Origin of the sequence: Bacillus sp. FJAT-25509, from assembly GCF_001420605.1 — a bacterium.
In the GTDB taxonomy this organism is placed as follows: Bacteria; Bacillota; Bacilli; order Bacillales; family Bacillaceae_G; genus Gottfriedia.
This window is the reverse complement of sequence record NZ_LJIZ01000016.1, coordinates 403,700-444,735: the sequence shown is the minus strand read 5'-3', so window position 1 is coordinate 444,735 and position 41,036 is coordinate 403,700. Positions and strand designations below refer to the sequence as shown.

The window sequence follows — 41,036 nt, the reverse complement described above, 5'->3', positions numbered from 1 at the left end:
TCCTCGAGGTCATAAGCCAATTTTCGTCTAAGATTAAAGTGCAAATCTTAGCCAAAAATCGTCTTATGCTTGTCGGAGCTAAGCAGTCGCCTCCGCTTTTCGGAAGTGTAAAGAAAAAATATTGACAAGTGATTATAAAGAATATATAATTTTCATTGTTGCCTTGAGGTGGTTTATTTATGAAATGGTCAGTGCACCAGTTGCAGAAATTAAGACATAAAGGTTTAAATTTAGATGAGACAATTGATGTAAGTCAAATAAAGGAACGTAATACTGATATTCGAGAGGTTGCTCCAATTCGAGTTACTGGACGAGTTGATTTTGGAACGAACCGATATACGTTTCATTTAACAATAACTGGATATTTAATTTTACCTTGTGTAAGAACATTAGTTGATGTAAAATATCCTTTGTCGATTACCACAACAGAAACATTTTTTACAACATCAGAATGGAAAAGTGAAGATGAGAATTTTCACATCCTAGAGGGTGACGTGTTAGACTTAACCCCAGTGATTGAGGAATGTATTTTAGCTGAGATTCCAATGCAGGTTTATGCAGAGGATATTGAAGGGAAAGAAACAGCTCCAACGTCAGGAACAGATTGGGAAGTTAGGGAACATGTCGAAGTAGAGCAAAAAATTGACCCTCGACTTGCTGGATTAGCAAAATTTTTTGACAAACAAGATAATTGAGAAGTACCGGATAACCGGCTTCATAACAAACACTCACTTTAAGGAGGTGGGATCAATGGCAGTACCTGCAAGAAGAACGTCCAAAACTGTAAAAAGAAAGCGTCGTACGCATTTTAAATTAGCGGTACCTGGAATGGTTGAATGCCCAAACTGTAGCGAATTAACATTAGCACACCGCGTATGTAAATCATGCGGACACTACAAAGGAAAACAAGTACTTAGCAAATAAGCTAGTCTTTGAATGAGCACATAGGAAACTATGTGCTTTTCCTTTTGCCTTTAAACCTCGTTTGTCTGTCTTTATACGATCAAATCCTCTAAAGTCATGCTTCCTCTTACCTCTGCCCATTTCAATTCCTGTATAGTATAATAAAAACTAATAGGAAACTAGGTAAAGAGAGAGGGATTCCAATGTCTGAAGTAATTACTTATCAAAGAGATGAAATAGATTATATATTTTTAAATAGGCCTAATTACGGGAATTGTATTGATGAAAATACTGTAGAAAAACTTTCTGAAATTATCCGAGAAATCCGAATGAAATCCCAAAGTAAACTAGTTGTTTTAACTGGGGAAGGTATGAAATATTTTTGTACCGGTGGGGATTTAAACACAATCTTAAAGTTTAAAAATAATTTAAGTGGATTGGAATCTTTTAATCTAAAAATGTGTGAATTGATATATCAAATAGCGATGTTACCTCAAATTACAATCTGTTTTATTAATGGTTATGCTTTAGGTGGTGGCTGCGAACTCGCTAGTGCATTCGATTTTAGATACGCGAGTCATAATGCAAAAATAGGATTTATTCAAGGTAGAATGGGAATCCCAACTTCATGGGGTGGAGGTACCATACTTCAAGAAAAAATGAGTCATCAAGATTGGATTACTTTACTATCATCCTCTAATATTTACACCGCATTTCAAGCTAAGAAGATCGGCTTTATACATGAACTATCAAAAGATTTAACAAGTTTACATAATGAAAGTTTTATAAGTTTAGCTCGAAGTATTCCAGCACAAATCCATCATCAAAATAAAAAAATACTTATTCGCAAATGGACCGAGCAAAATCTTAAGAGAAGAATGGAAGAAGAAGTTTTTTCAGCTATGCCACTTTGGTTTTCAGATGAACATATAAAAAATATCGAACAATTTACAAAAAAATTGGAAAAGTAATCTTCTACCTTCATTTTTTTGTGCATATGAATTAGTAAAATCTGCTTATTGCATAAGAAAATTGGAGGGGATTGCAAATGGTTGCAAATCGCCAGGATGCATGGACAAAAGATGAAGATAACTACTTAGCTGAAGTAGTTTTAAAAACCATAAATGAAGGGTCAACTCAATTAATGGCATTTAAAGTTGTAGCAAAGAACCTATCAAGGACAGCTGCTGCTTGTGGTTACAGATGGAATTCTTTTGTTAGAAAGTTCTATAAAGAAGAGATTGAAAAAGCAAAAAATAGTAGTAAAAAACAAGCTGTTCATTCTAATGAAGTAGAACCAACGCGTGATTTGGAAACAATTACGAATCAGACTCATGAAGATGCTACAACAGAAAAAGGTCATTCCGAAATAACTTTTGAGTCAGTATATAAATTCCTTGAATATTTGAGATTAAAAGTTGATGCCGGTGGACGAATTAAAGATATACAATCTCTAGAAAAAAAGCTATTGAAATATAAGCAAGAAAACGAACAATTGAAAATTGAAAAGCAACAACTAGTTGAAAAACTAAATGAGCTGCAAAATGAATATGAACATTTATTTGATTTTCTAGATCAAAAACGAAAAATTGTAAATGTTAGTTCTAAAAATGACACGAAGGTAAAATAAAAAGAAAAAACTCAACATCTCCAAAAGGGGTGTTGAGTTTTTTGTCTTTATTTATTTTCAGGTTTCCAAATGACGAATTCAGAATCTGCCTCAATGAAACGTTGCTTTTTCCAAAATTCATTTGAATTTGCTCTTGGTATAGTTTTAATTGTTTTCTTAAAGGATTTAGCGAAATTTACTAATTCTTTTCCGTACCCATTCTTTTGATAATAAGGTAGAACTTCCATCTTATTTATTTCAATTATTTCTTCATTATTTTCACTATGTGTATATAAACTCATTCGGGCAATAAGTGCCTTGCCTAAATATATACCATAGAAAGGAGATTGAAACTCGTTGTCAATTAAATTTGATTCAAGATCTTCAAGCATTGATAGCTCTTGTAAACCGTAACCGGAAAATTGCTGAAATTGTTCAAGTGTTTTAAAATTTATTTGTAAACGTTCTATCTTGATGTTCAAAAAAGCTCCCCCTTAAAAAGAATGTAAATTTTTAATATTTTAAATATAATTATATCGTACAATTAAATTTAAAAAAAGATAGATTAGGTGTAAATTTATTATCAAAAAGATAATAATGGAAAAATAATTTTTCGAATGGAGAAATCAATGAAAATAGGAATAATTGGTGGTGGTGCCGTCGGTCTTCTTACAGCATCGTATTTGTATCAAAATAAACATAATGTTACATTGTTTACGAGAACAGAAGAACAGGCAGATCTTATAAATAACTTAGGTGTTATACTTTCAGTAGATGAAAAAACGAAACAAATGTGTATAACAGCAAAAAAATTATTACCTAAAATAAACACGTTCGATCTCTTAATTGTTTGTGTTAAGCAATATCATTTAAATGAAATCGTAAACACGTTAAATCAATATGAGGGGGAGAATATATTATTTCTCCAAAATGGAATGTCTCATATTGAAATCGTTAAAAATTTACCAATTTCAAATTGCTTTATAGGAATAGTTGAACATGGTGCATTAAAAACTTCTCCAAATGAAATAACACATACAGGTAAAGGTATTATTCGAATTGGACAAATAAAAGGGGAAATAGATGCACTAAATCATTTATCGAGTCTACATACAGTTGAGTTTCCAATCAAAAGCCAAGATGATTGGGAATATATAATAAAACAAAAGTGTTTAATAAATTGTATTATTAACCCCTTAACGTCTATATTGAACGTTCGAAATGGTGAATTAATCACTAATGAGTATTTTAAACCAATTTGTAAATTATTATTTAATGAGGTTGTAACGATCCTAGATTTAAATAACCAAAGTGAGTGGGATAAAGTAGTAGAAATATGTGAGAAAACTAAAGAGAACTACTCATCAATGAATCGAGATTTATTTCACGGTAGACAAACAGAAATTGAAAGTATGCTAGGATTTGTTAAAAAATTGGCAATTAATAAAAATATAAATGTACCGACAATTGAACTTGTGTACAATAGTATAAAAGGACTTGAGAAGAAAAAGGGGTAATTCTTTTTGGAAAAATTTTTCATTTTCTTTATTTCGCTATTAATTGAATTTCCGATTTTTTCTACAATATTTATCTATATGTTTTTAAAATTATTTTTTAAAAATAACAAGCGTAAACTTTTGCTTTTTACGTTAGATTTATCTACAATTCTATATATTAGTTCATTTTATTTTGTATTAAATATGATTTTTCCAACTGCAACAGGTTGGATATTAATTAATTTATTATTGGTTATCTTATTTATTAGTATTATTCTTCAATGGAAAGCAAAAAGAGATATTCGGTTTACTAAGCTACTAAAAGGTTTTTGGAGAATGTCATGTATTCTGTTTATTATTCTTCATTGTATTACTGTATTGGCTGGTTTAGTTTTAAAAATAACTGAGTATAATGCCTAATTGAAGAGCGAGAGAGGAAGTTCGTAATGCAAATTAGTACAGTCCATTTAGACGGGCAAAATAAATTGCTTAATGATTTTGTAAATGGAAATGAAGTAATTTCTTCTTTCTTTGGTGAAAATCCATTAGTAAAGGAAGAAATGGAATATAGAATTAAAAATGTAATGGAACGTTCTTATAATCGCACAGGATTAGTTAATGCACTCGAGAAGTTTCATCATAAGCATCATGCAAGTAATGAATCACTAGAAAATGTGAAAAAATTACTTAATAAAGATTCATTTGTTGTAATTGGTGGACAACAAGCTGGCTTATTAACTGGCCCATTGTATTCCATAAATAAAATTATTTCAATTATTCAATTGGCAAAGAAATATGAAAAAGATCATGGTCTAACAGTTGTCCCGGTATTTTGGATTGCTGGTGAAGACCACGATATAGATGAAATAAACCATATTCATACAATTGAGAACAATACAGTGAAAAAACAGACCTTTTATCAAAAAACGACTTATTCTCATGCTGCTTCTAAAACAGAATTAGATCAACAGGAGATGAAAAAGTGGATTGATAAAATCGTTAAAACGTTTGATGAAACGAATTATTCGAAGGAATTACTTGAAGAACTATATTCGATGATTGAGCAATCTACTACTTACGTAGATTTTTTTGCGAAGATTATTTTTAAATTGTTCCAAAAAGAAGGACTTGTCTTAGTTGATGCCGATGATCCGAATGTCCGAGAGTTGGAGTCATCTTTGTTTAGTGAAATGGTTCAAAAGCAAGATATCGTAAGAGGGGTTTTAAAGGATACAAAAAGCAGGTTAATAAAATCTGGGTACCACGAAACACTTCAAATTTCGGAACAGAGCATTCATCTTTTTTACCATAGTAATGAAGGTAGACAGTTACTTGAAGTGTCTGAAAATGAAGAGGTTTTTCAAACGAAAAATAAAAATTATCAATTTTCTAAGCATGAGTTGATCAAAATAGCGAATGAACAGCCAGAGTTATTAAGTAATAATGTTGTTACTAGACCAGTCATGCAAGAGTATTTATTTCCTACATTAGCATTTGTCGGGGGCCCAGGTGAAATTGCTTATTGGGCGGAGCTAAAGGACATTTTTAATTTATTTGACCTTGAAATGCCACCTGTGTTTTTAAGACATATGTTTACTATTTTTGAAAGAAATATCGTATCAGCTTTAAAAGATTTTTCATTAGATATTAATGATGTACTGAAAACTTCATTAGAAGAAAAGAAGGTTGAATGGATTAAAAATCAAGTGAAACTAGACTATAAAGAAGTGTTTAGTCATGCAAAAAAATCTTTAGAAGAACTGCATAAACCTCTTCAAGATGTAACGAAAAAAGTTACACCTAATTTAAAGGATTTTTCTATTAAGAATTATATAAAGATAGAAGAACAAATTCTACTTTTAGAACGAAAAATAGAAGAATCAATTTTAAAGCAAAATGAAGAGCAGATCACAAAGTGGAATCGAATCATCTGTTCAATTTCTCCAAATGGGAGACCTCAAGAAAGAACACTAAATATTCTCTACTATATTAATAAATATGGTTTTGATTTTGTTCATGAACTTTGTGATTTAGAACTATCATGGGATTACGCTCATCAAATCGTAAAAATTTAAGCCTATAATCAAAAATATTGCTTTTATTAATATAGATAGTTGTTTTTTATAGGGAACAAACATTGAAATAAGCTGAATTTTATAATAAAAATGAAATCCTGCTGCACTGCTAGCAGGATTTTTTCGTTTTTTAAAGAATTTTTTAGAAAAGGTGGTAAGAAGTGGGGGAATGTGGTAAGTTTGTGTTAGAAAGTGGGGGAATAGGATGTTTATCGGTGAATATCAACATAATATCGATGTAAAAGGACGTCTTATTATACCTTCTAAATTTCGAGACAAGCTTGGTGAAAACTTCATTGTTACAAGAGGTTTGGATCAATGCTTATTTGGTTATTCAATGGCCGAATGGAGTTTAATTGAAGACAAACTGCGCACACTACCACTAACTAAAAAAGATGCGAGAGCATTTACCCGTTTTTTCTTCTCAGGGGCAATGGAATGTGAGATGGATAAGATGGGGAGAATTAATATAACACCTAACTTACGCAGTTATGCAAAATTAGAAAAAGAATGTGTAGTAGTTGGTGTTACAAATCGTATTGAGATTTGGGATTTATCAACTTGGAATACATATATGAATGAATCAGAAGAGTCATTTGGTGAGTTAGCCGAAAACTTAATCGGATTTGACTTTTAAAAATTAACAAATTGAAAGTAGTGAAAGCATCATGTTTGAACATATTACGGTTTTATTAAAAGAAACTGTTGATTCTTTAGATATTAAGGAAGACGGCATTTATGTAGATTGTACTCTTGGCGGTGGAGGTCATAGTGAATACTTACTATCTCAACTTTCATCTAAGGGCAGATTAATTGCTTTTGACCAAGATGAAACAGCAATTAGACATGCAAAAGAGCGATTGAATAAATATGAAAATCAATTAACAATTGTAAAAAGTAATTTTAAACATATAAAAGAAGAACTCCATAATTTAGGAATTTATGAAGTTGATGGCATCTTATTTGACTTAGGTGTTTCTTCCCCACAATTAGATGTAGCTGAACGTGGATTTAGTTTTCATCAAGACGCACCTCTTGATATGCGTATGAATCAAGAACAAACATTATCAGCATATGAAGTCGTAAATGACTGGCCATATGAGCAACTTGTGAAAATATTTTTCCGATATGGAGAAGAGAAATTCTCTAAACAAGTTGCTAGAAGGATTGAAGAGTTAAGAGCTAAGAAGCCGATTGAAACCACTTTTGAGTTAGTTGAAATCATTAAAGATGCAATACCTGCACCTGCAAGAAGAACAGGTGGACATCCTGCTAAAAGAATTTTTCAAGCAATTCGTATAGCTGTAAATGATGAACTAGGTGTATTTGAAGAAGCTCTAAAAGATGCAATTACGCTTATAAAACCAAAAGGAAGAATTAGTGTAATAACATTCCATTCATTAGAGGATCGTATTTGTAAAACGATTTTTAAAGAAGCTAGTTCGCTTCCACCGTTACCACCAGGTTTACCAATTATTCCAGATGAGTTTAAGCCTAAGTTAAAACTAGTGACAAGAAAGCCGCTTTTACCAACAGATGAAGAAGTCGAATTTAATAAACGAGCAAGATCTGCAAAGCTAAGGGTTGCAGAAAAATTATAAGGAGGGAAAATAATGAGTAATTTGGCTAGAAAGCTACAACAAACACAAGTTACTGATTTACAACAAAGACCTTCTAACAAGAAAAAACATAAGAAAGTATCAAAAATTACACCTTTTGAAAAAATACTTTACTTAGTATTTCTTTTTGCATGCTTCTTTATGGGGACAAAAATCATTAAAACCCAAGCGGAAATATATGATACAAACTTAAAAATTCAAAATGTGAAAAATGAAATTGTAAATGGAAAACAGCGTAACTCTGAGCTGAAAATGAAGATTGATGAATTAAGCACATATGAGAGAATATGGCAAAAAGCAAAAGAGTTAGGTTTAAATATTGATAGTAATAACGTAAAGTTTACCGACACTAGCAAGTAGGAGATTATGATATGAGTAAGAAAAAAAATAAATACACAAATTATGGTATTCGTTGGTTTTTTATTGCTACTTTAGTCCTTTTTATCTCCCTTGTTGCTAGACTTTCTTATATTCAATTATCAAACACAGTAGAAGGTAAAAATTTAAAAGTATATGCTGATGAGAATTACAATACATCTCAAAAAATTCCTGCTAAAAGAGGAACAATATATGACTCAAATGGGGTTCCACTAGCGGAAGAGGTGACAGCATACACTGTTTCGGCCGTTCTAGATCCAAGTGCATCAAAAAACTCTAAAGTGAAAAGACATGTCGTAGACAAAGAAAAAACCGCAAGTGAATTAGCACCAATTTTAGGTATTGATGAATCGGATCTTTTAGCGAAATTAGGTAAACCAAAATATCAAGTTGAATTAGGACCAGGTGGAAGAAATATTTCTCAAAGCAAAAAAGAACAAATTGAGAAATTAAAGCTACCTGGTATTGTTTTTACTCCTTCACAGCAACGTTATTATCCAAATGGTGTTTTTGCATCCCATACTTTGGGTTACACAAATATAAATGATAATGGCGAATTAATTGGAGAAATGGGATTAGAAAAATCATTAAATACTGAGTTAACTGAACAGGATGGTAAAAGAAGCTTTTTACGTGATCGAAAAGGCAATATATTACCATATGTAAATGAAAAGGTTATTCCTCCGCACAACGGTGATGATGTGTATTTAACAATAGATACAAAGATTCAAAGTTTACTAGAAGACGCAATGACGAGCGTTGAAAAAAAATATGAGCCAGAAAAAATTATGGCAATCGTTTCTGACCCAAAAACAGGTAAAATCCTTGCGATGAGTAATCGTCCTAGCTTCAATCCGAATCTTCATGACATTACAAACTATACGAATGACCCGATTTCATATGCATTTGAAGCAGGTTCTACGATGAAAATATTCACTTTAGGTGCTGCAATGAATGAAGGAGTTTATAATGGAAATGAATATTTCCAATCAGGTCGATATAAAGTACCAGGTGGAGGCACTGTCCATGACGTAAATCGAAACGGATGGGGATCAATTACTTTTGATGAGGGGATTCAAAGGTCTTCAAACGTAGGAATTTCGATTCTACTTAATGAAAAAATAGGTGCAGATCGATTTTTACAATATTATAAAAACTTTGGATTTACACAAAAAACTAATATTAATCTTCCAGGTGAATCAAGTGGTAAATTAGTATTTAATTATCCACTTGAAAAAACTACAACTGCTTTTGGACAAGGATCTACAGTAACTGGAGTTCAAATTATCCAAGCTGCAAGTGCTATTGCTAACAATGGGAAAATGATGAAGCCTTATCTTGTTGACAAAATTGTCGAGCATGATACGAATAAAGTTATTAAAGACTATAAATCTCAGGTTGCTGGTAATCCAATTACAGAAGAAACAGCAAAAAGAGAGAGAGCGTTATTAGAAACAGTTATTACTGCGCCACACGGAACAGGGCATAACTATGCGATTGAAGGCTACTCAGTAGCAGGTAAAACTGGTACTGCCCAAGTTGTTGACGATCACGGGAAATATCTTAAAGGACGTGGTCAAAATCTATTTTCATTTATCGGTATGGCACCAGCAGATAATCCTAAATTGGTTGTTTATGTAGCAATGCTTCGTCCAAAACTTGAAGCGACTGAAATCGGTTCAGACGGTGTTTCTGAAATATTTAGAACTGTGACTAAAGGCGCATTAGAGTATATGAAGGTTGAGCCAGTTGAAAATGCAAAGGTAGATAAATTAATCGATAAAGAAAGTATTGAGATTCCGAATTTGAAAGGTCTAACCTTAGATGAAGCAAAATCTTTAGCTGTATCTGAAGGATTGAAACCAGTATTATTAGGTAATGGGTTAGAAGTTACTGGACAATCAATTAAGTCCAAAACTCAAGTTGTTAGAGGTACTAAAATCTATCTCAAGACAAATGGTACAAATACGATGCCGTCAATCGTTGGTTGGTCAAAATCGGATGTTAATCGTTTAGGTAAATTATTTAAGCTGAAAATCTCTTCAAAAGGATCTGGTTTCGTAACGAGTCAGAGTATTAAAGAGGATTCAGAGCTACGGGATAATGATTATTTAACAATTGAATTAGCGAAACCGAATGGATCTACCAAAGAAAATACTGATGTAAAAGATGGCACTGATGTAAATGGAGATGGGCAAGAGTAAAAAGGTTGAAGTAAGAATCAATTAAATAAAAATTATAATAGGCCTTCCTAGGACAATACAAAGCTAGGAGGTCTATTGTAATTGGTACAAGCATATATTGAAACGAACATAATGTAGAGGAGTGTTCGTTTCGATGCGAGTATCTAATGTAACAGTTCGAAAACGATTATTTTTTGTATTCATTGGTGGTTTATTGATTTTTTCTATTATTGCAACAAGGCTTGGTTATGTACAATTTGCGATGGGTGATCTTTTAACTGAGCGAGCGAAAAACTCGTGGAGTCGAGACATTCCATTTGAACCGAAGCGTGGTGAAATTTTAGATCGTAATGGTGTTGCTCTTGCTACTAATAAAAGTGCTCCATCTGTATTAGTCGTTCCTAGGCAAATTAAAGATCCTAAAGCAGCGACTGAGAAACTTGCCCCAATTTTAAAAATCTCCGAAGTAAAACTTTATAAGATTTTAACGAAAAGATCTAGTATGGAACACATTCGTACAGAAGGTATTAAAATTACAAATGAGAAAGCTAAACAAATCCGAGATCTTAACATAGCTGGTGTTTACATAGCAGAGGATTCTAAAAGATATTATCCATTTGGTGACTATCTTTCTCATGTTTTAGGTTTTGCAGGAATTGATAATCAAGGTTTAAATGGATTAGAACTTTATTATGACAAGCAATTAAGTGGTGAAAAAGGTAGTGTACAATTTTATTCTGACGCTAAGGGACAAAGAATGCCCAATATTGCAGACGACTATATTCCGCCGATTAATGGTTTAAACTTAAAATTAACTGTAGATTCGCGTATACAAACAATTCTTGAACGAGAAATGAATAATGCGACAGCTCAATATAATCCTGATTCAATGATTGGAATTGCGATGAATCCGAATACGGGAGAAATACTGGCAATGAGTAGTCGTCCAAGCTTCAATCCTACTAATTTTAAAAATGTTTCTCCTGAAGTATATAATCGAAATTTACCTGTTTGGTCAAATTATGAGCCAGGTTCAACCTTTAAGATTATCACACTCGCAGCAGCATTAAATGAAGGGTTAGTAGATTTGAATAAAGACACTTTTTATGATGATGGGGCTGCTGAAGTAGCTGGAGCTCGTTTGCGTTGTCATAAAAGAGGTGGACATGGCTCCCAGACATTCTTAGAGGTAGTTCAAAATTCATGTAATCCAGGATTTGTAGAATTAGGTAATCGCTTAGGAGAAGATCGTCTATTTAAATATATTCGTAATTTTGGTTTCGGCCAAAAAACAGGAATTGATTTACAAGGTGAAGGCTCAGGAATTTTATTCAGTATGGATCGAGTCGGTCCAGTTGAAGCAGCAACAACTGCTTTTGGTCAAGGTGTATCAGTTACACCAATTCAGCAAGTTGCAGCAGTATCAGCTGCTATTAATGGGGGAATTCTTTACCAACCTTATATCGCTAAAGAGTTTGTAGATCCGGTTACAAACGAAGTAGTAAGTCGTAAAACACCAATATCAAAAAGACGAGTGATCTCTCCTGATACATCTAAAAAGGTACGATTAGCTCTAGAAAGTGTTGTTGCACAAGGTACTGGTAAAGGTGCATTTGTGGAAGGGTATCGTGTTGGAGGTAAAACTGGAACAGCTCAAAAAGTTAAAGATGGACGATATGATGATAGTAGCTTTATCGTTTCGTTTGTAGGCTTTGCACCGGCAGACAATCCTCAAATAGTGGTATATATTGCAGTTGATAATCCAAAAGGCACTGTTCAATTTGGGGGAGTTGTAGCTGCTCCAATAGTAGGGAATATTATTCGTGATAGTATGCAAGTTTTAGGCGTACCACCTAGAAAAAATCAAATCCCAAAAAAATTCGTATATGGTGATACACCAACATATGAAGTACCAAATTTAATTGGTTTGGAGAAAAAAGATTTGCAACCTTTGCTAGATACTTTTACTATTGAATATAGTGGCAGTGGAAATATTGTCGTTGACCAAGCACCAAAAGCAGGTGTTAAACTAAAAGAAGGTTCTAAAATTAGAATTTATTTAGGAACGAAAGAAGAAACTAAATCTAAGACTAAAGATAAAAAATGATTTAGTGTAAACGAAAGGAATTACTATGAAACTTTATACTTTACTATCAAGATTAAAGCCTTTAGTGAATCTTCCATCTGAAAATCCGGAAATCACTGGGGTTGAAATGGATTCAAGAAATGTAAAACCAGGTTATTTATTTATCTGTATCGAGGGGTATACAGTTGATGGCCACAAGTACGTAAATCAAGCGATTGAAAACGGCGCAGTAGCAATACTTGCACAAAAACCAATTGAATCGAATGTTCCAGTAGCTTATGTGAAAGACACAAATCGTTCAATGGCTGTTATTGGTAATGCCTTTTATGAAAACCCAACTCACAAACTAAATCTAGTTGGTATTACTGGTACGAATGGTAAGACCACAACTTCATATATTATTGAAGAGATTGTTAAACACAATAAGAAAAAAACTGGTGTTATTGGCACAATTGGAATGAAAATTGGAGAAGAGATTTTTGAAACAAAAAATACAACTCCTGATAGTTTAACTTTACAATCAATGTTTGCAAAAATGGTTGATGCAAATGTGGATACTGCAGTTATGGAAGTTTCTTCACATGCATTACATTTAGGGCGTGTTCATGGTTGTGAATATGATATTGCTGTTTTTACAAATCTATCACAAGATCACTTAGATTATCATGGAACGATGGAAGAATATAAAAAAGCTAAAGGTATATTATTCTCTCAATTAGGTAATAGCTTCTCAACGCAAAAACCTAAATTTGCAATCCTAAATAATGATGATCCTGCTTCTGATGAATATATGAAGTTTACGCAAGCTAATTTAATTACTTATGGTTTAAGTCAAGAAGCTGACTTGTTTGCTGATGAAATTGAATTAACGAATGCTGGTACTAGATTCACTTTACATTTCTTAAATAAACAATATGTTGTAGTAATGAATCTAATTGGAACATTTAACGTATATAATGTGTTAGCTGCAATCGGTGCAGGAATCGCATTAAATATCGAAATGGAGACAATCCTAGACGCTGTAGCAACAATTGAAGGTGTACCAGGACGTTTCCAAGCAGTTAATGCTGGTCAAGATTTTACAGTTATTGTAGACTATGCCCATACACCAGATAGTTTAGAAAATGTATTAAATACTGTTAAGCAATTTGCAAAAAATGATATATTTACTGTTGTTGGTTGTGGTGGAGATCGTGATCGAACAAAACGTCCACTAATGGGTAAGATTGCAGCGGATCTTTCAACTAAAGCGATCTTTACATCTGATAACCCAAGAACAGAAGACCCAACCTTAATTTTAGAAGACATGAAACGCGGATTAGAGCATAATAATATTACGGTAATAGAAGATCGTAAAAAAGCTATAACATTTGCGATTCAAAATGCAAAAAAACATGATATTATTGTTATTGCAGGTAAAGGTCATGAGACATATCAGATTGTAGGAACGAATGTTTCACATTTTGATGATGTTGAAGAAGCTAAAGAAGCTATTTTGCAAAGAAGAGGATAATATCCTCTTCTTTGTAATGTGAAAAATTGATTTCATAATTCTTTTTAAAAGAATTAAACTATTAAGTAAACAACAAAGAAGAGAACTTAGAAAGGAGGGCGTATAATGCTAGAACCGTCAATTTTAGTTGCTATGATTACAGCATTTATCATTGCAGTCATTTTATCGCCTATTTTTATACCGTACTTAAGAAAACTTAAATTTGGACAGAGTATTCGAGACGAAGGTCCACAATCTCATAAAAAGAAATCAGGAACCCCAACAATGGGTGGGATTATCATATTAATTGCTTTAAGTTTATCTGCACTTTTAATTTCTATGTATTTTGATGTTTTATCAACACGTACATATGTATTATTATTTGTCACAATTTGTTTTGGAGTAATTGGATTTTTAGATGACTATATAAAGGTTGTTAAAAAAAGAAACCTAGGACTAACATCTAAACAAAAATTCATTTGCCAAGTTATTGTTTCAATCATTGTCTTTTTTGCAATCCGTGCTATGGGAATCTCTACATCTATTTCTATACCAGGAACAAATTATTCATTTGATTTAGGCTTTATCTATGTATTGTTAATTATCTTTATGCTTGTTGGTACTTCTAACGCTGTAAACTTAACAGATGGATTAGATGGACTTGTGTCAGGTACAGCAGCAATCGCATTTGGTGCATATGCAGTTCTTGCTTATAACCAACACCAGCTTGATGTTGCAATATTTTCAATCGCAGTTGTAGGAGCTGTATTAGGTTTCTTAGTATTTAATGCACACCCTGCAAAAGTCTTTATGGGAGATACGGGCTCATTAGCATTAGGTGGAGCGTTAGCTGCCATTGCAATCGTAACACACTTAGAAATTTTACTTGTTATTATTGGTGGTATATTTGTAATTGAAACATTATCAGTAATGATTCAAGTTGCATCTTTTAAAGCAACAGGTAAAAGGGTATTTAAAATGAGTCCTTTGCACCATCATTATGAATTATCTGGATGGACAGAATGGCGTGTAGTTGTAACATTTTGGTTTGTAGGATTACTTTTTGCATTATTAGGAATCTATATTGAGGTGTGGATGTAATTGAATAACGTATCGAACTTTCAAAATAAAAATGTATTAGTATTAGGAATGGCAAAGAGCGGTTATGCAGCCAGTAAATTATTAAAAAAATTAGGTGCGACTGTAACTGTAAATGATCGAACTCCATTTGAACAAAATGAAATTGCACAAAAGTTAAAAAGTGAAGGTTTTAACGTAGTTTGTGGTGATCATCCACTATCATTATTAGATAATCAACCATTTTGTATCGTTAAAAATCCAGGAATTCCATATACGAATCCTTTATTAATCGAAGCTGTAAAGCGTAATATTCCGATTTATACGGAAATAGAGCTTGCCTATTTAATAAGTGAAGCACCATTTATCGGAATTACAGGATCAAATGGGAAAACAACAACCACAACTTTAGCATTAAATATGTTACAAGAAGGCAATAAAAAACCACTTGTTGCAGGAAATATTGGTACTGTTGCATGTGAAGTTGCTGAAAGTGCAAATAAAGAAAATATTATTGTAACTGAACTTTCTTCATTTCAATTGATGGGAATCCAAAGTTTCCGTCCAAAAATTTCATTAATCACAAATATTTTTGAAGCTCATTTAGACTATCACGGTACAAAGGATGAGTATATTAGGGCAAAAGCCAATATATTTAAAAATCAAACAGAAAACGATTTTGCTGTCGTTAATTTTGATGATGAGAATGTAATGGCAATGGCTACTCAAATTAGAGCGAAAATTATTCCATTCTCTACTACTAAAATTGTGCAAGATGGTGCATATGTTCAAAATGGCTTTGTTTACTTTAAAGAGAAAAAAGTGATTGAAGTTGAAAAAATTGTCTTACCGGGTAAACATAACTTAGAAAATATATTAGCAGCAGTAGCGATTTCTAAACTACTTGATGTTGAAAATGATGCGATTGAAAAGGTATTAACAACTTTCACTGGTGTAGAGCACCGACTTCAGTTTGTTACTGAAATAAATAAGAGAAAGTTTTATAACGATTCAAAAGCTACTAATATTTTAGCAACACAAAAAGCAATTTCTTCTTTCCAAAAACCAGTCATTTTAATAGCTGGTGGATTAGATCGTGGAAATGGCTTTGACGATTTAATTCCGTATTTTAAAAATGTAAAAAAAATGGTCACTTATGGTCAAACAGCAGATAAATTAATTGAATCAGCAGAAAAAGCAGGAATGAAAGCAGTAAAATCGGTAGATAATGTTGAAGATGCTGTAAATGAAGCATTCGCTCATTCAGAAGTTGGAGATATTATTTTATTGTCACCTGCTTGTGCAAGCTGGGATCAATTTAAGACTTTTGAAGAACGTGGTAATAAATTTATACAAGCAGTGCATAAATTAATGTAAGGCTTGTTTAATTCAAAAGTTGAGGTGTATTTAAGTGCCAACAAAGAAAAATAGTCCTGACATGATTCTTGTTCTCGTTACGCTATCATTATTAACAGTAGGTATGATTATGGTTTACAGTGCTAGTGCAATATGGGCATCGTATAAGTTTCATGATTCGTTCTTTTTTGCTAAACGGCAATTATTATTTGCTGGGGTTGGAGTAGTTGGGATGTTTGTAGTTTCAAATATTGACTACTGGCTTTTCAAAACACATGCAAAAAAAATATTAATCGCTTGTTTTATCTTGTTGGTACTTGTACTTGTACCAGGAGTTGGTCTAGTACGAGGGGGTGCACGAAGTTGGATTGGTATCGGTGCATTCTCGATCCAGCCCTCTGAGTTTATGAAACTTGGAATGATGGTATTTCTATCAAAATACTTAGCAGATAATCAGAAAAATATTACGTCTTTTAAAAAGGGTCTGGTACCAACATTAGGTCTTGTCTTTTTGGCATTTGGTTTAATTATGCTTCAACCTGATTTAGGAACAGGTACAGTAATGGTAGGTACTTGTGTAATCATCATATTCGTAGCTGGAGCAAGAATTTCTCATTTTATGGGGTTAGGAATTGTTGGGGTTGCAGGATTTGTTGGCCTAATAGCTTCTGCTCCATACCGAATTAAAAGGATTACATCATTTCTAGATCCATGGTCTGATCCATTAGGAACTGGATTCCAAATTATTCAATCACTCTATGCAATTGGTCCAGGTGGATTATTTGGTTTAGGATTGGGACAAAGTAGACAAAAGTTTATGTATTTGCCGGAACCACAAACTGATTTCATTTTCGCTATTCTTTCAGAAGAACTAGGATTTATTGGCGGAACTTTTGTCATTTTATTATTCTCTTTATTACTTTGGAGAGGAATCCGAATTGCCTTAAGTGCTCCTGATTTATTCGGTACTTTTTTAGCAGTAGGAATTGTCTCAATGATTGCAATACAAGTAATGATTAATATAGGCGTTGTCATAGGCTTAATGCCTGTTACAGGGATTACATTACCATTTTTAAGCTATGGTGGTTCATCTTTAACATTAATGCTATTAGCAGTAGGTGTATTATTAAATATTAGTAGACATGCACGTACATAAAAAGACCGACTCAAATTGAAACAAGTACATGATGTACTTGAATTTTTCAAAGATGAGTCGGTCTTTTTTATATTTTAAGAGAAGAAAACGCGCCCTGGGCTTACCAAAATACTCGCCTCTTGGTAAGTTTTCTTTATTTTTATAGAAAAAACAATTAGAATGATAGTGATAAAATTGGTATAATAACTACTTAAACTGCTTAAAGTTATTTATGTATTGTAATTTAGGAGGATCTTTATGAAAATTTTAGTTAGTGGTGGGGGTACTGGTGGTCATATTTATCCAGCACTTGCGCTAATTAAAGAGTTAAAAAAACAAGATTCCAATGTAGAATGTTTATATGTTGGTACAGAAAATGGATTAGAAAAAGGGATTGTATCTAAAGCAAACATACCTTTTAAATCTATTGTTATTACAGGATTCAAGAGAAGCATATCATTAGAGAATTTTAAAACAGTCTATCGATTCTTAAAGGGTGTATCAGATAGTAAGAAAATAATTCGTGAATTTAAGCCAGATGTAGTCGTTGGAACTGGTGGATATGTTTGTGGCCCTGTTGTTTATGCAGCAGCAAAACTAGGGATTCCGACAGTTATCCATGAACAAAATAGTATACCTGGTCTAACAAATAAGTTCTTAAATCGCTATGTAACAAAAGTTGCAATTTGTTTTGAAGAAGTTGCTGAATATTTTAATAAAGAGAAAGTAGTGTTTACTGGAAACCCAAGGGCTTCTGAAGTACTTGGAGAATCAAATCCAGCCGTATTAGAATCATTAGGATTAAAATCAGGTAAACGCACAGTACTAATTGTTGGTGGTTCAAGGGGAGCAAGACCGATTCATCAAGCCTTTTTAAAAAGTGTCAATCAATTAGGTGAAAAAGATTACCAAATGATTTATGTAACAGGCGAAGTACATTACGATTCTGTTATCGAGGAAATAAATAAAGTCGGTAACCCAGAAAATGTAGTGGTTAAGCCATTTTTACATAATATGCCTGAAGTATTAAGAGAAGTGGATTTAGTTGTATCAAGAGCGGGGGCAACTACATTAGCAGAATTAACTGCATTAGGGAAACCTAGTATTTTAATACCAAGCCCATATGTAACTAATAATCATCAAGAAGTTAATGCTAGATCACTTGAGAAAAATGGTGCGGCAATTGTTATATTGGAAAAAAACTTCAATAGTGAATATTTAGTAACTGAAATTGAAAAAGTATTACTAAATCCTATTAAACTTGAAGAGATGAAAAATGCATCATTAAAAATCGGTGTACCAGATGCTGCAAAAAAACTAGTAAATGTATTAGAGAAAATAAGTAAATGAACTTGCACGAACAAGTTTGAAATAAAATAAAAATGTAATAGAAGATACTATAAGCTAAAGGGGGATATAGATCGAATGTTTGAATCAAAATTAAAGGAAATATTAAATGACTCGAGTCTTCTAATAAATGAGCCTTTAGCAAACCATACGACAATGAAAATTGGAGGACCAGCTGAGTATTTGGTCATTCCTAAAACTGTAAATGAAATTAAAGAGATTATTAACCTTGCAAATGAAAATAACGTAGATGTGACGGTAATCGGAAGAGGGTCAAATTTACTTGTATCGGATCAAGGAATTGAAGGTGTCGTAATTAAAATTAGTGATTGCTTAGATCACATTGAAGTAGAAGGTACTAAAGTAGTTGTAGGTGCAGGTTATTCAGTTATTCGATTAGCTACTCAATTAAGTAGAAAAGGATTATCAGGTCTAGAGTTTGCTAGTGGAATTCCTGGTAGTGTTGGTGGCGGTGTATATATGAATGCGGGTGCCCATCAATCAGATTTTTCAAATATTACTTCTAGAGCACACATTCTATTTCCTGATGGAACAATGGAATGGTTATCAAATGAAGAATTAGATTTTTCTTATCGAACTTCAGTTTTACAACATAAACGTAAAGGATTTGTATTAGAAGCAGAACTTCAGCTTCAAGAGGGATCAAAAGAAGCTTCAACTGCATTAATGCAAAAAAACAAAGATTATCGAAGAGAAACACAACCTTGGAATTATCCATGTGCTGGAAGTATTTTCCGTAATCCATTACCACAGTATGCTGGTAATTTAATTGAACGTGCTGATTTAAAAGGATATCAAATTGGTGGTGCGAAGGTTTCAGAAATGCATGGAAACTTTATTGTAAATGCTGGAAATGCCACTTCAAAAGATGTACTAGACTTAATAGCATTTATAAAGAAAACTATATTAGAAAAATTTAATGTGCAACTTGAAACAGAAGTTGAAATTGTTGGGAAAAAAATGTAAGTTTCTTCTAAACTAACCATATTATATGCTATAATTTACATAGCATATGATGTCCAAGATAGAATGGCATTCATTTGCTATTCTATTTTTTATTATTCTATTATTAAGTCAAGAACACTCGTGATTTAAATTATGAGATGAGTCGACTTCGGATGCAATATAGTATTAAAAAAACGTCATATTATTTTACTATACTAGTATTCGACATGAAGTATAAGATAAAATCATATCGGACACTTGAACTAGAACGAATTCAAGTATGGTGCTTGTTGCGTGAATAGAACTTGTTTGGTGGCTGTCGTTCGCCAATACCTCTCGGAAGTCGCAAAAAGAACAACCGTAATACCCCTCAGTATAAAATCAAGCTGAGTGCGTTTTACCTAGCGTTAGGAAAACTTAACCGTAGGGACTACGGGGATAGCTTGGTAAATAAAAGAAACCTCTGCTAGGAAAGAAATACGCTAGCAAGTATGCTTTGTTCCCAAGTAACTCGTAACTTTAGTCATGAGTAGTTCATTATTCTTAAATTACTTCTTAAGCAAAAGTAAATTAAAAAGGTATTTTTAGTTGAACATTGATAATGGAGGCATATTTATGCAGGAAAATAAGATTATTAGTTTAGAAGACCGTGTACCTGTTTTACGTAATAAAAAACGTAAAAAAACAAATTTGCGGTTACTGGTTACAATTCTTGTGTTTTTTTCTTTGCTTTTATGTGTATTATATTTCCAAACATCAATTGGTTCAAAAATTCACTTAGTAATTAATGGAAACCAACTGTACTCTGATAAAGAAATTCAAAAATTAGCCGGTGTAAACGTTAATAAAAGCTTTTTGACAATAAGGTCAAAAAGGGTAGTAGATCAGCTTGAAAGTCAAAATACAATTCAATCTGCAATAGTACGTAAAAGATTTCCTAATAAAGTAGAAATCGATGTAAAAGAATTTCAGCCTGTTGGACAAGGTCTATTCAGCGGGAAAAAGTATCTATTGTTAGAAAGCGGAGTCCTTATTAAAGAGAAAAAATCACTAGGAAATACTACAGCACCTGATTTAATTGGTTGGAAACAAGGAGACGAGTTGCAGGAAATGGCTGCAGAGTTGAAAAAAATGCCACAAAGTATATTTCATTCAATTTCTGAAATAGATTATACTCCAAGTAAGGATGATCCTTTGTTAATAACGGTTTTTACGAATGAAGGGTATGAAGTTAGGACAACGATTCGAAAATTCTCAAATAAGATGTCAAATTACCCATTAATTTTAAAGTCAATACCTAAAGATCAAAAAGGGGTTATCCATTTAGAAGTTGGTGCGTATTTTTCTCCTTATAGTACGGATACTAAATAGCCGATATACATTAGTAAACAGTACTTTCAAGTCTTTTTTAACTTTACATGTTAGTGTAGACTAGTAGTTAAATAGAAATATTGAAAAAAATTAAAAAGATTATGAAAAATCAAACTTAAAAAAAGAGGAAAAACCCCGTAAATGTTGAATAGTTGTCATATATGATATTTAAGAATGAATTGATGCTCGATTATAATAGATAGAGAAAAAGGAGGTGCCATCATGAACAGCAATGAGATCTATGTGAGTCTTGACGTTGGAACTTCAACAATTAAAGTAATCATAGGAGAACTAGTTAACGACACACTTAACATTATCGGTGTTGGTAATGTTAAATCTTCGGGCTTAAAACGTGGGTCAATAGTTGATATAGATGAAACAGTCAAATCAATCAAAAAAGCAATTGATCAAGCAGAAAGAATGGTTGGCATTCATATTGACAAAGTAATTGTAGGGGTTAGTGCGAATCAAGTGCAATTGATTAGTACGAACGGCGTAGTAGCAGTTTCTAAAGAAAATAAAGAAATTGACAATGAAGATGTTTTAAGGGTAATGGATCAGGCTCAAGTAATTTCTATACCACCGGAAAGAGAAATTATCGATGTTGTTCCACATGAATACATTGTTGATGGCCTTTCTGAGGTAAAAGACCCAAGAGGAATGATTGGTGTACGATTGGAAATGGAAGGTACATTAATCACTGGTTCAAGAACTCTAGTACATAATATACTTCGTTGTGTTGAAAGAGCGGGGTTAGAAGTAACGGATATCTGTCTACAACCTATGGCTGCAAGTACGATAGGACTAAAGCAGGATGAAAAAAACTTAGGTGTAGCACTTGTTGACATGGGTGGAGGCTCAACTACAATTTCTCTTTTTAGAGAGGGTGTACTTATGGCCACTTCAGTCCTACCAGTTGGAGGGGACCATATTACAAAAGACATATCAATTGGACTGAAAACTTCAACAGAAGATGCAGAAAAAATTAAAGTGAAATTTGGACATGCTTTTTATGATACTGCATTACCTGAAGAAGTATTAAGTGTTCCAATAATGGGTAGTGAACAACATCAACAATACAGTCAGCAAGAAATTTCCGATATTATTGAAGCTAGATTAGAAGAAATCTTCATTATGGTTCAAAATGAGCTTGTAAGAATGAGGGGCAGCAATTTGCCAGGTGGATTTGTTCTAACTGGTGGTACAGTAACAATGACTGGTGTAATCGATTTAGCTCAAAGGGTATTTAAAAATAATGTAAGGGTTGCAACACCAGATTATATTGGTGTAAGAGAACCTCAATACATTACTGGTGTAGGTCTAATCAAGTATGCTTTTTATAAATCAAAAATGCGTGGAAAAAAACTTAGCTCTAATATTGCATTCGAGTCAAATGAACGAAAACCTGTGGCTGTTTCAAATTCAAATACAAAACCAAAACCAAAACAGCAGGATGAAGAGCGCGTCATGAGTAAAGTTAAAAGCATTTTTAAATATTTATGGGATTAAATTTGTGATGAATTTGAATAGTAGGGGGATCAATCATGTTAGATTTTGATACAAATGTAGATGCATTAGCGAAGATAAAAGTAATTGGTGTAGGTGGCGGAGGAAATAATGCCGTTAACCGAATGATTGAACATGGAGTACAGGGTGTAGATTTTATTGCTGTGAATACTGATGCACAAGCTCTTAATCTATCAAAAGCAGAAGTTAAAATGCAAATCGGTGGCAAACTAACTCGTGGTTTAGGGGCAGGAGCTAATCCAGAGGTAGGTAAAAAAGCAGCAGAAGAAAGTAGAGAACAATTACAAGAAGCTCTTAAAGGAGCAGACATGGTATTCGTAACTGCTGGAATGGGCGGCGGTACAGGAACAGGTGCAGCTCCAGTAATTGCACAAGTAGCAAAAGAATTAGGTGCATTAACTGTAGGTGTAGTTACTCGTCCATTTACATTTGAAGGTAGAAAGCGTTCAACTCAAGCAGCAACAGGAATCGCTGCAATGAAGGAAAGCGTTGATACTTTAATTGTTATTCCTAATGACCGATTATTAGAAATCGTTGATCGTAATACTCCAATGCTAGAAGCATTCCGCGAAGCAGATAATGTACTTCGTCAAGGGGTTCAAGGTATTTCTGATTTAATCGCTGTTCCGGGATTAATTAATCTTGACTTTGCAGATGTTAAGACAATTATGTCTAATAAAGGTTCTGCATTAATGGGTATTGGTGTTGCTGGTGGAGAAAACCGTGCAGCTGAAGCAGCTAAAAAAGCTATTTCTAGTCCATTATTAGAAACTTCAATTAATGGTGCGCAAGGTGTACTTATGAATATCACTGGTGGAACTAACTTAAGCTTATATGAAGTTCAAGAAGCTGCAGATATCGTATCGACTGCATGTGATGCAGAAGTAAATATGATTTTCGGTTCTGTTATCAATGAAAACTTAAAGGATGAAATTATTGTAACGGTTATTGCGACTGGATTTGAAGGTGTTATTACAGCACCACCTACTCCAAAACCAATGGCAAGACAAACAATTTCAACACCTACTCAAACACCACAACCAACTATTAAACGCGAACCAATTCGCGAAGAAGTTCCGGTTGTAGAAACGACTAAAAATGTAACTAGTCTTGATGACTTAGATATTCCGGCGTTCTTACGTAATCGTAAAAGACGCTAATAAATGTAAAAAAACCAAGATAAGAGAATCTCTTATCTTGGTTTTTTTCATTCTTTCGAATAGTGATTTTGTAAATTAGCTAGATCACTGAAAACACTCTTGAACTTTTCGTTACAGCCTTTAGGGAATAATACACCTAACCCATGTGAGTGAGTAAATTCAAAAGATGGGAGTTGTTGTTTAATGCCTTCCCAAAATTTATAAACGCCAAAGTCTTGTATTCTTACTTCAGTATCATGGATTAAAACAATTCCTTCTTTTGATACTTTTGGTAGCCAAGTAGTGTAATCATGTAGCACAGCTTCAAAAGTATGAAATCCATCAATATGAAGTATGTCGATCGTATGATCTTCGAAATTCTTAATAGCTTCGTCAAAAGAATTGCGTAACATTTTAGCTTCTTTTTGATAATGTTTTTGAACAACTTCTCGTACCGTATCAAAAACTTCATTACTATACAATCCACTATGCAGATCACCTTGCCAAGTATCAACTGCAAAACATTCACATGACAGATTATGATCTTTCACACTTTGACAAAAACAAAAAAAAGAAAAGCCAAAGTGAGTACCTAATTCTACAATTTTTTTTGGTTTCACGAATTGAACTAAATCATAAGCAAATTTAGCGTGACCTTTCCAGGCAGAGTGTTGTCTTATTGTTGGTTTAGTTCCGTCAAACTCAAAAATGGGTGAATGAAATATCCAGTTATCCAAATCCTCACTCCTTATTAGACGGATTTAATAGAAACAAAAGGAAGTTTTCTATTAAATATTGACCTGTCCAATCCATATTTCGAAAATGTATTGTCGAAAAACTCTTCAATAAAGATACCTTTTTTTGACAGACTTCTTACCGTGCTCATCCTATACTTACATATAAATGAATATTCTATAGAGGATGGCGAACAAAATTGGTGATATATGGCGATCTTGTTTGGTTATTAAACTTGTTAATGGACTTCTTGATTATTCAGTTGACAGGCTTAATTCTAAAAAGAAATGTATCTATTTTGCGGTCATTGTTAGGGGCATTATTAGGTTCAATCGTTGTTTTAATGACGTTTACTCCTTATGCATATGTTGTTGGCTCACCCTTTATGAAAATATTATTATCGTTTTTCATCGTATTTTTTGCATTTGGACGTCAACGGATTATCACTTTTTTACAGCTATTAAGTATCTTCTATTTTTCAACATTCGTTTTAGGTGGGGCATTACTAGGCTTACATTATTTATTTGCTACGAATGAATCAAATTTAACGAAATCATCCTTTTATGGGGACCCTGTTAGCTGGTATTTTGTTATTGGAATGCTACCAATCGTTATATTTTACGCTAGAAAATCGATCAATCAGATTTCGTTTACAAAATGGAAATTGGATGAAATGTACGAAATGGAAATTGTGTGGCGAAACACTTCGATTAAAATTAGAGGATTAATGGATAGTGGTAACTCACTTCATGAGCCTCTTTCTAGGAAACCAGTCATTATTTTAGATTGTTCCACTAGTGACTATGGATTACCAATAGAACTAGTAAAGTTAGTAAGGGACTCAGAAAATACATTACATAATACTGAAGCACTCGATGTCTTAAGTTTTTTTCAAGGAACGTATATACCTTATAAAAGTATTGGTCAAAGTAATCAATTCCTCGTCGCAATAAAACCTACTGTAGTTAAATTAAAAATTAATGGGAAATGGTATTCATCGAGTTCGGTTTTAGTTGGATTGAGTCATGTTACTTTGTCTTCAGACAATTTATATGAATGTATCCTTCATCCAAAAATGATGCAGGGAACAATTAATGAAATTGCATAGGAGGTAGAAAATGAATCGATTTTTCTTAAAACTAAAGTTAGGTTTGTATAAGCTATTAGTAAAGCTTGGTTTGAAAGCCGATGAAGTATACTACATTGGGGGAAGTGAAGCATTACCGCCTCCTTTGACAAGGGAAGAAGAAGAAAAGCTTTTACAGAAACTACCAAATGGAGATTTAGGTGCTAGATCGCTATTAATTGAGAGAAATCTACGATTAGTAGTTTATATCGCTAGAAAGTTTGAAAATACGGGGATTAATATTGAAGATCTGATTAGCATTGGTACAATCGGATTGATAAAAGCCGTTAATACCTTTAATCCGGAAAAGAAAATTAAATTGGCTACTTATGCTTCAAGATGTATTGAAAATGAAATACTAATGCATTTACGTAGAAATAATAAAAACCGTTCTGAAGTATCATTCGATGAACCATTAAATATTGATTGGGATGGTAATGAATTATTACTTTCTGATGTATTAGGAACAGAAGACGATATCATTACGAAGGACTTGGAAGCCAATGTCGATAAATCATTATTAACAAAGGCATTAGATCAACTGAACGATCGTGAAAAGCAAATAATGGAACTACGATTTGGACTAGATGGAACTGAAGAAAAAACTCAAAAAGACGTAGCGGATATGCTTGGAATATCGCAATCATATATATCCCGATTAGAAAAACGTATTATTAAAAGACTTCGAAAAGAGTTTAATAAAATGGTTTAAAATATAAGAACCGATTAGATTTGATTTTTTCAAATACTAATCGGTTTTTTCTATGTATAAAGGATATCCACATAATATTTAAAAATATTTTCATAAGACCTACCTGTTAATTTTCATTAATTTTATAAAAAAATACTTGTTTTTTCTCTATTTGTTAGGCTTTTTTAATCCGGAATTTATTATTTTTGTATATTTTATTTTGTGCATAAATTTTCCACCGAAGGAGATACTTACCTATAGTACAGCAACTCCAAGTAGGAGGGAACATCATGACACGAAACAAAGTAGAAATATGCGGTGTAGATACATCAAAGCTTCCAGTTTTAAAGAATGATGAGATGCGTAAGTTATTTCATGCAATGCAAAGCGGTGATCGAAGCGCAAGAGAAACAATCGTAAATGGAAATTTGCGACTTGTCCTAAGTGTTATTCAGCGTTTTAATAATCGCGGAGAATTTGTGGATGACTTATTTCAAGTAGGCTGCATAGGCCTTATGAAGTCTATTGATAATTTTGATTTAAGCCAAAATGTAAAATTTTCGACGTATGCTGTACCTATGATTATTGGTGAAATAAGAAGATATTTAAGAGATAATAACCCAATAAGAGTGTCTAGATCATTAAGAGACATTGCTTATAAAGCATTACAAGTTAGAGAGCGATTATTAGCAGAGAATTCAAAAGAACCAACTCCTGTTCAAATCGCAGAAGTATTAGGCGTAACACATGAAGAAATCGTCTTTGCATTAGATGCAATTCAAGACCCAGTTTCGTTATTTGAACCGATATATAATGATGGCGGAGATCCAATTTTTGTAATGGATCAGCTAAGTGATGATAAAAATAAGGACGAGCAATGGGTTGAAGAACTAGCACTACGCGAAGGAATGAAACGATTAAACGACCGAGAAAAAATGATCATAAGCAAACGATTTTTCCAAGGAAAAACACAAATGGAAGTTGCCGAAGAAATCGGAATCTCCCAAGCACAAGTATCAAGACTAGAAAAATCAGCAATAAAACAAATGAACAAAAATATACAGGGCTAGAGAAAAGCGGAGGCGACTGTTAAGCTCCGACAAGCATAAGGCAAAGACCGAGGAAAGTTGCTTTTTACTTTCATCGGGCTTTGACTTATGACCTCGAGGAGCTAGGAGCCTCAGTTAGAGCTTCAATTCCTGTATAATGAATTCCAAATTATAATGAATGAAATTTATAAACAAACAAAATCAAAAACTAAATAATCCAATAACTACAAAATAGTTAAACTGGAAGAATGAAAATACGATATTAATGTGTTAGACAATGGATGAACATCGAACAACATTGTCTAACACATTTTTATTTGAATTTTATCATGATGTTTGGCCCTTACTTCATATATTTTATAAAAAGGATGGTGAAGTTAAATGGCCAGAATTTCAGATTTTCAAGTTAAAGATGTTGTAAATGTTGCTGATGGAAAGAAATTAGGAAATATTGTTGATTTAGATATTGATCAATCAAACGGAAAAATCACTTCGATTATTTTAACAAAGCCCGGGAAAGGTTTGAATTTTTTTAGTAAAGAAGAGGAAATGACAATTTATTGGAATGATATTGTGAAAATAGGCGAAGATGTTATTTTGGTAAAATATCGTTCATCTGTGGATTTGGATGAAAATCAAGCAAGTCCAGTAAAATTCACATAATGAAAACTCGCTGACTGACGAGCTTTTTAGGCGAAGTCAAAGGCGTCGTTGTACTTATACTCTATTAATAGAATGCAACCATGTCGAGAAGGATTCCTTGAAACTAATTTATACTTTCGAAAGTGAAAAAAATAATTGTGTTTTGTCAAAAATAATCAAAAATGTGAAATCTATGGTAAAATATAGGAAACCATCAACTGGTTTACATATATTTACTAAATTAGTTTTCTGTGAGGTCTTATAAATATGAAAGAGAGTTTCATTCAATCGACTGAAAGTACTTTTATGATTCAACCTTGGGAAGACTCATACAAACATTTAGTTGCTGGATTTACAACAAAAAATGATGGAGTTAGCCAAGGTTGTTTCACTTCTTTTAATCTTGGATTACATGTAAATGACTCGAAGGATATTGTAGTAGAAAATAGAGAACTCCTTGCGAGTAAACTAGAGTTTTCAAAAACGAAATGGGTTTGTTCAGAACAAGTTCATGGGAATAATGTCGTGAAAGTAACGAAAAAAGATTGTGGCAAAGGTGTTATTGATTATGGAAGTAGCATCGAGACAACAGATGGTTTTTATACGAATGAGGAAGATATATTATTAACTTCTTGTTATGCAGATTGTGTTCCATTGTATTTCCTTGAACCAACAAGTAAATTTATTGGTTTAGCTCATGCAGGTTGGAAAGGTACTGTTCAAAACATTGGCGGACGTCTAATCGAAAAATGGATTACAGAAGAAAACTTACAACTAAAAAATATCCAAGTTGCAATCGGGCCATCCATTGGTGATTGTTGTTATGAAGTGGATGATTTTGTGATGAATAAATTAAATGATGCTTTTGAACACAAAATACCTAATAATATTTTAACCACTTTACATAACGGGAAATTCAAATTGAATTTAAAAGAAGCAAACAAACAATTACTCATTAAATCGGGTATTAGTGAAGAAAATATAATAATGACAAATTATTGTACAAGTTGTAACCCGGACGTATTTTTTTCTCACCGTAGAGATGGCGGAAAAACAGGAAGAATGATGAGTTATATTGGTTGGAGGAATTAGCATCATGACAGTCAAACAAAATTATGAACGTATTAGTGAACAAATTAATGCAGCCAAAGTAAGAGCAAATCGAAATGATGAAGTCACTTTAATAGCTGTTACTAAACAAGTTTCAACAGAAGTGGCAAAAGAAGTTTTAGCTGAAGGTATACAACAATTTGGCGAAAACCGTTTTGAAGGTCTAAAGGAAAAACAAGATCACATCCAAAATGATGTTGTTTGGCATTTTATTGGTTCACTTCAAACTAGAAAAGTAAAAGACGTCATTCATAGAATAGATTACTTACACTCTTTAGATCGACTATCTTTAGCAGAAGAGATACAAAAAAGAGCAACTGAACCATTAAAGTGCTTCCTACAAGTCAATGTATCTGGAGAAGATTCAAAGCATGGCATAAGCCCAAATGATGTAGTCGAATTTGCTAGACAGCTTTCAGAATTTGATAAAGTACAAGTTGTTGGATTAATGACGATGGCACCATTTACAGAGGATGCAAAGATGATCCGAAATAGTTTCAAAGGATTAAAGGAATTACAAGAAAAAGTAAAAGATCTACATATTGCAAATATTCCATGTTCTGAATTATCAATGGGGATGTCTAATGATTTTGAGATAGCAATAGAAGAAGGTGCTACATTCATAAGAATAGGTACTGATTTAGTAGGAAAGGGAAGGTAGAGAAGATGAGTATTATTGGGAAAGTAAGAAACTTTTTTGCAATGGAAGATGAGTATGAAGATGATTATGAATACGAAGAGCAAAAACAGCAACAACAGCAACAACAACAACATCAGCAACAAAAACAATATCAACAACAACAATTTTCTAAACATGCAAATGAAGAAATTAATCATGAGCGAAATGCATCAAAGCAAAAATTAGTAAGTATACCAGGAGGAGCTTCTTTGTCGTCAAAAGTTGTATTAGCGCAGCCGCGTGAATATGCAGAAGCACAGGATGTTGCAGATCATTTAAAATCAAAAAAAGCAGTTGTGATCAATTTACAACAAATGCAAATCGATCAAGCTAAACGCTTTGTTGATTTCTTAAGTGGTACAGTTTATGCAATAAGTGGAGATATAAAAAAAATTGGTACAAATACGTTTATTTGTACACCTGATAATATTGATATTTCTGGAACGATTACAGATATGTTATTTGAGGAAGAAAATTCCGTTAAAAGGTGGTAATTAAATGGGTTTACTTTTATATATTTTATACCAATTAATCAAGTATTATAGATACGTCATCGTAATTCATATCATTTTATCTTGGTTCCCTCAAATAAGACAATCAGGCTTCGGTCGCTTAATTGGTAGGTTATCAGAACCATATTTAGAGCCGTTCCGTCGAATTGTTCCATCAATCGGTATGTTTGATTTTTCACCTATTATTGCATTATTTGCTTTAGAATTTGCTGGATATGGAATAATAAGTATTTCTCATTACTTTTAAAAAGAGAATCTAACAGGTTCTCTTTTTTAATTAATATTGAAAGTTTGATGAAAAAGAGGATTACATCAATGAGTTTTTATGATCATTTTCGAAAAGAAGAACATGTTTTCGTAGACAAGGTTATCAGTTGGAAGGAACAAGCAATTGAACGTTATTCTATTAAGTTGACAGATTTTCTTGATTTAAGAGAACAAATGATTATGCAATCAATTATCGGTAATCAAGCGGAGTGTTTTGTCGCTTTTTTTGGTGGTCGTGAAGATTGTGAACGAAAGCGTGCAATTATTTATCCAAGTTTTTATACACCAGTTGAAGAAGACTATTCTTTGGTTGCATTTGACTTAGTTTATGCAACTAAATTTCACACTTTATCACATCGGCAAGTTTTAGGAACTTTAATGTCTTTAGGAATCACTAGAGGAAAATTTGGTGATATTCTACTTAAAAATGATATAATCCAAGTAATTGTTGCTGATGAAGTAGCAAGTTTTGTAGAAAATAACTTAAATTCTGTTGGGAAATCGCCAATTAAATTAAGTAGAATTTCATTTAAAGAATTGATTGAATCAGATGATGTTTGGCAAACTAATAATGGGACTGTGTCATCACTAAGATTAGATGTCTTATTGAGTGAATTCTATAATATATCGAGACAAAAAGCTCAAAGTTTAATAAAGGCCGAACACGTTAAAGTAAATCAGCGAGTTATTGATTCTACTTCGTTTTTATGTGAAGAAGGAGATTTATTCTCTGTCAAAGGTTTTGGTAGAGGAATGTTAATGTCAATTGATGGCTTATCAAAAAAAGAAAAATGGCGGATAAACTACGGTGTTAAAAAATAGTCAGAAATTGTAGAAGGAAAAACGTAGAAACTGTCGAAAATTTATTATAACCTATTAATAAAGAACATACATACATGGAGGTGGCTTAATTGCCTTTAACACCACTTGATATTCATAATAAAGAATTTGGTAAAAGTTTTCGTGGCTATGACGAAGATGAGGTTAACGAGTTTTTAGATCAAGTCATTAAAGATTATGAATTAGTTATTCGTGAGAAGAAACAATTAGATGAACAAATTCTTGATATGAAAGAAAGATTAAAGCATTTTTCTACTATAGAAGAAACTTTAAATAAGTCAATTTTGATTGCGCAAGAAGCTGCTGAAGATGTAAAAGGTAGTGCTCAAAAAGAAGCTAAATTGATCATTAAAGAAGCGGAGAAAAATGCTGATCGTATTATCAATGAAGCTTTAATTAAATCTAGAAAAGTTACAATGGAATTTGAAGAGCTTAAGAAGCAATCCAAAGTTTTCCGAACACGTTTAAGAATGGCAATTGAAACTCAATTAGAAATGTTAGGTCATGAAGATTGGGATCATATTTTAGATGATAAAGAAACAGAAGAAATCGCAAACTAGTCGTATAAGCCTTGACGATTTGTAAAGTTTTAAATATAATTTATTAGATATTAATAGTAAATCGGTGACAGGGAAGAGTACTTCTATAAAACTATGTAGCGAGTCAAGGATAGTGAAAGCTTGATATAGAAAATAGAAGGAAAATCACCCTAGAGTGCTTTTCTGAAAATGAGTAAGAAAAGCCGTTTCATTCACGTTACGAATGCTAAGTGGACAATGATTTCATGAAATTTATTGTCAATTAGGGTGGTACCACGGGAAACCTTTCTCGTCCCTTTTTTGGGATGAGGAAGGTTTTTTGCGTCTTATACGATTTATTATACATAATAGACAACTCCACTAATAAAAGGCTTGTAAGATGGATACAATGCGTTAATGTGGAAATTAAAAAATGTAAAGTAAGCTGGCATAGAGTAGTTGGACTTGCCTGAAACGGCTAGCTTTAGATCAATCTATTAAAAAGTTTAAAAATGGAGGAAAGCAAATGGAGTACAAAGATACGTTACTTATGCCAAAAACTGAATTTCCTATGAGAGGGAATTTACCTCAACGTGAGCCACAAATTCAAGAAGAGTGGAACAAAAAAGATATTTATGCAACTGTTCAAAAACATAACGAAGGAAAACCGTCATTTATTTTACACGATGGACCACCTTATGCAAATGGTGACCTTCATATGGGACATGCACTTAATAAAGTATTAAAGGATTTCATTGTTCGTTTTTATAATATGAATGGATACCGTTCTCCTTACGTTCCAGGTTGGGATACTCACGGTTTACCGATTGAACAAGCATTAGCAAATAAAAAAGTAAATCGTAAAGAAATGTCAGTGGCAGAATTCCGTAAACTATGTGAAGAATATGCTTACGAGCAAGTAGAGCGTCAAAAAGAACAATTTAAACGTTTAGGAATTTTAGGTGATTGGGACCGACCATATATCACACTTGAAAAAGAATATGAGGCTGAACAAATTAAAGTATTCGGTAAAATGGCTACTAAGGGATTAATCTATAAAGGTCTAAAACCAGTATATTGGTCTCCATCAAGTGAATCTGCACTTGCAGAAGCGGAAATTGAATACCAAGATAAGCGTTCTGCATCAATCTATGTTGCATTTGCAGTTGAAAATGGGAAAAATGTTCTAAACGGTGGAGAAAAATTCATTATTTGGACGACAACTCCATGGACAATCCCAGCTAACTTAGCTGTATGTTTACATCCTGATTTAAGCTATGATGTAGTATCTGTAAATGGTGACAAGTTCGTAGTTGCTAGTGAGTTAAGAGATGCAGTAGCAAAAGAATTAGGTTGGGAAGATGCAGTAGTTGAAAAGACTTATAATGGAGCAGAACTTGAAGGAATCATTTGTAAGCATCCTTTATATGATCGCCAGTCAGTCGTTATTTTAGGTGATCATGTTACAACTGACGCTGGAACAGGTTGTGTTCATACTGCACCAGGTCATGGTGAAGATGACTTCCGTGTAGGTCAACAATATGGATTAGAAGTACTTTGTCCTGTAGATGAAAAAGGTGTACTAACGAAAGAAGCTCCTGGATTTGAAGGATTATTCTATGATGAAGCTAATAAAGTAATTACAAAAGCATTAGAAGAAAAAGGTGCTTTATTAAAATTACAATTTATCACACACTCTTATCCACATGACTGGAGAACGAAAAAGCCAATTATCTTCCGAGCAACTGCACAATGGTTTGCTTCAATTGAAGCAATTCGTGAGCAATTAATGCAAGCTGTTCAAGATACTAAGTGGTTCCCAGCTTGGGGAGAAACTCGTCTATTCAACATGGTTCGTGATCGTGGAGATTGGTGTATTTCACGTCAACGTGTATGGGGAGTTCCGATCCCAGTATTCTATGCTGAAGACGGCGAAGCAATTATTACTGAAGAAACAATTGAACATGTTTCGAACTTATTCAAAGAGCATGGTTCAAATATTTGGTTTGAAAAAGAAGCGAAAGAATTATTACCAGAAGGATTTACACATCCTGGTTCACCAAATGGTAACTTCACTAAAGAGAAAGATATCATGGATGTTTGGTTTGATAGTGGTTCTTCACATCAAGCGGTATTAAACACTCGTGAGGAATTATCTTTCCCTGCTGACATTTACTTAGAAGGTTCTGACCAATACCGTGGTTGGTTTAACTCTTCATTAAGTACAAGTGTTGCTGTTACAGGTCAAGCTCCTTATAAAGCTGTAGTAAGCCATGGTTTCGTTTTAGATGGTGAAGGTCGTAAAATGAGTAAATCAATTGGTAACATCGTCCTACCATCAAAAATTATGAATCAATATGGTTCAGATATTTTACGTCTATGGGTAGCGTCTGTAGATTATCAATCGGATGTTCGTATTTCTGACGCTTTAATGAAACAAGTTGCTGAAGTATACCGTAAAATCCGTAATACGTTCCGTTTCTTACTAGGTAACTTAGATGGATTTAATGCAGAACAAGATGCATTAAAATATGAAGAGCTACGCGAATTAGATCAATACATGTTAGTTAAGTTAAACAATGTAGTTAAAACTGTTCGTGAATCATACGAGAAATATGAATTTGCAAATGTTTACCACACAATTCAAAACTTCTGTACAACAGAATTAAGTTCTTTCTATTTTGATTTATCAAAAGATGTTTTATATATTGAGCAAAAAACGAATAAAGATCGTTTAGCAATTCAAACAGTATTACATGAATCATTACAAGCACTAACTCGTTTAGTTGCTCCAATTTTACCTCATACAGCTGAAGAAGTTTGGTCACATATGGCAGGAGCTACAGTTGATAGTATTTTCTTAACTGAAATGCCAGATGTTAAAGATTTCGGCGATACACAAAGCTTAGAAGCTAAGTGGGAAAAATTCATGGATTTACGTGATGACGTATTAAAAGCACTTGAAGTTGCACGTAATGAAAAAGTAATCGGTAAATCTCTAACTGCATCAGTGAAAATCTATCCAAATGCAGAAGTAGCAGAGTTATTAAACTCTATTAATGAAGACTTCAAACAATTATTAATTGTTTCTCAAGTTGAAATTGCAAATAGCAATGAACAAGCTCCTGAAACAGCTCAAAAATTTGATACATTAAGTATTGAAGTAACTCCTGCGACAGGTGAAACTTGTGAAAGATGCTGGGTAGTTACTGAAGAAGTAGGAAAAGATGAAGAGCACGCTACACTTTGCTTACGTTGTGCAAGTGTTGTAAAAGGTATTTAAATTAAAAAGTGTATAAGCACATTAAAGAAGAGTCGAAAGTTTAAACTTTCGGCTCTTTTTGAACGTTTTTGTTATTATCTTTTTCATAAATTGTAAAAAAGTATGTATTGGTGTATGGTATGTGTACAGTACTATAAATAAGATATAAGAGGTTAATACATAATGAATTATGAAAATAATCCAAATTGGGAAAAATTAACTGAATTAATGAAGAAGAGAATAGATTTAAGAGAAAAGGGATACAGTTACCAAGAAATAGCTGACTTAGAGCAGAAAAGTCGTTCAAGTATACAACAAAGTATCAAGCGCTCATATTATCTTTTAGGAATAAAGGAACCAGATATTAAAGGGATCCTCAAAAAAGAAATTGATAAGTCCGTTAGTATTGAAGGAATTAGAAATGAAATGCTCGAAGAAATGAGAAAACAAGGAATTAGAGAATTTGTAAAAGAGTTTATTAAAAGAGATGATGTAAAAGAAATTCTTAAAGAAGAATATAGAAAAGAATTTGAAGGTGAAAAAGGATGATCATTAGTATAATCTTCCTTTTTTTATTTTTGAATTGTATGTATGTATGTGTTGATGTATGATAATTCATGTAAGCGATAACAACTTACAAAAAACGACTGGGGGAAAACAATTTGAAAAAAACATTCAAAAAAGTAACTCAAACAGTTTTAGGGGTTGCAATCGCAATGCCAATGTTTATAGGATTAGGCGCAACATATGCTGGAGCGACTTCAGGTGCAATAACTGCTACTAAATTGTCAGTTAAAGAAAAGCCGTGGAGTAGTTCTAAAACAGTTGGATACCTTGCTAAAAACCAAAAAATTAACTACTCAGGTTACAATAGTATTTTTGTTAAGATCAGCTATAAAGGTAAGATAAGATATATTCTGAAAAAATACGTAAAATATGTTCCGCCAACAAAAACAACAAATCCAGCAACACCATCTAATCCAACAACAACACCATCAAATCCGACTACACCAGCTAGTTCTAATTCCTCGACTCAACAACAAATTTTAGACTTAGTAAATATCGAGCGTGGGAAAGGCGGATTAAAGCCATTAACACTATCTAGCTATTTAAACGGAACGGCTCAAACGTGGTCACAAACAATGAGTAATGCGAACAATATGTATCATTCAACATTAAGCTTTAATGGTGGATATAAAGGTGAAAACATTGCACATGGTCAAACAAACGCAAAAGAAGTAATGACTGATTGGATGAATTCAACAGGTCATAGAGCGAACATCATGAGCCCTAATTTTAAACAACTTGGCGTAGGTAAAGTAGGAACTTACTGGACGCAACAATTTACAGACTAATCATGCTACTTAATGTTTAAATTGAATTTTTGCAATACAGAAGGAAAACCCGCAACAGGTAAATGAACCTATGCGGGTTTTCTTTTTTTATTGAGATCAAACAATTTTAAGAAACATTCCTTTAGAGCAATAATTACTTTACATCACAATTATGAATGGAAAAATCTTTTGCCATTTCCTTAAAAGGAAAAAGTTTCACCTATTATCGACTTGATATTGAGGGAAAAGTATTTTTACATAAATAAATTGGGAGTGAAGAAGATGAGGAGCAATGAAATTTTCTTTATTAAACAAGAGCTCGAACTAATTAAAAATGAATTGCTACATCGTTTATTTTCTGAACCAATAAGTTCTTCTGATATTGAGCAGCATCAATCAATTTTCGAGGAGATAAATAAACATCAAATTCTCGTTGAAGACATGCAAAATGATTTATATGATATTGAGATTGCCCTGCAAAAAATTGATCATGGATTATTTGGTTATTGTGAAGTAACCGGGCAAGCTATTCCAATTGAAAAGTTAAAAGTGCTTCCAACAGGTCGAACATTAGAGGATTTTAGTTTTGTAAGAAATCATTACTAATACTATTCATTGTATAAACGTTTCCCCTATGCTAAAATTTGATGAGATATCTAATAAGGTAGGGGATAAATATGGCATATATTATTGCGGTAATTGTCATTTTAATTGATCAACTGACAAAACTTGCAGTATTAAAGAAGATGTATTTAGGAGAAAATATTGAAATTATTAAAAATATTTTTTACATAACATCACATCGCAATCAAGGAGCGGCTTGGGGAATGCTCCAAGGGAAAATGGGCTTCTTTTATTTAATTACTTTAGTCTTTGTGATAGCAGTGATTTACTTTATCCAAAAGCACGCTAAAGGAGATCGATTCCTTGGTCTATCTTTAGGATTAGTTTTAGGTGGTGCAATAGGTAATTTTATTGATCGATTCTTCCGTAAAGAAGTAGTTGATTTTATTCATGTTTATATTTTTAATTATGATTTCCCTGTGTTTAATATCGCGGATTCAGCGCTTTGTGTAGGCGTTATTTTATTATTTATTATTACTTTATTGGAAGATAAAAGAGGAGTTAAGAAATGACAGTATTTGCTTTTACAGTTCAAGAGGATCAACATTTAGAAAGAATCGATACGTTTATTGCAACTCAAAACGATGAGTGGTCAAGGTCACAAGTACAAGCATGGTTAAAAGAAGATTTTGTATTAGTGAACGGTGAAAAAATTAAACGTAATTATAAAGTGAAACAGGGCGATGAAATATCAGTTTCAGTACCTGATCCAAAGCCATTAGAAGTTAAGCTTGAGAATATTCCACTAGAGGTTTACTATGAGGATGCGGATGTTATTGTAGTAAATAAACCACGTGGTATGGTAGTTCATCCTGCATTAGGTCATGAAACGGGTACTTTAGTGAACGCTTTAATGTATCATTGTAAAGATTTATCTGGCATTAATGGTGTATTAAGACCTGGTATCGTACATCGAATCGATAAGGATACTTCAGGTTTATTAATGGTTGCAAAAAACGATGTAGCTCATGAGAAGCTTGCAGAGCAATTACGTCAAAAAACTTCTGTACGTAAGTATATTGCGATTGTACATGGGGTAATTCCGCATGAAGAAGGCACAATTGATGCGCCAATCGGACGAGATAAAAATGATCGTCAAAGTATGACGGTTACTGAAGATAATAGTAAAGAGGCAGTGACTCATTTTAGAGTATTAGATCGATTTGATGAGTTTACTTTAGTTGAATGTCAGCTTGAAACAGGCCGTACACACCAAATTCGTGTTCATATGAAATATATAGGTTACCCGTTAGCTGGTGATCCTAAGTATGGACCTCGTAAAACATTAGATATAGATGGTCAAGCACTACATGCAGCTGTTTTAGGATTTAAACATCCAAGAACAAATGAGTATTTAGAGTTTTCATCACCTATTCCAAAAGTACTAGAAAATATTATTGAACAATTACGCAGATAACTGTTGACAATGATTGAAACATAGGTCATAATGAGGACAGTTGAATGAACCTTTAACACAACCCCGTGAGGTTGAGAAGGAAGCGGAAAAATGAAAAGGGATAATTGTATCCTTTTGCGCTACCCTCTTGTCCATCGGGCAAGAGGGTTTTTTGCTTCTACACTATAAAAGTAGGAGGTAAGGTAAAATGACTGAAAAAGCAATCATCTTAGACGAACTTGCGATCAGACGTGGGTTAACAAGAATTGCACATGAAATGCTAGAAAATAACAAAGGCATTGAAAATGTTGTTTTAGTTGGTATTAAAACAAGAGGTGTTTATCTAGCAAAACGAATTGCAGAAAGAATTAAACAAATTGAAGGTAAAGATGTAATCATGGGCGATTTAGATATTACTCTTTATCGAGATGATTTATCGACAAAGACAGAAAACAAAGAACCACTAGTAAAGGGTTCAAATGTTCCTGTTGACTTAACAAACAAAAAAGTAATTTTAGTTGATGATGTGCTTTACACAGGTAGAACAGTTCGTGCCGCAATGGACGCTGTTATGGACCTAGGTAGACCGGCACAAATACAATTAGCAGTTTTAGTAGATCGAGGACATCGTGAGCTTCCAGTAAGAGCAGACTATGTTGGTAAAAATATTCCAACTTCGAGTAATGAAAAAGTAGTCGTAGCCTTAAAGGAAACAGATGACCACGATAAAGTAAGTATATTTGAAAAATAGAAGTCCCTTTTAAATTTGGTCCAGAGAGGCTAACAAAGGGTCTAGTTAGTTGCTGCCTTCTTAAGCAACGCACTCGGACTCTTTGTGTAAAATCACAAAGAGTTTTTTTATTGGGAAAATTGGAGGAAACAACATGATAAAACAAAAACCTGTCCTAGAGATAAATGAAAAACCGAATTTAGGTCAATGGATTTTCCTAAGTTTACAGCATTTATTCGCAATGTTTGGATCTACAGTGCTAGCTCCAATTTTAATCGGCATAAATCCTTCAATCGCACTAATATCAAGTGGGATTGGAACAATCGTGTTCATACTAATTACAAGAGGTAAAGTACCATCTTACCTTGGATCATCATTCGCCTTTATCGCTCCGATGATTTACGCGAAAACAAATTTAGAACCTGGTGCAGCGTTCGTAGGAGTTTTCATCACAGGTATTATTTATGCAGTAATCGCACTAATCATTAACAAAGTAGGCGTCAAATGGTTATTCAGAGTATTACCACCAATCGTTGTTGGCCCGGTAATCATCGTTATCGGATTAAGCTTATCATCAGTAGCAGTAGGAATGGCAATGAATGGAGCAGATGGAAAATACAGCTCAACATCAATCACTATCGCATTAATTACACTAGCAATCACAATCATAACAGCATTATTTACAAGAGGTTTTTTATCAGTCATACCAATCTTAGTAGGAATTATCGGTGGATATATCACATCAATCTTCTTTGGAGTAGTAGATTTTTCAGGAATAAAAATCGCACATATAATAGAAGTACCTGATTTTTCATTACCATTTGTTCACTACACACCACATGTCACTTTCCAGCTACTGATCATCTTTGTACCTGTAGCAATCGTGACAATCTCAGAACATATTGGACACCAAGTCGTTCTAGGAAGTGTCGTAGAGAAAGATTTAATTAAAGATCCTGGATTAGATAAGTCATTATTCGGAGATGCAGTTTCAACCATGATCGCAGGCTTAATTGGTGGACCTACAACAACAACATACGGTGAAAATATCGGTGTTCTAGCAATCACAAGAGCTTACAGCGTATACGTATTCATAGGTGCAGCAATCTTGGCCACGATATTCGGATTCAGCGGATTAATCTCAGCGGTCATTAGCTCAATCCCCACACCTGTAATGGGTGGGATCTCAATCCTACTATTCGGAATCATCGCCTCAAGCGGATTACGAGTACTAGTAGAAAACAAAATCGATTTCGCTAAACAACGTAACTTAGTTATCGCTTCAGTCATTCTAGTACTAGGAATTGGTGGAGCTGCAATACACATTGGTAAACAATTCGCATTAGAAGGAATGGCTTTATCAGCTTTAATCGGAGTTGTACTAAATTTAGTCCTACCAGAAAACATTGGTGGCGATCGTACAATAGAAAATAAGGATGAGAGCTTAACTTCATAATCGACATTTAAATGGGGCATTCTTACAGTGATAAGACTCCAAAAATAAAACAGATGAAATTCATTTAGGGGGATGACGGATGAATCATTTATTAACCATGTCTGATTTAACAATCGAAGAAATTCAAGATTTGCTAGAACAAGCACAAAGCTTTGCAAATGGAGAAACAAGCAGCCTGAAACGTCAGACATTTGTTGCAAATTTGTTTTTTGAGAATAGTACGAGAACTCGCTTCAGCTTTGAAGTAGCCCAAAAGAAACTTGGACTTGAAGTCATTAACTTAGCTGTTGAAAGCTCAAGTATTCA

At 33.2% G+C, this 41,036-nt stretch carries 42 protein-coding genes and 1 other annotated feature (1 of these 43 cut by a window edge); of the genes, 40 read left to right on the top strand and 2 right to left on the bottom strand.

The window, feature by feature from the left end:
* Positions 1-179: 179 nt before the first annotated feature.
* The 4 genes from AN960_RS11350 (at position 180) to AN960_RS11335 (ending at position 2,533) form a co-directional block, all read left to right on the top strand.
* The gene (locus tag AN960_RS11350; protein ID WP_056471131.1) at positions 180-695 is read left to right on the top strand and encodes a YceD family protein; all 516 of its coding nucleotides are present in this window, start codon (positions 180-182) and stop codon (positions 693-695) included.
* A gap of 55 nt (positions 696-750) precedes the next feature.
* Positions 751-924, top strand: a complete 174-nt coding sequence (gene rpmF, locus AN960_RS11345; protein ID WP_025672195.1) for a 50S ribosomal protein L32 — start codon at positions 751-753, stop codon at positions 922-924.
* A 182-nt stretch (positions 925-1,106) separates the two neighbouring features.
* Positions 1,107-1,874, top strand: coding sequence for an enoyl-CoA hydratase/isomerase family protein (locus tag AN960_RS11340; protein WP_056471129.1), 768 nt, complete (start codon positions 1,107-1,109; stop codon positions 1,872-1,874).
* A gap of 77 nt (positions 1,875-1,951) precedes the next feature.
* Positions 1,952-2,533 (top strand): hypothetical protein, encoded by a 582-nt coding sequence (locus AN960_RS11335; RefSeq protein ID WP_056471126.1) that lies wholly within the window; start codon positions 1,952-1,954, stop codon positions 2,531-2,533.
* 47 nt (positions 2,534-2,580) lie between these two features.
* Here AN960_RS11335 and AN960_RS11330 read toward each other — a convergent pair whose 3' ends face one another.
* Positions 2,581-2,994: a GNAT family N-acetyltransferase gene (locus AN960_RS11330; RefSeq protein ID WP_056471123.1), complete on the bottom strand. Its 414-nt coding sequence runs from the start codon at positions 2,992-2,994 to the stop codon at positions 2,581-2,583.
* 147 nt (positions 2,995-3,141) lie between these two features.
* Between AN960_RS11330 and AN960_RS11325 the strand changes: the two genes are divergently transcribed.
* The 17 genes from AN960_RS11325 to ftsZ all read left to right on the top strand — a co-directional run bounded on the left by AN960_RS11325 (position 3,142) and on the right by ftsZ (position 23,780).
* Entirely contained in the window at positions 3,142-4,029 is an 888-nt protein-coding gene (locus AN960_RS11325; protein WP_056471119.1) for a 2-dehydropantoate 2-reductase, read from the top strand.
* Positions 4,030-4,035: 6 nt separating this feature from the next.
* Positions 4,036-4,428, top strand: coding sequence for a DUF3397 family protein (locus AN960_RS11320; protein ID WP_056471117.1), 393 nt, complete (start codon positions 4,036-4,038; stop codon positions 4,426-4,428).
* A gap of 26 nt (positions 4,429-4,454) precedes the next feature.
* Positions 4,455-6,083: a bacillithiol biosynthesis cysteine-adding enzyme BshC gene (gene bshC, locus AN960_RS11315; RefSeq protein ID WP_056471115.1), complete on the top strand. Its 1,629-nt coding sequence runs from the start codon at positions 4,455-4,457 to the stop codon at positions 6,081-6,083.
* A 205-nt stretch (positions 6,084-6,288) separates the two neighbouring features.
* Positions 6,289-6,720: a division/cell wall cluster transcriptional repressor MraZ gene (mraZ, locus tag AN960_RS11310; RefSeq protein ID WP_056471113.1), complete on the top strand. Its 432-nt coding sequence runs from the start codon at positions 6,289-6,291 to the stop codon at positions 6,718-6,720.
* Positions 6,721-6,751: 31 nt separating this feature from the next.
* Entirely contained in the window at positions 6,752-7,684 is a 933-nt protein-coding gene (gene rsmH / locus AN960_RS11305; RefSeq protein ID WP_056471111.1) for a 16S rRNA (cytosine(1402)-N(4))-methyltransferase RsmH, read from the top strand.
* A 12-nt stretch (positions 7,685-7,696) separates the two neighbouring features.
* Entirely contained in the window at positions 7,697-8,062 is a 366-nt protein-coding gene (gene ftsL, locus AN960_RS11300) for a cell division protein FtsL (RefSeq protein ID WP_056471108.1), read from the top strand.
* 11 nt (positions 8,063-8,073) lie between these two features.
* Positions 8,074-10,284 (top strand): penicillin-binding protein, encoded by a 2,211-nt coding sequence (locus tag AN960_RS11295; RefSeq protein ID WP_082459472.1) that lies wholly within the window; start codon positions 8,074-8,076, stop codon positions 10,282-10,284.
* A 133-nt stretch (positions 10,285-10,417) separates the two neighbouring features.
* Positions 10,418-12,370: a stage V sporulation protein D gene (locus tag AN960_RS11290; protein ID WP_056471103.1), complete on the top strand. Its 1,953-nt coding sequence runs from the start codon at positions 10,418-10,420 to the stop codon at positions 12,368-12,370.
* Between the two features lie 25 nt (positions 12,371-12,395).
* Positions 12,396-13,862, top strand: a complete 1,467-nt coding sequence (locus AN960_RS11285) for a UDP-N-acetylmuramoyl-L-alanyl-D-glutamate--2,6-diaminopimelate ligase (RefSeq protein ID WP_056471098.1) — start codon at positions 12,396-12,398, stop codon at positions 13,860-13,862.
* A gap of 105 nt (positions 13,863-13,967) precedes the next feature.
* Positions 13,968-14,942 carry a phospho-N-acetylmuramoyl-pentapeptide-transferase gene (gene mraY / locus AN960_RS11280; RefSeq protein ID WP_056471095.1) on the top strand — a complete coding sequence of 325 codons (975 nt, stop codon included), beginning with the start codon at positions 13,968-13,970 and terminating at the stop codon, positions 14,940-14,942.
* Positions 14,943-16,295 carry a UDP-N-acetylmuramoyl-L-alanine--D-glutamate ligase gene (gene murD / locus AN960_RS11275; RefSeq protein WP_082459471.1) on the top strand — a complete coding sequence of 451 codons (1,353 nt, stop codon included), beginning with the start codon at positions 14,943-14,945 and terminating at the stop codon, positions 16,293-16,295.
* A gap of 34 nt (positions 16,296-16,329) precedes the next feature.
* Positions 16,330-17,430: a stage V sporulation protein E gene (gene spoVE, locus AN960_RS11270; RefSeq protein ID WP_141437779.1), complete on the top strand. Its 1,101-nt coding sequence runs from the start codon at positions 16,330-16,332 to the stop codon at positions 17,428-17,430.
* A gap of 237 nt (positions 17,431-17,667) precedes the next feature.
* A complete protein-coding gene (murG, locus tag AN960_RS11265; RefSeq protein ID WP_056471092.1) occupies positions 17,668-18,759 on the top strand; it encodes an undecaprenyldiphospho-muramoylpentapeptide beta-N-acetylglucosaminyltransferase in 1,092 nt (363 codons plus the stop codon).
* A gap of 75 nt (positions 18,760-18,834) precedes the next feature.
* Positions 18,835-19,743: a UDP-N-acetylmuramate dehydrogenase gene (murB, locus tag AN960_RS11260; RefSeq protein ID WP_056471090.1), complete on the top strand. Its 909-nt coding sequence runs from the start codon at positions 18,835-18,837 to the stop codon at positions 19,741-19,743.
* A 594-nt stretch (positions 19,744-20,337) separates the two neighbouring features.
* Positions 20,338-21,093: a cell division protein FtsQ/DivIB gene (locus AN960_RS11255; RefSeq protein WP_056471087.1), complete on the top strand. Its 756-nt coding sequence runs from the start codon at positions 20,338-20,340 to the stop codon at positions 21,091-21,093.
* Positions 21,094-21,315: 222 nt separating this feature from the next.
* A complete protein-coding gene (gene ftsA, locus AN960_RS11250; protein ID WP_056471085.1) occupies positions 21,316-22,602 on the top strand; it encodes a cell division protein FtsA in 1,287 nt (428 codons plus the stop codon).
* A gap of 35 nt (positions 22,603-22,637) precedes the next feature.
* Entirely contained in the window at positions 22,638-23,780 is a 1,143-nt protein-coding gene (gene ftsZ / locus AN960_RS11245; RefSeq protein WP_056471082.1) for a cell division protein FtsZ, read from the top strand.
* A 47-nt stretch (positions 23,781-23,827) separates the two neighbouring features.
* On the opposite strand, the gene AN960_RS11240 is transcribed toward ftsZ, so the two are convergent.
* Complete coding sequence (locus AN960_RS11240) at positions 23,828-24,496, bottom strand: class I SAM-dependent methyltransferase (RefSeq protein ID WP_056471079.1); 669 nt, start codon at positions 24,494-24,496, stop codon at positions 23,828-23,830.
* A gap of 200 nt (positions 24,497-24,696) precedes the next feature.
* Between AN960_RS11240 and spoIIGA the strand changes: the two genes are divergently transcribed.
* The 19 genes from spoIIGA to AN960_RS11145 form a co-directional block, all read left to right on the top strand.
* Positions 24,697-25,602 (top strand): sigma-E processing peptidase SpoIIGA, encoded by a 906-nt coding sequence (gene spoIIGA / locus AN960_RS11235; protein WP_286131702.1) that lies wholly within the window; start codon positions 24,697-24,699, stop codon positions 25,600-25,602.
* Between the two features lie 10 nt (positions 25,603-25,612).
* Entirely contained in the window at positions 25,613-26,332 is a 720-nt protein-coding gene (gene sigE, locus AN960_RS11230) for an RNA polymerase sporulation sigma factor SigE (RefSeq protein ID WP_056471072.1), read from the top strand.
* Between the two features lie 269 nt (positions 26,333-26,601).
* Positions 26,602-27,381 carry an RNA polymerase sporulation sigma factor SigG gene (gene sigG, locus AN960_RS11225; RefSeq protein WP_056471070.1) on the top strand — a complete coding sequence of 260 codons (780 nt, stop codon included), beginning with the start codon at positions 26,602-26,604 and terminating at the stop codon, positions 27,379-27,381.
* A gap of 360 nt (positions 27,382-27,741) precedes the next feature.
* Complete coding sequence (locus AN960_RS11220) at positions 27,742-28,023, top strand: YlmC/YmxH family sporulation protein (protein ID WP_056471068.1); 282 nt, start codon at positions 27,742-27,744, stop codon at positions 28,021-28,023.
* A gap of 246 nt (positions 28,024-28,269) precedes the next feature.
* Complete coding sequence (gene pgeF, locus AN960_RS11215) at positions 28,270-29,094, top strand: peptidoglycan editing factor PgeF (protein ID WP_056471063.1); 825 nt, start codon at positions 28,270-28,272, stop codon at positions 29,092-29,094.
* A 4-nt stretch (positions 29,095-29,098) separates the two neighbouring features.
* Positions 29,099-29,773, top strand: coding sequence for a YggS family pyridoxal phosphate-dependent enzyme (locus AN960_RS11210; RefSeq protein WP_056471060.1), 675 nt, complete (start codon positions 29,099-29,101; stop codon positions 29,771-29,773).
* A 5-nt stretch (positions 29,774-29,778) separates the two neighbouring features.
* A complete protein-coding gene (locus tag AN960_RS11205) occupies positions 29,779-30,285 on the top strand; it encodes a cell division protein SepF (RefSeq protein WP_056471057.1) in 507 nt (168 codons plus the stop codon).
* Positions 30,286-30,289: 4 nt separating this feature from the next.
* Positions 30,290-30,550 (top strand): YggT family protein, encoded by a 261-nt coding sequence (locus AN960_RS11200; RefSeq protein WP_056471054.1) that lies wholly within the window; start codon positions 30,290-30,292, stop codon positions 30,548-30,550.
* Positions 30,551-30,618: 68 nt separating this feature from the next.
* Entirely contained in the window at positions 30,619-31,392 is a 774-nt protein-coding gene (locus AN960_RS11195) for a YlmH family RNA-binding protein (RefSeq protein ID WP_056471053.1), read from the top strand.
* Positions 31,393-31,481: 89 nt separating this feature from the next.
* A complete protein-coding gene (locus tag AN960_RS11190; RefSeq protein WP_056471050.1) occupies positions 31,482-31,970 on the top strand; it encodes a DivIVA domain-containing protein in 489 nt (162 codons plus the stop codon).
* 55 nt (positions 31,971-32,025) lie between these two features.
* Positions 32,026-32,249, top strand: a binding site (T-box leader).
* Between the two features lie 205 nt (positions 32,250-32,454).
* Positions 32,455-35,211, top strand: a complete 2,757-nt coding sequence (gene ileS / locus AN960_RS11185) for an isoleucine--tRNA ligase (RefSeq protein WP_056471047.1) — start codon at positions 32,455-32,457, stop codon at positions 35,209-35,211.
* Between the two features lie 162 nt (positions 35,212-35,373).
* Positions 35,374-35,739 (top strand): hypothetical protein, encoded by a 366-nt coding sequence (locus tag AN960_RS11180; protein ID WP_056471044.1) that lies wholly within the window; start codon positions 35,374-35,376, stop codon positions 35,737-35,739.
* Positions 35,740-35,852: 113 nt separating this feature from the next.
* On the top strand, positions 35,853-36,545 hold the full coding sequence (locus tag AN960_RS11175) for a CAP domain-containing protein (protein ID WP_056471041.1): 693 nt from the start codon (positions 35,853-35,855) through the stop codon (positions 36,543-36,545).
* 261 nt (positions 36,546-36,806) lie between these two features.
* Positions 36,807-37,130: a TraR/DksA family transcriptional regulator gene (locus tag AN960_RS11170; RefSeq protein ID WP_056471037.1), complete on the top strand. Its 324-nt coding sequence runs from the start codon at positions 36,807-36,809 to the stop codon at positions 37,128-37,130.
* A gap of 71 nt (positions 37,131-37,201) precedes the next feature.
* Positions 37,202-37,660: a signal peptidase II gene (gene lspA / locus AN960_RS11165; RefSeq protein ID WP_056471034.1), complete on the top strand. Its 459-nt coding sequence runs from the start codon at positions 37,202-37,204 to the stop codon at positions 37,658-37,660.
* Positions 37,657-38,565, top strand: coding sequence for an RluA family pseudouridine synthase (locus AN960_RS11160; protein WP_056471031.1), 909 nt, complete (start codon positions 37,657-37,659; stop codon positions 38,563-38,565). The genes lspA and AN960_RS11160 overlap by 4 nt, the downstream gene beginning before the upstream one ends.
* Positions 38,566-38,752: 187 nt before the next feature.
* Entirely contained in the window at positions 38,753-39,295 is a 543-nt protein-coding gene (pyrR, locus tag AN960_RS11155) for a bifunctional pyr operon transcriptional regulator/uracil phosphoribosyltransferase PyrR (RefSeq protein WP_056471028.1), read from the top strand.
* Between the two features lie 136 nt (positions 39,296-39,431).
* Complete coding sequence (locus AN960_RS11150; protein WP_172795409.1) at positions 39,432-40,730, top strand: solute carrier family 23 protein; 1,299 nt, start codon at positions 39,432-39,434, stop codon at positions 40,728-40,730.
* Positions 40,731-40,809: 79 nt separating this feature from the next.
* A protein-coding gene (locus tag AN960_RS11145; RefSeq protein ID WP_056471023.1) for an aspartate carbamoyltransferase catalytic subunit crosses the window boundary here: on the top strand, positions 40,810-41,036 show its start. Its footprint extends 685 nt past the window's final position; the window shows 227 of its 912 coding nt (coding positions 1-227); the start codon lies at positions 40,810-40,812; its stop codon lies off the right edge, out of view.

Excerpts from the sequence above, each read along its gene's own strand:
- AN960_RS11200 (WP_056471054.1), top strand. The coding sequence starts at position 30,290 with ATGGGTTTACTTTTATATATTTTATACCAATTAATCAAGTATTATAGA.
- rsmH (WP_056471111.1), top strand. The coding sequence starts at position 6,752 with ATGTTTGAACATATTACGGTTTTATTAAAAGAAACTGTTGATTCTTTA.
- AN960_RS11350 (WP_056471131.1), top strand. The coding sequence starts at position 180 with ATGAAATGGTCAGTGCACCAGTTGCAGAAATTAAGACATAAAGGTTTA.
- AN960_RS11160 (WP_056471031.1), top strand. The coding sequence starts at position 37,657 with ATGACAGTATTTGCTTTTACAGTTCAAGAGGATCAACATTTAGAAAGA.
- AN960_RS11210 (WP_056471060.1), top strand. The coding sequence starts at position 29,099 with ATGACAGTCAAACAAAATTATGAACGTATTAGTGAACAAATTAATGCA.
- AN960_RS11335 (WP_056471126.1), top strand. The coding sequence starts at position 1,952 with ATGGTTGCAAATCGCCAGGATGCATGGACAAAAGATGAAGATAACTAC.
- mraY (WP_056471095.1), top strand. The coding sequence starts at position 13,968 with ATGCTAGAACCGTCAATTTTAGTTGCTATGATTACAGCATTTATCATT.
- murB (WP_056471090.1), top strand. The coding sequence starts at position 18,835 with ATGTTTGAATCAAAATTAAAGGAAATATTAAATGACTCGAGTCTTCTA.
- AN960_RS11205 (WP_056471057.1), top strand. The coding sequence starts at position 29,779 with ATGAGTATTATTGGGAAAGTAAGAAACTTTTTTGCAATGGAAGATGAG.
- pgeF (WP_056471063.1), top strand. The coding sequence starts at position 28,270 with ATGAAAGAGAGTTTCATTCAATCGACTGAAAGTACTTTTATGATTCAA.
- sigE (WP_056471072.1), top strand. The coding sequence starts at position 25,613 with ATGAATCGATTTTTCTTAAAACTAAAGTTAGGTTTGTATAAGCTATTA.
- AN960_RS11170 (WP_056471037.1), top strand. The coding sequence starts at position 36,807 with ATGAGGAGCAATGAAATTTTCTTTATTAAACAAGAGCTCGAACTAATT.
- ftsA (WP_056471085.1), top strand. The coding sequence starts at position 21,316 with ATGAACAGCAATGAGATCTATGTGAGTCTTGACGTTGGAACTTCAACA.
- AN960_RS11285 (WP_056471098.1), top strand. The coding sequence starts at position 12,396 with ATGAAACTTTATACTTTACTATCAAGATTAAAGCCTTTAGTGAATCTT.
- ftsL (WP_056471108.1), top strand. The coding sequence starts at position 7,697 with ATGAGTAATTTGGCTAGAAAGCTACAACAAACACAAGTTACTGATTTA.
- pyrR (WP_056471028.1), top strand. The coding sequence starts at position 38,753 with ATGACTGAAAAAGCAATCATCTTAGACGAACTTGCGATCAGACGTGGG.
- AN960_RS11195 (WP_056471053.1), top strand. The coding sequence starts at position 30,619 with ATGAGTTTTTATGATCATTTTCGAAAAGAAGAACATGTTTTCGTAGAC.
- AN960_RS11180 (WP_056471044.1), top strand. The coding sequence starts at position 35,374 with ATGAATTATGAAAATAATCCAAATTGGGAAAAATTAACTGAATTAATG.
- AN960_RS11220 (WP_056471068.1), top strand. The coding sequence starts at position 27,742 with ATGGCCAGAATTTCAGATTTTCAAGTTAAAGATGTTGTAAATGTTGCT.
- lspA (WP_056471034.1), top strand. The coding sequence starts at position 37,202 with ATGGCATATATTATTGCGGTAATTGTCATTTTAATTGATCAACTGACA.
- AN960_RS11290 (WP_056471103.1), top strand. The coding sequence starts at position 10,418 with ATGCGAGTATCTAATGTAACAGTTCGAAAACGATTATTTTTTGTATTC.
- mraZ (WP_056471113.1), top strand. The coding sequence starts at position 6,289 with ATGTTTATCGGTGAATATCAACATAATATCGATGTAAAAGGACGTCTT.
- ileS (WP_056471047.1), top strand. The coding sequence starts at position 32,455 with ATGGAGTACAAAGATACGTTACTTATGCCAAAAACTGAATTTCCTATG.
- AN960_RS11255 (WP_056471087.1), top strand. The coding sequence starts at position 20,338 with ATGCAGGAAAATAAGATTATTAGTTTAGAAGACCGTGTACCTGTTTTA.
- ftsZ (WP_056471082.1), top strand. The coding sequence starts at position 22,638 with ATGTTAGATTTTGATACAAATGTAGATGCATTAGCGAAGATAAAAGTA.
- bshC (WP_056471115.1), top strand. The coding sequence starts at position 4,455 with ATGCAAATTAGTACAGTCCATTTAGACGGGCAAAATAAATTGCTTAAT.
- AN960_RS11295 (WP_082459472.1), top strand. The coding sequence starts at position 8,074 with ATGAGTAAGAAAAAAAATAAATACACAAATTATGGTATTCGTTGGTTT.
- sigG (WP_056471070.1), top strand. The coding sequence starts at position 26,602 with ATGACACGAAACAAAGTAGAAATATGCGGTGTAGATACATCAAAGCTT.
- rpmF (WP_025672195.1), top strand. The coding sequence starts at position 751 with ATGGCAGTACCTGCAAGAAGAACGTCCAAAACTGTAAAAAGAAAGCGT.
- AN960_RS11340 (WP_056471129.1), top strand. The coding sequence starts at position 1,107 with ATGTCTGAAGTAATTACTTATCAAAGAGATGAAATAGATTATATATTT.
- AN960_RS11325 (WP_056471119.1), top strand. The coding sequence starts at position 3,142 with ATGAAAATAGGAATAATTGGTGGTGGTGCCGTCGGTCTTCTTACAGCA.
- murG (WP_056471092.1), top strand. The coding sequence starts at position 17,668 with ATGAAAATTTTAGTTAGTGGTGGGGGTACTGGTGGTCATATTTATCCA.